The following is a 57,671-nucleotide window of genomic DNA, read 5'->3' as shown; positions in this document are numbered from 1 at the left end:
CGCTGGCGCATCATGGTGAAGTAATTGTCGGTGTAGTCTATGATCCAATGAAGGATGAGCTGTTTGTGGCGGAGAAGGGTAAGGGAGCTTATGTCCATGGCAAGCGGATGCAGGTGTCTAAAGAAAATACATTGAGCGACAGCTTGCTGGCGACAGGCTTGCCGGCTGAACGCGATTATGCTCTGTCATTAAATCTTAAAGGGATCCAAGCGATCGCACCGCAGGTTCGCAACCTTAGAATTGCGGGGTCTGCAGCGCTTCATATGGCGTATGTAGCTTCGGGCCGACTAAGCGGGTTTTGGGAAATTGGGCTAAGCAGCTGGGATGTGGCAGCAGGAGCGTTGCTTATTAAAGAGTCAGGCGGAGTTGTAACGGATACACTCGGTAAGCCTTACGATTTAGGTGTGCGGAATGTCGCGGCATCAAATGGACTTATTCAAGATGAGCTCATTTCTTCGCTTGCTGCAGCAGAAGCTAATATGTAAATAATAGAGGACAACGTACCGCGAATACTCGCAGGAACGTTGTCCTTCTCTATATAAAAGGGGTAATGATAAGATAATGACGACCACAAAAGGAATGACTGTCCTTGTCATGCTGATGATGCTGACAGGGTTATTTGCAGCATGTGAGCAAAATGATCCTTCGACCTCTATGAATCTGCCAGTAAATACATCAACGGACTCACCGTCTAACACTACTCTGGATGAGCCAACTGCTGAAGAGCCTATACAATCGACCGAGCCTGCCGCGGCATATGAGGTATTGGCTCAGGGACTGCGCGTGCCATGGGTTATTGCCTTTGATGGAGACATCATCTATATCAGTGAACGGGAAGGCAGCATTGTGAAGGTGGATGGCAAGGAAACAAGCCGCCAATCGGTTCATTTGCTCAAAAATGTAATGCATCAGGGAGAAGGAGGTTTATTAGGCCTTTTGCTGGCACCGGATTTCAAGCAGTCGAGAACGGCCTATGCGTATCACACGTATGAGGAGAATGGCGAGCTGTTCAACCGTGTTATTTTGATCAAGCAAAATGGCGATCAGTGGGATGAAGTGAAGGCTTTACTAGAGGGGATTCCGGGTTCCTCCAATCATGATGGCGGCAGAATGGCAATCGGCCCTGATCAGATGCTCTATGTTACAACAGGAGATGCGCAGCAGAGGGAGCTGGCACAGAATCGTAACCGCTTAGCAGGCAAAATATTGCGAATGACTCTAGACGGCAACGTTCCTGACAGCAATCCTTTTCCGAGATCTTATGTATATTCCTATGGTCATCGCAACCCGCAGGGTCTTGCATGGGATGCTGACGGAGTGATGTGGAGCACAGAGCATGGTCCGTCAGGAAGACCAGGAGGGCATGATGAAATTAATAAAATAGTAGCGGGTGGAAATTACGGCTGGCCGAGCATCTATGGGAACGAGCAGCGCAAAGGGATGTTATCGCCGGTATACCATACAGGGGAGATAGCAATTGCTCCTTCTGGAATAACGATCGACGCAAATAATCGCTTGCTGATCGCGTCTTTGCTGGGCAGTGCTCTATACCGATTTGATCCGGATACGAATGTGATGGAGGTGCTGTTTGAGGGTGAGGGCAGGCTGCGTGATGTGAAGATGAAGGGTGACGTCATCTATGTCATTACCAACAATACGGATGGGCGAGGGACACCTTCAAAGACGGACGATAGACTGCTGCTGTTAAACAAAATTAAGTAGAGTTAAAGTGATTAATAGATGACCAAATAAAGCTTATTTCAAATTGCTATAAAGAAACACCCGCTCATCTGACCGCACAAGGCAGTGATGAACGGGTGTTTTTACTGTGAAAATCCATTTTTCATTCATTCGAGATATCAATTTTATTGTGTAGACAAACGAGAGAAAGCGTAGTTAGCGGCTTTAATTGTCTCATCGATGTCGGCTTCTGTGTGGGCTGTTGTCATGAACCAAGCCTCGTATTTGGAAGGCGCTAGGTTAATGCCTTGGTCAAGCATCAGTCGGAAAAAGGCGCCAAACCGCTCACTGTCCGTATCCTGTGCTTCCTCATAGTTTGTAATCGGATGATCGCAGAAATGGGCAGAGAATGAACCGCGAATTTGATTTATAGTGAGCGGTATTTGATGTTGGTCCGCTGCTGCTTGAAGACCCGCAGCAAGCTTTGCAGCGAGCGTGCTCATTCTGTCGTAAATGCCGGGCTCCTGCAGCAGCTCTAAGCAAGCGATGCCGGCAGAGATGGAAGCAGGATTGCCTGCCATTGTGCCAGCTTGATATGCAGGGCCGAGCGGTGCGACCTGCTCCATAATTTCTTTACGACCGCCGTAAGCGCCAATTGGCAATCCGCCGCCGATGATTTTGCCAAGCGCGGTGAGGTCTGGCTCAATCGCTTGGAGATCAGGAAAGGCAGCATAGGTTTGAGCTGCGCCATAATGAAAACGGAAGGCGCTAATTACTTCATCATAGATAACAAGTGCGCCAGCCTCGCGTGTGAGCTTGCAGAGGCCTTCCAGATAGCCTTCATGCGGCATAACCATACCGAAATTACCAACGATCGGCTCGATCATAACAGCGGCCGTTTCGTTGCCCCAACGCTTGAGTGCAGCCTTCAGCGCATCCAGATCATTGAAGGGTACAGTGATCACTTCGTTTGCAATGCTTGCCGGTACGCCAGCGCTATCGGGAATGCCAAGTGTAGAAGGACCGGAGCCTGCGGCAACAAGCACTAAATCGGAATGGCCGTGATAGCAACCTGCGAATTTAATGATTTTGGCGCGTTTCGTATAAGCTCTAGCTACGCGTATCGTTGACATAACCGCTTCTGTACCGGAGTTGACGAAACGAACCTTATCAAGTGAGGGAATAGCCTGCTTTAGCATACGCGCAAGCACGATCTCCAGCTCTGTAGGTGTTCCATAGAGTGTGCCGTTTTGCGCGGCTCGAACAATTGCTTCGGTAATATGTGGATGAGCATGCCCGGTAATGATAGGGCCATAAGCAGCTAAATAATCAATATATCGGTTGTCGTCAACATCCCAGAAATAGGCGCCTTCGCCTCGTTTCATAAATACAGGTGCACCACCGCCGACTGCCTTGAAGGAACGGGAAGGGCTGTTTACTCCGCCAACGATATGCTGCAGCGCCTCTTGATAAAGTGATTCCGAGTTTGGTCTTTGTACATTCATTGCATGTAATCTCCTTATTAGCAACAAAATACATGCAACAAGCAAAAGCTGTCGCATGTATTTGTTGTGTTTATTAATAGCTGCTATCGAGCTGAGCTAGTAGTTGATTGGTCTGAGTTGTTGCTTGCAGCTCCATCAGTAGGCACAGCTGATTCTGTTGGAACTGGAATTGTGACGTCGGACTCAAGAGTCATCTGAACATAAGACCGAAGATCATCTTCATCGGTGATACCTATTACAGATGCGCCGCCAACCTTGTCCTCGGCAATTAATTCCATAGGAGGTATTTGTGTTGTTCCAGCTACATGACTTTTCACACCAAGCTGTCCAAGCTTGAGCATGTCAGGAACCGTAAGGTTCATTGAAACATAGGGCTGAACGCTTTCTAATATTTTTTTCATGTTTATAATGTTCCATGACGATTGCAATTCCTTAGCCACAGCTTGCAGGAAGTTGCGTTGGCGCTCGGTACGCGTAAAGTCACTCATTGCATCATGGCGAAAGCGTACATACTGCAGCGCTTTGTCGCCGTCAAGCAGCTGGTAGCCTTTTTTTAGATCAATGTCGTAACGATTGCCGTCCGCATTATCGGTATAGTGCATATCTTTCTCGACATCGAAGTAAATGCCGCCGATCGTATCTATTAAGGCTTTAAATCCTTCGAAATCGGTATATACATAATATTGGATATCAAGTCCCAGCAAGTCACCGACCGTTTTCATCGCTAGAGGATAACTGCCGAGCGTTAATGCCGTATTGATTCGACCGTGTCCATGTCCTTCAATATTCACATACGTATCGCGAAGCACGGAGAAAAGGTGTGCTTTTTTTGTGACGGGATCGAAGGAAGCCACTAAAATGGAGTCTGACCTAGCTGGCTGTCCTTCTTCTACTCCTCGGGCATCACCGCCGAGCAGCAATATATTAACTCGCTCCTTGCCCATCCATTCGGGAATTTCAACCGTTTCTTCTTCACCATTGCCATTAACGATACCTTTTGGAGGATCACTGAATTTGTCCAATGCATTATATACACCGATACCCCAGTAGATCGCATAGGCTACAACTGCGGCTACAATAATACCAAGGCTTATATATAACCATTTCCATTTCTTTTTTTTATTCGTCTGTGTGCGCATTTCGTTAGAATTGCTCCTTTCGGTAATTGCATACTCAGGATAGTGTATTACGTTGCGCAGGGCTTTAAGCTGTATAATATCCCTACGTTTCATAAAGGATCAAAGTAATAAGAGCATTTGGATGAAGGGCTATACTTTGGTTCGACAAATTGCTACCTTAGCTTTGTTTCTTAAATTATAAGATTTTATAAGTATCACACTTATAATAGGCTTATAATTCACCGCGAAACTTTGCTTTGCCGCCAAGGACGGCGACAGCCGTTTACGCTTGAAGTTGAAGAGATTATAAGCTGGAAATGCAAATTAGGGCAACTATTTCTACGAATTACATTTTATTAACAGCTATTGTATGGCTGCGGCGTTTACGCATAACAATAACTCATGTATGATTACATATCATAAAATTATAAAGCTGAATGTTACTTAGAAGCAAGTTTTATCATTTTACGGACGAAAAGATCGCTATTTCCCAGGAAATGTCGAAGTGAGAGGGGATTTTGCACCACATGCTAGCTATTGATGTAAAAGATTTACGCAAGCAGTTCAATGTTCAAAAAAATCGTGAAGGATTATCCGGCGCTCTCAAAGACTTATTCAAGCGCGAATATACCGAGGTTACGGCAGTAAAAGATATATCGTTTCAAATTCCACAGGGTGAAATTTGCGGCTACATTGGAGAAAATGGAGCCGGTAAATCAACTACGATTAAAATGCTGACGGGTATTCTTGTTCCTACATCGGGCCATCTCAAGGTTAATGGCTTCGTGCCTTTCAAGGATCGAGAGAAGTTCGTAGGCGGAATTGGTGTTGTATTCGGTCAACGTTCCCAGCTATGGTGGGATATCGGTGTGATCGAGTCGTTTCAGCTGCTGCGCAAAGTATATCGCGTGTCAGAGCCAGACTTCCGGAAGAGATTGAATGAGCTAGTTGAAAGGCTGAATTTAGGGGATCTGCTTAATCGACCGGTTCGCAAGCTAAGCCTTGGACAGCGGATGCGCTGCGAGATTGTTGCATCGCTTCTTCATAATCCATCGATCCTGTTTCTTGATGAGCCGACAATTGGCTTAGATATAGTAGTGAAGACGGAAATTCGTGACTTTTTGCTACAAATGAACCGTGAGCAGGGAACTACGATTTTGTTAACGACCCATGATTTGCAAGACATTGAAGCGCTTTGCTCACGCGTCATTATGCTTGATGACGGACGTATTATTTATGATGGCGGTTTAGATGAATTGAAAAATCGTTGGAGCAAAGGACGCGAAATTCAGTTCACCTTTGCCGGACATACACCGCTGGATAGGCTGAAGCAGCTGACTGAATCATTAGATGTATCGTGGACGCTTGAAAATGACGTCACCGGTAAAATGTGGCTCCCCCACGCCGTTAATGTATCTGACGCGCTAGCCAGCGTTGTAGGCGGAGTTGAAATTCGTGATATCAAAATTATTGAAACGAACACGGATGATATTGTTCGCAGCATTTATCAATCCGGCTCGGCGTCCACACCCAAGGAGACGGCTAAGCTATGATGAGTGCTTATATTGATTTTATTCGCATTCGTTTTTTAACGATGCTTGCTTATCGCGTTAATTATTATAGCGGGATCATTATTTATGCCATTAATATCGGGGCGTATTATTTTCTGTGGCAAGCTATTTATGGAGACAAAGACACGTTAGAAGGGTTTACCGTAGCCCAGATGACTACTTATATTGCAGTATCATGGATGGCGCGGGCATTTTATTTTAATAATTTAGATCGTGAAATTGCGAATGAGATTCGTGATGGAAGTGTATCAGTGCAGCTTGTTAGACCCTATAACTATCTATTCGTCAAAATGATGCAGGGATTCGGCGAGGGACTTTTCCGAATGCTGCTCTTTATGGTGCCGGGTATGATTATTGTGTGTCTTATTTTTCCGGTTACTTTACCGACTGATCCGAAAGTATGGCTAGTGTATTTGGTCATGTTGTTTTTCAGCTTTCTTATTAACTCGCAAATTAATATATTGACCGGTTTGTTTGCCTTTTTCGTCGAAAATAATGAAGGCATGATGCGGATGAAGCGGGTTTTGGTTGACCTGTTTTCCGGTGTTGTCATACCTATCGCATTTTTTCCGGGCTGGCTGTCTGCCATTATGCAGTGGCTGCCATTCCAAGCAATAACGTATTTGCCAAGCTCCGTATTCACAGGACGGACGCCGCTGAGTGAGGTAGGACAGGTGCTGGGTCTACAAGTGATTTGGTTTGCTGTACTGTTAGTGCCGATATGGTGGACATGGCGCGTTGCTCGTAGACGTCTGTTCGTGCAAGGGGGGTAATAGAGATGAGATACGTTTCGTTATTTTGGGAATATCTAAAAAATTACGCAAAAACAAGGCTCACCTATCGTGCTGATTTCTGGGTCGAGGTGCTTTCCGATTTATTGTTTCAAGGGATGAACCTTATCTTCATTTTGGTCGTATTCCAGCATACGGAATCGCTCGGCGGCTGGTCAGAGGCTGAGGTAGTGTTCGTTTACGGCTTCTTTATGATTCCGTATGGATTGTTCAGCACTTTTTTCAGCATCTGGAATTTCAGCGAGCGTTACATTGTAAAGGGTGAAATGGACCGAGTCCTTACAAGGCCGGCTCATAGCTTGTATCAAGTGCTGCTTGAAAATATAGATCCGCCATCACTGATCGGCTCGTTTGTCGGGGCCATCATTATGGTATTATGCTGGACAGAGCTTAATCTGCCTTTTCAAATACTAGATGTATTGATGCTCTTGTTGCTTATATTCGGTGCAGTCTTAATTTATGCTGGCTTATATACGGCAATCAGCGCGATATCGTTCTTCTCGGACGCGCCGACCGGTATTGTTCCGCTTCTGTACAATATTCAAAACTATGGGCGGTACCCCGTCAACATTTATAATAAATTGATTCGATTTGTTCTGACATGGGTGCTGCCATTCGCATTTGTAGGTGTCATTCCGGCTTCCTATTTCCTCGATAAAAAATCGGATGATCTATCGCAGCTCGCGTTGCTTACACCTGTCATGGGAATCGTTGTATTCACGCTAAGTTTACTTTTCTGGAATTATGGCGTTAAACGTTACCGCGGAGCAGGCTCATAGAGTGGTATTGCTTGGCATCTTAATGGGACCACTATGACACCTTAATGGAGATAGAAAAGAGGTTTGGACATGACACAACTGCAAGTAGGAGAGATGGTCCCAGATTTCGAGCTTCAGGCATCGAATGGAAAGAATGTTTCTTTAAGTGATTTTCGTGGACAAAACGTCGTCATTTATTTTTATCCAAAGGATATGACGACGACTTGTATTCAGCAATCTTGTGACTTTCGAGACGTGAACTCAGAGTTAAGACGACATCATACAGTTATACTAGGCATTAGCGCCGATACGGTAAAGTCGCATCAACGGTTTATTGAGAAGAAGGAGCTACCGTTTCTGCTCCTGGCGGATACGGAGCGTACCGTGTGTGAGCAATATGGTGTTTGGCAATTAAAGAAGCTGTATGGCAAAGAGTACATGGGCATCGTCCGCTCGACCTTTCTGATCGACACAGAAGGTAAGCTGGTTCGGGAATGGCGCAAGGTGAAGGTGAAGGGCCACACGCAAGAAGTGCTCGACGCTGTTATACAGATGGAGTCTGCTGCTGGGAGCTCGTCATTATAATCCAGGTGAGACTTAGCTTGCCCAAACGAGCTTACAGACTCCGGATCTAAGGTGGACAAGTATTTAGGGAGCTGAAAGCACGAATTCGTGCTTTCAGCTTCTTTCCTATTCTAAGTGGGATAAAGGATTGCCGACGCCATCATTTGCTATAAGAAATTTAACTGCAACAATATCTTACCACTTTTCGTTTCTACTCTTTGAAAGACAAAAAAATAGACACCAAGGAGATTGATCACAATGAAGAAAAGCTATTTCGCATTTATCCTTGTTATTGCGCTAGGTTTGATGCTGACTGCATGCTCTGGATCGAACGGGAATTCGGGTACAAATTCCAATACATCGGGTAACAAAGAAGAGCAATTCGTTACGACAAAAACGACCAAAGAAATGGTGGACGGCATGCTTGCCAAGATCGAACAGCCGTCACTAATGGAAATGACAGCCGACATGATTAAGCAAATGTATTATATAGATCCTGCTTTGCTGGAACAATATACGGCTATGTCTCCGATGATGAGCGTTAAGACGAATGAAGTTGCAGTTTTTAAAGTGAAGGATGCTAAAGATATCGCGGCTGTACAAGAGGGAATTAAAAAGCGCGCTACAGATATTCAAAAAAACTTTGAAACTTATCTACCGGATCAATACGAAAACGCTAAAAACTATAAGCTTGTAACAAAAGGAAACTATGTATTTTTCGTAATTGCTGATGCAGCTGAAGTTGAAAAATTTGTAACGGAATTCGATTCCTTCTTCGAGAACAAATAACGAGTATGGTATTCAGCAGTCTACTCTTCCTATTTCTATTTCTCCCTGCTGTCCTGTTCCTTTACTTCGTGTCCCCGTGGCGAATTAAAAACTTCGTTTTATTCGCCACAAGCCTCGTCTTCTACGCTTGGGGCGAGCCGGTGTACATTGTCATTATGTTGATCTCCACACTTGCAGACTATAGCTTTGGATTGCTTTTAAGCAACCCAAAACGGAGCAGCATACAGCGGAAATCCATTGTTGTGACCTCTATCATCGTAAATTTATCCCTGCTAGGTTATTTCAAATATGCGGATTTCCTCATAAATAACGTGAACGGACTATTGGGTACACAAATTCCTTTAACCGAGCTTGCTCTGCCGATCGGGATATCATTTTATACCTTTCAATCTATGTCTTACATCATTGACGTTTACAGAGGTACGGCAAAGGCGCAACGCAACTGGGTCGATTTTGGAACCTTCGTCGCTTTGTTCCCGCAGCTGGTCGCAGGACCTATTGTTCAATATTCGACGATCGCCGAGCAATTGCGTCATCGCACCGTCGACATCGAGCTTTTTGCTGAAGGTGTGAGACGATTTATTATCGGTTTAGCGAAGAAAGTGCTGCTCGCAAACAATATTGGTCTACTGTGGCATACGATATCAGGAGCTAGTACAGGTACAATGCCGGCAATGACCGCGTGGCTGGGTATTATTGCGTTTGCTTTTCAAATTTATTTTGATTTCAGCGGATATTCCGATATGGCAATTGGGCTGGGCAAAATGTTTGGCTTCCGTTTTAACGAAAACTTTAATAGACCGTATACAGCACAAAGCATTACCGACTTCTGGCGACGCTGGCATATTTCACTCAGCACCTGGTTTCGAGATTATGTGTACATACCGCTTGGAGGCAACCGCAAAGGGCCTTGGATGCAGCTTAGAAACATTATGATCGTTTGGCTGCTAACCGGAATTTGGCATGGAGCGAGCTGGAACTTTCTGCTTTGGGGTTTATACTTCGGGGTTGTTCTTGTTTTTGAAAAATGGATTGGTTTAAAGTTTTTGCAGCGGATGCCTGCGTGGGTCCGTCATCTGTATGCCCTGTTTTTAATTTTAATAGGCTGGGTATTTTTCGCCTTTGAGGATTTATCTAATATGGGTGCTTATTTTGCTGCGATGTTTGGTGTTAATCATCAGCCTTTATGGAATGATGAGACGTTATATTTGTTATACACGAACGCGATTTTACTCATATTATTAGTACTGGCATCTATGCCGAAATGGAAGAGAGCTGGGACATTCAGCCCGGTTATTCAGCTTGGCTGGTACGCGGCGCTTTTCCTGATGTCGGTCGCTTATTTGGTAGATGCAACATTCAACCCGTTTTTATACTTCCGATTTTAACGGAGAAGGAGGCAAGCAGATATGAAAAAGAAGACAGATCGCATATTGGTATGGGGCTTCGTTAGTAGTTTGTTTGCCATGTCGCTATTATTTTTTTTGCTGCCGGTACAGGCATTCTCTGAGATGGAGAATCGTACTCTTCAAAAAAAACCTGAGCTAACATGGGAAAATATATGGTCAAAGAAATTTTCAGATGATACGGAAAACTACATAACTGATCATTTTCCTTTTCGAGCGAAATGGGTATGGTCGAAGTCGATGCTGGAGCAGCTTCGGTTGCAGCAAGAAAATAACGGGATATACAAAGGTAGAGAGGGCTACTTGTTTGAAAAGTTTGATGAGCCTGACTATACAGAAGTCGAGCTATTCACAGCGTCGGTAAACAAGTACGCGGAAAATCATCCCGATGTGAATATGACCTTCATGCTGGCCCCTACATCTATCGGTATGTATCCTGAACGGCTGCCGTGGCTGGCAGAGGCTTATCCGCAAACAAAGGTAAACAGCTTTATTGGCGAACAAGTTCAAGGCAGTATGTCGTTTATTGATGGTTTTGATTTTTTAACCGCCGCTGCTGACGAATCGAAGCCGATCTATTATAAAACCGACCATCACTGGACGACCTATGGCGCGTATTTGGCATACGTTGCTTACGCGGAGAAGATGGGCTGGACTCCTATTGCAGAGAAGGACTTTGATATCGAGACGGTCACTGAATCTTTTCTAGGAAGCTACCATACCCGGAGTCAATTCAGCGGTTTAAAGCCGGATTCTATTCAAGCCTATAAAGCGAAGAACGGTATTAAGACTGATATGTATATCGCGGATACGGATGAAACCTTCACCAGCATGTACGATACAAGCTACTTGGCGAAAAAGGACAAATACTCTTATTTTCTTGGTGGAGTACATGCTTTAATGACCCTTCATACGGATTTGCCTCAGGAGCAGGTAGATAAGGAAAAGCTGCTGGTCATTAAAGATTCCTACGCCCATAGCTTCCTGCCTTTTCTTACTCAGCATGTGAAGGACATCCATATTATCGACATCCGATACTACAACGGCAATATTAGCGACTATATGGAGGAAGAAGGGTTTGAAGATGTGCTGCTGCTATTTAATACGACGACCTTTATTACGGAACGTAATTTATTGAAGCTCAAGTATTAAGATCAAATATTATGCTGAACTAGTTCAGTATGTGCCTGTACGAAGAGTAAAAGTAAAAGTGTTGGATACAATAGGTGCAGGATCCATCCGTTTATTTATTACTTTCGTGTATCCTATTTCAGTGCAATAGGAGGTCATACAACTGATCAAGCTGCAGAACATTAGAAAATCATACAGTGTCGGGGCGGTTTCGACAGAGGCCATTCGAGATGTAACCTTGACGGTAAATAAAGGTGAAATATTCGGCATTATCGGTCATTCAGGAGCTGGAAAGAGCACGCTGCTTCGCTGCGTAAACATTCTTGAGCGTCCGACTTCCGGAACGGTGACAGTTGGCGATGTAGAGCTGACAGGATTGTCCCAAGGACAGCTGCAGCGCGAGCGGCAGCGAATTGGTATGATTTTTCAGCATTTCAACCTGCTGTCCATGTCTACTGTTCGCGACAATATCGCATTTCCGCTCCTTCTAGCGAAGCAATCTAAAGCGGAAATAAATAAGCGTGTGGATGAGCTGCTGAAGCTCGTTCAGCTTGAGCAGCATGAAGGCAAATATCCATCACAGCTCTCGGGAGGTCAAAAGCAGCGAGTAGGAATTGCTCGCGCGCTTGCGAATAATCCCGAGGTTTTACTGTGCGATGAGGCAACCTCGGCGCTTGATCCACAAACCACTCATTCCATTTTAGCGTTACTGCTCGATATCAATGCGAAGCTCGGCATTACGATTTTGCTCATTACTCATGAAATGAATGTGATTCGTTCGATATGCGATCGCGTAGCCGTCATCGATAAAGGTGAGATTGTGGAGATAGGTAAGGTGCTTCACGTATTTTTGAAGCCGGAGCATCCTGTTACCCGTGATTTTGTTGAACAGGTTACGGATAATGGAGCTGCGGGCCAGCTATTGGGCAGAGGTGCGGGGCGTCTGCTTAGGATGACTTATATCGGCAGTTTAACTTACGAACCGATCCTCTACAATGCCGTTAAACCGACATCCGTTCAGTTTGCTATTTTGCAAGGTACGGTTTCACGTATGAAACAGACTCCTTACGGTCAACTTATCGTTGAGCTCATCGGCGACGTGGCAGAGATAGATGACGTCATTGCCGTTCTGCGCAAGGAAGGTCTGGAGGTGGAGTCGTTAGAATGAGCTTTGAAAATGTTTACTGGCCCGAAATAGGGGAAGCTGCGAAGGATACGCTGTACATGTTGGCGGCATCACTGGTGTTTACGATTGTATTTGGTTTGATTCTCGGTGTGATCTTATTTTTAACCGCGCGGAAACAGTTGCTGGAACAGCCCTTTGTCTACGGTGTGCTTTCCTTTATCGTCAATGTGCTGCGTTCGGTGCCGTTTATCATTTTAATGATTATGATTATGCCAGTTACGAAATGGATTACAGGTACGTCGCTAGGGGTAGAGGGTTCGATACCTCCTCTGGTTGTCGCGGCAACGCCATTTTTCGCGAGGCTGGTGGAAACATCGCTGCGGGAGGTGGATCGCGGTGTTATTGAAGCAGCTCAAGCTATGGGAGCATCCAAATGGGATATCGTCCGGCGCGTGCTGCTCCGTGAAGCGAGTCCTGGCCTAATTGCGGCTGTAACGATAACAGCTGTAACACTTGTCTCGTATACGGCGATGTCGGGTGTGATCGGGGGAGGTGGTCTTGGGGACTTGGCGCTGCGTTACGGCTACCAAAGATTCCAAACGGATGTCATGCTCGTAACAGTTGTGCTGCTTATCATTCTTGTTCAGCTGCTGCAAACGGCAGGAGATAGTCTTGTACGCCGCTCCAGTAAGAAATAACCAAATGGATTGCAGCTCAGAGGAAATAACATCATCGGAGGAATAGTTATGAAAAAAATGAGCGGTGTCATTACTATAATGATCGTAATGCTCGTTATGGCGGCATGCGGACAAGCCAATAATGGCGGAAAAGATACAAGCGGTAATAAGAGTAACCCAGGAGCGGGCGGTGAAGCACCGGCTGAGGTCACGTTAAAGGTAGGAGCGACCCCAATTCCACATGCGGAAATTTTGACATTCGTGAAGCCATTGTTAGAAAAAAAGGGCGTCAAATTAGAGGTTCTAGAATTCAATGATTATATTCAGCCTAACATGCAGCTTAACGAAAAACAGTTGGATGCCAACTTCTTTCAGCATTTGCCATACTTAGAGCAGTTTAATAAGGAAAGAGGCTACAAGTTAGTTAACGTAGCAGGTATCCATATAGAGCCGTTCGGAGCGTATTCCAAAAAAGTAAAAAAGATCGAGGAACTGAAAAATGGAGCAAAGGTAGTCATCCCTAACGATCCATCCAATGGTGGTCGCGCGCTTGCGCTCATGGAGGTAAATGGACTAATCACGCTGAAGGAAGGCGTTGGCGTAAATGGCACAGTTGCTGATATTACAAAAAATCCAAAAAAACTCAAAATTACGGAAGTGGAAGCAGCCACTCTGCCTCGTGTATTCGATGAAGTTGATCTGGCGCTTATTAATACGAACTATGCTCTCCAAGTGGATCTTGTACCAGCTGAGGATGCTTTGTTTATGGAGGGGAAAGATTCTCCGTACGTGAACATTCTTGTAGCGCGACCAGACAACAAGGATTCCGACGCAATGAAAAAGCTTATTGAAGCGCTCCGTTCGCCAGAAGTGAAGAAATTTATAGACGAGAAATATAAAGGAGCGATTGTCGCTGCTTTTTAAAATAAATAAAGTATAGGCTTTATCCAACGGAAATAGGAAGCGTATCTATCCCAAATAGGGCGGAGGCGCTTCTTTTTTTTGTGGACGCGTCATGTAAAGAAACTGGAGAGGAATTTGAGATCCAAGTCATTTACTAGATAAGCGACTCATATAATCTATCAGAATGAAGGTTCATTTCTATCTAGAGGTAGAGAAGGGTGGCAAGGTCGATGCGGCGGATGATGCAGGCGGTATTATGTGGAATGCTCGTATGTTTTGGCATGGTGGAGATCGGAGGCTTCGGGTTGTACAAGGGAGAAGCGGCTACAGAGCCGAGCGAGCTGGTGGTCCCGTCTACCGCAGCTAACGCTTCTTATTATGAATCACAGCTATTGCGTGCGGGGTCTGCAGTCTATGAATCGGAAATAGTGCTGCTGAAAGATAAATCTATTCCAACAGCTTCGGCTGTTCAATTTGATAGAGTTGCAGCTGTCGGCAAGGAGCCTATCCCAAAAACTTTATATTTAACCTTTGATGACGGTCCTAGCGCATATACGGAGCAGGTGCTTGATATTTTAAAAAAAGAAAAAATAAAAGCGACGTTTTTTGTGCTGGGGGAGCGTGTGCTGAAGCAGCCTAAAATCGCCAAACGGATTGTTCAGGAAGGTCATTCTATCGGCAATCATACCTATAATCATAAGTACGACCGTTTGTATGGCAGCTTCACGGAATTTTCAAGCCAAATTATGAAGACTGACGATGCGATATTTAAAGCAACGGGGTTAAGAACAACGCTTGTTCGTGCTCCAGGTGGAACGTATAGCAATTTCGATCAAGGATATTTCGATGCTCTGGCAGCCGCAGGATATCAGGTGCATGATTGGAATGTCGACAGTGGCGATTCCAAGCGCAGAGGGGTGCCTGCCTCGGAAATTGTTGCGACGGTGAAAGGCTCAAAGCTAGCAAATAAGCTTGTCGTACTCATGCACGATGGTACCGGTCACGAGGAGTCGGTCAAGGCCCTTCCCGCTGTCATTCAATACTATAAAAGCAAAGGTTATTCGTTTGCATCTATAACGGACAAAGTAGAGCCGATACAATTCGCGATTGCAAAAAAATTGAAGTGGAGCAGAGCGAAAGTAACGAAGCAGCAAGCAGCTGTGTTGAAGCAATTCACGAAGGAGATTGACCGAAGCACTGTTCCGGTGCAGGAGGAGAAGTCGGTTGATAAAGAGACTAAAGCACCCGTACTGATTTTGCATAGAGGAGAAGTGAGCTTACAGCTACCGCCTAATGAATATAAGATAAGAAATGGCTCAATCGAGATGTCGCTGCTGAAGCTGACGAAATGGATTGGCGGAACATTGGAGCTCGATGAGGAAAGTGGTGTTATTGACGCCGTTTTGAATGGGAAACATGTAACTTGGAAATCGGAAGAGAAGGTTGTACTCACCATGGAGAAAGCGGAGCAGGTCGTTGTCCCGATCCGCGCGACACTGAAACAGTTCGGGATTGATATAACCGACTATATTATTAATGGTAAGCAACGAGAGATTTGGATGACGATGTAGTGGAAATCGGACTCTAGCAGGTCTAAATAGAGAGAAAGCTGGGGACACTGAAAAATAGATAGATTTATTTTTCAGGAGGCGAATTATACGATGATTTCTCCCCAATTCTCAGAAGAAGCCAAACCGGATCGCTATAGTCATTGGCCGGAACCGCCGCAAGTACTATTAAATCGATTGTTAGCAAAGGTAGAAAGCGTATTGCTAGGCAAGCAGCAAGTGATTAAGCACACTTTAACAGCTTTGCTCGCAGGAGGCCATGTGCTGCTTGAAGATGTGCCAGGAGTAGGCAAAACGCTGCTTGCACAAACCTTTGCCCGAGTAGTAGGCGGAGAATTCAAAAGGATACAATTTACATCCGATATGCTGCCCGCTGATGTTGTCGGTGGCGTCGTGTTAGACGCTCGCACAAGTGAGCTCGTTTACCGGCCTGGTCCTATTATGGGTAATGTAGTGCTGGCTGACGAAATTAATCGGACATCTCCGCGTACTCAGTCTGCCTTACTAGAGGCGATGGAAGAAAGACGAGTTACGATAGAGGGGAAAACGAGAAAGCTGCCCGTTCCATTCATGCTGATCGCTACTCAAAACCCGCTTAGCTTTGAGGGGACAAATACGCTGCCCGAGGCACAGTTGGACCGTTTTATGATGCGATTAACAATTGGATATCCCGGCTCGGTGGAAGAAAAGCGGATGCTAGGGCAGTATGCGGATGGGAAGAGGATTGAGCCGGAAAGGCTGCGTCCTGTTATTGCAACGGAGGAATGGCTGCAAATGCAAGCCGAGGCTAGACAAACTCATATGGACCCTGTGCTGCTCGAATACATGGTTCAGGTCGCGGATGCTACACGTCGTGCACCAGAGGTGTTATTAGGACTTAGTCCTCGGGCTTTGCGAGATTGGCTGAGGGCATCACAAGCTAACGCTTATATGGAGGGACGTGGCTACGCAGTACCAGATGATTTAATTACAACCTCTGACGCTGTTCTACCGCATAGGTTATCACTTCGATATAGCGCTACGGCAACAGGAGCTGATGCGACTGCTATTATACGTCGGACAATTCGGGAATGCTCACTGCCTACTGCATTTAGCGGCACGTTTGGAAGTGGGAAGCGCAGATGAACGTTTCAGAGAAGCACGAAAGAATAGATGTGGACAGTATAACCGAGCAGCAGCCCTTTGAGGGGCAGAGCATGATGCAGTCTTCAAGTGATGTGTTGCTTTCGAGAAAAGGGCAGTCTGTAGGAAATTCGCCGATTGCAGAGACTGCAGGTAATGATTTTACCTACAGCACGCGGTGGCTGGTGTGGTCAGTTATTGCTGTTGGTTGGATATGCTGCTTGACTGCCGTTATATTGCGCGGCGGAGCAGTGGAATGGTTTTTGACTGCGGTGCTCAGCACGGTTATAGTCGCAAGCGGGTTGGCTCCGCTCATCGCTGCTTTAGGATTAACAACTGTAAGGGTCATGCCGGTGTCTGAGGTACATGATGGAGGGCATGTGGGCATACGCTTGCAGCTGAAGCGTTCTTTTCCTATTCCGTTTGTTTGGATGAGCGTGCGAGATGAGGCTGTAAACGAAAGTGCAGCGAGTAATTTTAAAATAAGCTTCCGAATGGTATTCATTCCGTTATTGAAGAAAGAGACCACAATTACTTATACGCTGCGCAAGCTGCAGCGAGGACAGCATCGATTTGAAAATGTAACCGTAGCGGTAGGGGATTGGCTGGGGCTAACAGTCGTTCATAAGAAAATGTCGAGCAGCGCCGAGCTGGTTGTGCTGCCTGGCTTGCCCTATACGGAGCTGACTGATGAAGCTGTACGAAGAGGAGGGAATTCCCTTCAAGGTCAACATACAGAAATGACTGGAGCAGCCCGTGAGAGCCGAGGTGATTCTGCTCGCTTAGAAATCGCCGCAGCTGTCAAAGCCGCAGGCATGGGACCGGACAGTCGACCTTATCGGGATGGAGATTCACTTCGTCATTTAGATTGGCGCAGTGCCGCGAAGGGGCGCAGCCTGCAAACCAAAATCTATGCGCTGGAGCAGCCGTCACGCACGGTTATCGCTGTGGATACAGCAGCATCCGCCTATGACGAGGATGATCGAATGTTCGATGCTTGTGTTGGCTGGGCATCACATGCGGTACAGCAAGCTGCTGCACTGGGCAGTAATGTGTCCCTGCTTGCTGGTCAAAGGACAGCCTTAGTGCAAGGTGGTGCAGTTATGCCATCGCTGAATGAGGAGGTTGAGCCTATTCATGTAGCAGATATGCTGCAATTGATGGCTGTTCTGCGGGCTGATGGACAAGACTCTTTGGCGGACAAGCTTGTTAAAGGGGATGCTCCTCTGGAACGAGGCCAGACGATTCTTGTATTTACAGGCAATTGGAGAGGCGGCAGAAGCTGGGGCGGTCTAGCAGGCTTTGCGTCTGAGCGGGGCTGCAGGCTGGAGCTGTTTATTGTGACGAGGAGCGCCGTACCCAGCTTCGCTATGAGGGAACAGCAAAAATGGCTGGAGAGCAGCGGAGTCAAAGTGACCTGGCTGCATGTGCCTGCAAATATGAGCTTGCCTCCTTATGCAGAGGAAGGAGACGGCGAGTATGATTGCGGATAAGCGTAAAGATTTGGATACGAAAGCACAAATGAAAGAGGAATCAGCTGAGGACTCGCTCTTTTACCGGCTTGTTACGAGTGCTTTGTTGTTCGGATTGTTAGCCGAGTGGCTGCTGCCCTGGGTAAACGCGGGTGAGTGGTCTGCTATTTATCATCCAGAGCCGCTCATAGCTGTCATTGGCTGTATTATGCTGGCTGGACTGCTTCGTATGCCAATGGTCATAACACTGCTCTTTAATAGCGTAATATGTATGCTGAGCTTGATGTGGTTGTACAAGGGATTGGAACAGAGCGGCGTACAATGGCTGTTAGGGTTTCCTTCCATGCTAAAGGACCATCTGATGCTCATGATGGACAACGGCCTATGGGCGATGTCAGGCGAGCTTCGGACGCTGCTGTTATTTGTTGGTTGGGCAATGCTTGTGCCAGCGCTTCAGGCACTAGTGTGGATGAGGCAGACTGCTCTTGGTATTGCGGGATTAACGATTTTATATTTAATTACACTGCATGTCTGGGTTGGGATGGATATAATGGGCGGCTTGATGCGCAGCGTCGCGGAAGGTCTTCTGCTTGCTGCCATTGTTTCTGTGCCGCGCGTGCAGCGTGTTATGGAAACGAGTATCGGGAAAGTAAAGGGTCTGAATATGCGCTGGCTGTCGGGATCAGCTTTTGTCGTACTTACCATCATTGGCTGCGGGCTGCTATTTGCTAACGGTCGCGAAACAACGATGGCACCGGCGAATTGGACCGTCTCCATAACCGATCGCATACAACAAGCGGTGACCTCACTAGGAAGAGAGGATGGCGCGGTAACCGTGCTGCGGCAGTCGGGGCTTGATCAATTCGGTCGTGCGATGACAGGGTATGGCTTTGATGACAGTGAGATGGGGGCGCCGCTTCTGACGGATAATCGTATTATTTTTACGGGGACATCTTCGGTAAAAAGCTATTGGCGCGGAGATTCGAAGAGTGTATATGACGGAAGAGGCTGGAGCAATGACGGGGGTTCCGTGAAGCTAATGCCGGTTCGGAATTCCGATGGCGAAGAGATTATGGAAGCAGCTGTTGAAGCGGGCGATCTCCATGTGGGCCCAATAATACAGCAAACGGTAGTATGGGCTGAGCCCGCTTCAGCAATGCCTTTGTTTAGTTCAGGCATGTTCCCTCGCGTGACTAACCTGATAGCCGCTGATCCACGGAGAAAAGTAGGCAGCTACCTGCACAATGATGTGACGGACACCTTGTACATGCAATCGGATACGACCAAAGTGGAACAATACACCGTGCAAAGCGTGCTCGCTATTACTGATGAAGCGGAGCTAAGAGGTTTGGATTCAAGGCTGGGGGAACGTAATAGTGCACAGGGTTCGCTAGACTTGGGCGGACAAAATAGTACAGAGGGCGTAGCGGAATTGGAAGGGCAGGATAGTGTACAGAGCATAGAGGATCTGAGTGAAAAACGTGGTGCTCGGAGTACAGAAGTGTTGGGAGAAGCTAGTGACGGAGAAAGTATTGGGAAGTTCAATCAAGTTAAAGACGCGGGGAGTGTAGGTGCGTTTAATCAAGATAAAGACGTGGTGAGTATAGGTACGATTAATCAAGATAAAGACGTGGGGAGTATAGGTGCGTTTAATCAAGATAAAGACGTGGTGAGTATAGAAACGTTTATTCAAGATAAAGACGCAGTGAGTATAGGTACGTTTAATCAAGATAAAGACACAGGGAGCATTGCAGTGCTAGGTGCGGAGCTGGAGACTTATTTGCAGCTGCCAGATACGTTGCCGAGCCGAGTTGTGGCGCTGGCAGCAGAGGTGTCCGGAGGCGGTGTTACCAGTCGTTATGATCAGGTGAAGGCCATTGAGCAATTTTTGAAAACAAGCTATTCGTATACGCTCGAAAATAGCAAAGTACCGCCAAAAGGTGCGGATTTCGTTGATCACTTTTTGTTCGAGCAGAGGGAAGGGTATTGCGTTCATTTCTCAACAGCGATGGTTGTTATGCTTCGATCGCAAGGCATTCCCGCTAGATGGGTGAAGGGCTTTACTTCAGGTACGCCGCTCAAGGATGAGGGGAGTGCTGGCGAGGGTGTGAATAGCGGTAATGGAAATGCTGTAAGGGCTGGCGAGGATGTGAATAGCGGTAATGGCAGTGCTGTAAGGGCTGGCGAGGATGTGAATAGCGGTAATGGCAATACTGTAAGGGCTGGCGAGGATGTGAATAGCAGTAATGGCAATGCTGTAAGGGCTGGCGAGGATGTGAATAGCAGTAATGGCAGTGCTATAAGTACTCGTGGGAGTGTTAATGAGGAAAAAGATCATGATGCGAGCGTTGGAGAGAGTAAAGGCGGGTTGGCGCTGGTGGATTATGAGGTGCGCGGCTCAGACGCGCACGCATGGGTTGAGGTGTATTTCCCAGGCGCAGGCTGGGTGCTCTTCGATCCGACGCCAGGATTTAGCGGCGGTGACATAGTCGCGTCCGCCATAAATGGCGGAGGAGCGATTGAAGCGATCGCGACTGGCGCAGCGAGCGGAGCTAATGCTGCAAGCGAGGCAAGCCTAGCGGGCCTCGCTCGGCGGTTTGAGGCGGCGGCAGAGCAAGCCGCCTCTGCAGTTGCGCGAGGGGCAGACAGCCTCGCGCAAGCGGCGCAGAGCGCCGTCAAGGGCGCGGCGGCGGCTTCGCCCGCCGCTGCAGCCGCCGCAGGCGCGGCCGCGCTAGCGCTCGCGGCCGCGGCCATTGCCGCGGCGCAGCGCCAGCGGCTGCGCCTATCGCTGGCGCTGCGCCGCTATGGCGCGGCCTACGCCGGCATCGCGCAGCTCGCCGGCGCAGCCGCGCCCTCCAGCGACGCGCGCATTGCGCCGCGTCGCCAGAGCGAGCATCCGGCTGGCCAACATGAGCCGGATCAAGAAGTGCCGGGCCGTCGCAGCAATCGCGGCCGCCATGGACTCCGCGGAGCTGACGCCCGCTTGCGTACAAGCTTCATCGCTGTCGCGAACGCACTTGCTCCGCTGCTGCATCGCCGTTTCGGCGAGCACGCGCCTGGACTAACAGCGCGTGAATACGCTGCGACGGCACAGTCCGCACTGACATTAGAGCAGCAGGGAGCGCTGCATCGACTGACAAGTTGGTTGGAGGAGGCGCAGTTTAGCGGACCGGGCAGCTGGCCGGGCGCTCCATCGCCATCCGATTTGAATCAAGTTGTGCGACACCTAAGCGCACCAGTGAAGCATCCGAATAATGAAGCTGGTAATAGGTTAGCCAAATCCAAATAAAAAAATGTATAAATGGCCCAGCCCCTCCACAAAATCGCGCTTGATTATATGTAACCCTTTGCGTACGGGAATGGGCATCCAGTTACCATAGTTCTATTTCAAAAAATGCAAAGGGATGGCCCGATTAGAATGGATACCGTTGATCCGAACACTTGGTACTCTCATTCTTCTATGTTGTTGAATTTTGATTGGATATTGTACATTCAAACAATGACAATTCCATTTTTAAATGTGTTTGATTGGAAAAGATACAATCAAAAGGGCAGTTAGAAGCTCTTTATCTGCGGAACGGACGATTAGATTGGATAAAATACAGTCTAAATCTAAATAAGCCGTTTTGATTGGATTTGATTGGATGAAATACAGTCAAATCCAAAAATACGACAAATGAAGATTAAAAGTAAGCTTTTCTTATCTTCCGCCACCGCTGATTCAATTTTGAGCTTTATCATAATCGCAAGAAAAGAAAACCTCCTCAATTCTGAAAAAGGATTGAAGGGGTTTTCTAGCGTGTCTTGTGTGTCTTGTGTGTCTTGCGTGTCTTACGTGTCTTGTGTATCTTGTTCTTCTTTCTATTCTTGTTATCTAGTTTTATTGTTTTTCAGTTTTCCTGTTTCCTATTTTTCTCTTTATCGTGTCATTTATTTTTCGTGAAATATGCTCCAGCTCAGCGTTATCGTCAATTTACTTTATTTCGGTCCTGAAATATGACTTCTGTGAAGGTTCGAAGCGGGATATAAGTTTTATTTTTATAATTAATAATCCTATCTTTCCCTGTGCCTTCGATTGTAGTTATTTTAATGCGATTATGAATGGCAACTTTACTTGGGAATAAAGTTGCCTGTATAGCCTTGGGTGATACGCCTGCTGTACATAAGAATAAGATTACTCCTCGCCAAAATCCTGCCAATAGACAGCTAAAATCTAGCTAAAAACCTCCTCAATTTATACACTTCGTCTCTTGTTTTATATAATGACGTGTGAATTAATAATTATTAGCTACTTCATTAAACGCTTACATTTCAACGCTTAACCATATTTTTTAGGACTCACTTTAAATCAACACACCGTTCGCCTTGACTCCTCTAAACCGCCTTATATATAATTACTACATCTATCAAGGGAGGCTCGGTAATGACTAAGCAAAATGAAATCATTGTTGTTCTTGATTTTGGAGGACAATACAATCAACTAATTGCACGCCGTATTCGTGATTTGGGCGTATATAGCGAGCTATTGCCTTATAACACGCCGGTTGAACGGATTCGTGAACTACAACCGAAAGGTATCGTATTCTCGGGTGGACCCGCAAGCGTTTATGAAGAAAATTCACCGCTTGTAGATCCGGCTATATACGATTTGAACATTCCAATTTTCGGTATTTGCTACGGTATGCAGCTCATGTCGTATCAATTGAAAGGTAAAGTTGAGCGCGCTGGTAAACGTGAATACGGTAAAGCGGAAGTCGAATTTGTAGACGATAATCATATATCGTTTGGTCTCGACAAGGTTCAAACCGTATGGATGAGTCATGGTGACCACGTAGTTGAACTGCCTGAGGGTTTCCAAGTTACAGCTAGCACGGAGCATGCTCCAGTAGCAGCAATGAGTGATATGGAGCGTAAGTTCTACGCCGTACAATTCCACCCGGAAGTACGTCACTCTGAATTCGGTAACGAAATGATTCGTAACTTTCTTTACAACATTTGCGATTGCGACGGCAATTGGACGATGGAGTCGTTCATTGAAGATGCGATCCGTGATATTCGTAATGAAGTCGGGGACAAAAAAGTACTATGCGCGCTTTCCGGCGGCGTAGATTCGTCTGTTGTAGCGATTCTTCTACACAAAGCGATTGGCGATCAGCTTACTTGTATGTTCATCGATCATAACCTCCTTCGCAAAGGCGAAGCGGACAGCGTAATGGATACGTTCGTTGGCAAGTTCGATATGAAGGTTGTCAAAATCGATGCGCGTGAACGCTTCATGAGCAAGCTTAAGGGTGTAGATGATCCTGAGCAAAAACGTAAAATTATCGGAAACGAGTTCATTTACGTGTTCCAAGAAGAGTCCGAGAAATTCGATGATTTTGAATTCCTAGCTCAAGGCACGTTGTATACGGACATCGTAGAGAGTGGAACAGCTACTGCACAAACGATTAAATCGCATCATAATGTCGGCGGCTTGCCTGAAGACATTAAGTTCAAGCTGGTTGAGCCTCTAAAAGCATTATTCAAAGACGAGGTTCGTAAAGTCGGCGAAGAGTGCGGCTTGCCTGCAGCGATTGTATGGCGTCAGCCATTCCCAGGCCCTGGTCTTGCTATTCGTGTTCTTGGCGAAGTAACAGAGGACAAGCTTCACATCGTGCGCGAATCCGATGCTATCCTTCACCAAGAAATTGCAAAAGCAGGTCTTGACCGTGAAATTTGGCAGTACTTCACAGCACTTCCGAACATGAAGAGCGTAGGTGTAATGGGCGATGCTCGCACTTACTCTTACACAGTCGGCATCCGTGCCGTAACTTCAATTGACGGTATGACAGCGGACTGGGCACGTATCCCTTGGGATGTGCTTGAGAAAATTTCGGTTCGTATCGTAAACGAAGTAGACAATGTTAACCGTATCGTCTACGACGTAACCTCAAAACCACCTGCTACAATTGAGTGGGAATAATAAAGACTCTCTTTTATCCGGAAATTTGCGGATGAAAGAGAGTTTTTTATTTGTATAGAATAGTTAGAACATTGAAATTTACTTAACGGTGTATGTACTCAAGTAGAGAGAGACTTACTTCAACTTTAGGGGGCGTTTATTTTTAACTTTTACGCTGCACATTGCGTTGTTTAGCAAATAGAAGGGAGTATTTTTTATGACCAAAATCAAACCATCAATGAGATGAAACTTTTCTCAGTAAAAGTCGTTAATGATTACAATGGGAGATGTGATTTTGAAAAGGGGGGATGGAATGTCTGAAGAGTTGGATTTTGAGCGTCTCACGGAAATAAAGGAGCGAATGCATGAGCTATCCAGAGTTGAGCAGAGGCTGGAGTATTTGAGGAAGCGGGTCAGAGAGCAGGAAGCGCTCATTGTAAAGCTAGAAGTGGAGCTGGAGATGGAGCAGGAGGATGTTGAGAAGCTGACGAGGTTGTCTCTGGTGAATTTGTTTCATACGATATTGAGAAGCAAGACGGAGCAGCTTGAATTGGAACGTCAGCAAGAGCTGATAGCAACACTGAAGCTTCAGGAAGCCAGGCAAAGTCTCAAGGGGCTTAAAGAGGAGCTGGTTGCAGTTGGGCAGCAGCTTGTTAGCCTTTCGAATGCACAATCAGATTACGATAAGCTGATGTTAAAGAAGGAAGCAGCTCTACGTAATTCTCCACATGCTGTTGATGAGTTGAAGGAAATGGAAGAGCATATTTCGCACACAAGTCTGCTGCTCAAGGAGATAAAAGAGGCCCTCTCCATGGGGCGAGGCGTCCTTTCATCGCTAACTTATGCTTCGGAGCATTTGGAAAAAGCGGAGAACTGGGGTAACTGGGATATGTGGGCGAACGGTGGCTTGATAAGCACTCATATCAAGCATGGTCATGTAGATGATGCGAGAACGTCCATTCATAATGCCAATCGCCAACTGCAAGACTTTCATAAAGAGCTCTCCGATCTGCATAAGTCGACGGATATCCAAATCGATATAAGCGGCTCACTCAAAATGGCTGATTACTGGTTTGATGACTTAATTACAGACTGGCTTGTGCAAGGTCGTATTAAAGATGCGCAAGAACAGGTGTTAGAGGCGCTTCATAAGCTTAAAATGGTAGTGAAGTCTCTCGAAAACGAACAAAGTAGTGCGGAAAGAGAGTTATCCCATTTAAAGACCAAGCGCATTGCCTGGATAGAGGAAACTCAATGAGCTAGCTCGTGTACTAAAAAAACTCTCTTTTATCTGCGTTATTTAGCAGATAGAAGGGAGTGTTTTTATGACCAAAAAAGACCATTTAATGTTATAATAGTAATTTATGTGTGGACTAAGAACTAATCCAAGTTAGGAGTGAATGAATGCATTTTAAAATGAATTTATTGAAGCTGTGTTTATTACTGATCGCTTTCCTGCTTATAAGTGCTTGTGGTCAAACCGAGAAACATGAAACTATTGAGGTTTTTGTAATAGAAACATTTGATGATAAACAAAATGATCAAGGAATGTATGAAACAACGGGTTACAAGGTAGTGAATGCGATAACCATAATGGAAGAAGGAAAAACCCATATAAAATCAGATATTAAAGCTATTGAGGATTTTTATGATCAGGAAGGCAATTATACACAGACGAAAATAATCCATTCCTATTTCAATAAATCTAAGATGTTGCTCACTGAAGATGGAAATACCCTTAAAGAAGAACTTCAAGAACCCTCTACTATTCTTATAACCCCCGATAATGCTAAACATTTCAAAACAAACAATATGACAACGGAAGAAAAAGCACAGGTAAAAGAACATGTGCTTGCACTGATGGAAAAGCTGTAAGAAGTTTTTGCCAGTAGAACTAGGATGGCAAGAATAAATCGAGCAGCTTAGCAGAAATCCTTTCTTAATCTACTATACAATCTGACTCTTACGAAATTCACTAATAAAACCTTCCAACCAATCCTCATTATAATCAATGGCACCGTTATCACTAATAAAAGCAACATCAAGACCCATCACCCAAAACCTTCGAGCTAGTACAAACAGTTCAACCGCCAATTCATCTTGCACTGAAAATGCTCGAATAGATCGATATCCCGACATAACAGCATTCCAAAGCGGTTCTTGCTTATCCGCATGCTGCCGTTTCCTGGCTCGGACCTGCGCTAGGTCATAAGCACGCCAGCCTTTTGCAGACCATTCAAAATCGAGATGAGTAAAATGTTTATTTTCCTCTAAGGCATTATTATTTCCATGCATATCTCCGTGACAAATACCCCAATCTAATCCTTGTTTAGCAGCAGATGCTATACGTTCTTTCAAGCTACCGGCAAATTGCTGCAGAAAAAGTGCAGCTTCGTGCTTCTCACCAATGTAGTTCACTATACGCTCTAGTGATTGATCAATGAGAAAATGAATATCTAAATCATAACGAGGCTGATCTACAACAACTTGGTCCATTGCTGTGTGCAGTTCAGCAGCAGACTGGCCGAATGCATAACAGGACTCCTCATCATGTAGTCTGTTCTCTGTGCCATCAATATAGCGAAAAACGACAGCGATCCGTTTTCCTTCTGCAGCATCCAGTACGGTATACCAACGGTTGTCTTTTTTTGCGATTGGTTCAGCTACCTTAGTATGTTCCGAGCTCAGTTGATCTTTTAGCTGATTTAATAAAGATAGCTCATAAGCAGCATCGCTTTCCTTGATCTCCTGGCGATAGACACGTATGATATAAAGCCCTTCAGTGGTATACAGTTTATAAGTATCATTTAGCCCTCGCAGCCAAAATATACACTCACTCCACTGTCCAATGTCATAGTGATCATTCAAACAATACGCCAAATATCTAGGGTCTAAAACAGAACGTAAAGCAGTCGGTTTCGTGTACATAATGTTACCTCTTAACTTTTTAGCTCCATCATATACTAGCCAGCACTATAGAAAAAGGTAAAAAATCTTTATAAATAAACAGTCTTGATCATAGCAATGACCTCCCCCAAAAATGGGAGAGGCCATAGTGCTGTTCGGGAATCTAATGGAAAGGGGGGACTAGCTGTTCCCCTCCTACATGATGTCTTTCATTACACAGCGTTTAATACGATATCTTCTTCGTCTTTTTTATTGAATGCATCGCGATCGAATTCTCCTTCGGAATTCGCAACGAGTAGAGAGGTTACTGTTGTTCCTGTCGCATTCACGGCAGTACGGCCCATATCGATGAGTGCTTCTATGCCCGCTACGATGCCAATTCCTTCGAGTGGTAAACCGAGCGCCGTTAACACGACAGTCGTAGATATAACAGCAGGTCCCGGTACACCGGCAACACCAATCGAAGAGATAACGCTAACTAAGACGAGGATAATATAATCTGTCCCCGTTAGGGTGATGTCAAACACTTGTGCCGTAAATACAGCAACAATAGCTGGCCATATGCCGCCGCAAGCGTTGAAGTTGACGGATGCGCCTAACGGAGCTACGAAGCTTGCAATTCGAGGAGAGACATGCAGACGCTTCGTAATGACTTCTAAATTGACCGGAAGCGTTGCGTAGCTGCTTCGAGTCGTAAATGCGACAGCGATTGTCGGATAGATTTTGCGGAAGAAACGAAGAGGATTAACCTTCGCCACAAACAGCACAAGACCGCCAAACACAAGGACGAAATGTATAATCATGGCTACGTAGGAGGTGATGATCACGCTGCCGAGTTCTTGCAGAGTATCCCAGCCATAACGGGCCGTCATTCCGGCAATTAGCGCGAACACACCATAAGGAGTCAAGCGGATAACAAATTTTACAACCTGATGCAAGATCTGCGTTAACGATTGAATAACATCACGTACAGGCTTTACGGCTTCAGCATTTTTAGAGCCTACTTTAATGATGGCAACTGCTAAGAAAATGGCGAAAATAAGCAGGGGTACGACTTTTCCAGTTGCAGCTTCATTGAATGGATTTGACGGTACAAGTTCCAATATTACTTCTGAGAAAGTAGGGATTTCACGCGCAGTGAAGCCCTCAGGCACGGCTTGTTGAATACCTTTTCCTGGATTCATCAATAGAGCAACCGATAAACCAATTATTGAACCAACAGCGGTTGTTCCAAGAAACCAAGCGAACGTTTTGAAGCCAATTTTGCGTAAGTAATCTAGACTTGTTAAAGAAGAGATGCTGTTCAGTACGAGCACGAATACGAGAGGAATAACAAGCATCCGAATCAGGCTGACATAGATGCTGCCGAATGTAGTAATGGCTTTATACTCGAAGTTTTCCAGACTCTGAAAGAAAATGCCTACAGCTATACCGATTGCGAGCCCGATAAGCACCCGTGTACCGAATCCGACTCTTTTACGTGCCAAGAAATATAGAATTGCGAATACAAAAATAGCAGTGACAAAGCTGAACCAGTTTGTTTCAATAGCTAAAAGTAAATTGTTATCAATTTTATCCACCGTTCAATTCCCCCTATGCCTATCATATTTGTATGAATTATAAATTCAATTTACAGACATCAATAGTAAATGTCAAATGTTATTTTAAATCTATGAATGAATATTAAATTTTATATCCGATAAAATTCTCGCGATCAGTATTGGCGAGGATCGTGACAAAGTGAAAAATTATATCGATGAACACAAGTAGGCGTGATGACGGAGGATCAGATGAGGTCCGTTATTGATGAATTGCTGGCTTTTGGCTAACTAATAAAAATAAAAAAAGTCAGCTTAGTGATAATAATTCTCATATTAGGTTATAATACAGACAGAGAAAGTTATAACAAAAGCAAAAGGCATCCCGAAGGATGCCTAAGCCTTAATCCATAAGCTATAATCTCGAGCGAAAACCCTAAATTTTCGGTTCGAAGGTTTTGCAATCCGTTTCCCCTGAATCTGAAGCTTGTCTATTGCGATTGTTCACAACGTAAATCGATGAAGCGTTACAAGCATTGCCTGGTGCCCAATACTTACATGAGTTTACTTCGCAAAGTACATCTTTAGCCATTGTTTTCACCTCCTATCATTAGGATGGACGAAGATGATGGCTTTATACATTTAACAGCCACAATATATCGACAGACTCCTCTGAGCTCTCTCGTTAATCAAATAGCGCATAAAGCTTATTTGCCCCGTTTTTTCCAGGTGTACTAGGAGGATAGTCACAGCCTCTCGCGTAAAATGCGAATAATTTGGAGAATTATTGCCAATAATGTTCGTGTAATTTGCGAAAGTTGTTGACAAAACAGACATATTCTCTTTAATATTAAAAGCGGAAAACAACAACGGCATATCTTTTCGTATAATCTCAAGAATCGGCTTGAGAGTCTCTACTCGGTCACCGTAAATGACCTGGCTACGAAATTGGCGGAAAAGCTTGCATCGGTCCTGCAGGTTTACTTTTCCCCTTTTTGCAGAGCCTAGGAGAGATGCGATATTCGCATTTTTTTCTAGGCTTATTTGTTTGTTCCACCACAATTTTGGGAGGTAGAAATCAAAATGGAACGTTTCTTTCGCTTAAAGGAACACGGAACAAATGTCAGGACAGAGATTATGGCGGGGCTGACGACTTTCATGACGATGGCATACATATTGGCCGTCAATCCAATCATACTTACTCCAGCAGGTCTTGACTGGACAGCCGTATTTCTAGCTACGGCGCTTTCTGCCGGTATTTTCACAATCGCCATGGGTTTGTTCGTTAACTTCCCAGTAGCGCTTGCTCCGGGCATGGGGTTAAATGCGTATTTCGCTTCTGTCATTATCGCTTCGGCGGCGACGGATACTCCCATTTCACCAGCTATGGGTCTGACAGCTGTATTTATTTCAGGTATTATCTTTATCATTTTGACACTTACACAAATTCGTCAAATGCTCATTACAGCTGTTCCTGACAGTCTGAAGCATGCGATTACTGTCGGTATAGGCTTGTTCATTACCGTTATCGGTTTGAAAAACAGCGGAATTATGACAATTGCGGTTTCAAGCTTCACTGACATTAAAGCAGGCGCTTTTACACCAGTGAGCGGTCCAGAAACGGTTATGCAGCTTGGCAGCTTCCATGATGGCACAGTTGTATTAACGGTTGTTGCTTTGCTTTTGATTGGCGTACTAATGGTGCTTCGTGTACCGGGCGCGATTTTGTTCGGTATTCTTGGAACAACGGTTATTGGAATTATTTCCGGTCAGGTTGATGTTAAAGCTGCATTCACTGGCCAAACATGGGTACCAGACTTCTCCACAATGAACTTCTGGCACTTTGACTTTGCGGGTGTGTTCGAGGTAGGTCTCGTAACCGTTATTCTTACCTTTACATTCGTTGAATTGTTTGATACCTTCGGTACGCTTGTAGGTACGGCGACACGCGCTGGATATATGAAAGATCCAGCAGAAGGCAAGAAACGTATTGGTAAAGCGATGTTCGTTGATGCTATCGGCGTTAGCGGCGGTGCTATGCTTGGTACAAGTACAGTAACTGCTTTCGTAGAGAGCTCATCTGGTATCGCGCAAGGCGGACGTACGGGTCTTACAGCAGTAACGACAGGCGTTTGCTTCTTGCTTGCTATTTTCATTTCACCGATTGTAGCACTCGTTCCGGGAGCGGCAACAGCAGCGGCGCTTATCATTGTAGGCGTTTTGATGATGCAATCGGTCAAAGAAATTGATTTCTCCGATATGGTTTATGCGATTCCGTCGTTCTTGACGCTTGCATTCATGCCATTTACGTACAACATTGCTAACGGTATTTCGTTCGGTATCGTATCGTACGTATTGCTTGCAAGTGTTGCAAACGTATCGGGTAAAGGTAAGTACAAGGTTCATTGGTTGATGTGGATTTTAGCAGTGCTTATTATTGGCCGATATGTATTCATGGGCGGCGAATAGAACGGACAATTAACGAAATAAGATGAGAAAGCAGCGCTGGACCGGCGCTGCTTTTTTTGTTATATAAGTACTTATAAGTATTTGTAGGAAGGCAGGTGATGAAGTTGCTTCGAATTGATTTGAATTGCGATATGGGAGAAGGCTTCGGGGTGTACCAGGCAGGCTCAGGCTCGGACATTGAAATAATGAAGCATATTACTTCTGCAAATATTGCATGCGGGTTTCATGCAGGTGACGCTGCGACGATACGGACAACGGTTCGACTGGCGATCGAGCATCACGTCGCGATAGGCGCGCACCCCGGGCTTCCGGACTTGGCGGGGTTTGGTCGGCGCATTATGGATATTACTCCACAAGAAGCCTATGATATGACCGTTTATCAAATTGGAGCGGTATCGGCATTTGCGAAGTCAGAGGGTGGAGTATTGGCGCATGTGAAGCCTCATGGTGCTCTCTATAATATGGCGGCTCAAAGCAAACCTCTTGCCAACGCAATCACAGAAGCGGTTTATAAAGTCGATCCGCAGCTTCTATTGTTTGGTCTTGCGGGCAGCGAGCTCGTTCGGGCAGGTGAGAAAATCGGGCTGCGTACAATTAATGAGGTATTTGCGGACCGCTCCTATGAAGCGGACGGAACGCTTACGCCGCGCGGGATGAGCGGAGCTGTAATCGTTGACCCGCTAAAAGTCGCGGAGCAAGCTGTACGAATAGTTAAGGACGGGATTGTTCGAACTAGGCAAGGGACCGATATTGGTTTGAAGGCCGATACGATTTGCGTGCATGGTGATACGCCGCATGCTGGAGAGCATCTTATTGGGCTGAGGACAGCATTTAAGCAAGCAGGAATATGTGTCAAAAAAGCGGGGGGATGACTTGGGGAGCTTAGAAAGCTTGGATAGCTTGGATAGCTTGGATAGCTTAGATAGCTTAGATAGCTTAGATAGCTTAGATAGCTTAGATAATCAGTTATGGCAGGGTGCTTTCGAATATGAGTTGTTTCCTCTAGGTGATTCTGCCGTTATCATTCGCTTAGGTGATGTTATGGAAGAGCAGCTGCAACGAAAGGTGACAGCCTTAATGGCTTGTTTGGAGCAAAAACCATTTAGCGGAATGATAGAATGTGTACCTGCATTCGTATCAGTGACAGTTCATTATAATCCGTTTGAGGTGCTGAAAAGTCGTCTTCCTATGGAGTCGGAGCATGTTACTGTTTATGAAACGGTAAGTGGGCGTTTAAAGCTGCTACTATCGCAGATAAGGCTGTCAGATTCGGATGTAGAACGGAGGATAATTGAAGTACCAGTTTGCTATGGTGGGCTTTTTGGCGAGGATCTATCCTTTGTGGCGGAACATAACGGGATGACAGAAGAAGAAGTTATTGCGATTCATACTAGTGGCACTTATTTAGTTTGCATGATTGGCTTTGCGCCAGGCTTCCCTTATTTGAGCGGAATGTCAGAGCGCATTGCAGCGCCTCGTCATGCAACGCCGCGAACAGTTATTCCGCGAGGAAGTGTAGGGATTGCCGGCGGGCAGACAGGCATCTATCCAATTTCAACTCCTGGAGGATGGCAGCTGATTGGCAGGACACCACTTGAGCTTTTTCGTCCCGAGCAAACAATTCCCAGCTTGCTAAGTGCAGGTGATTATGTGAAATTTAAGCCCATATCGAGTGAACAATATGATCTCTATTTGGATGGTGATAGTGAGCTATGAGCATCAAAGTGATCCGGCCAGGCTTGCTCACGACTATACAGGATTTAGGGAGATATCATTTTCAACAATATGGTGTTGTGGCGGCGGGAGTAATGGATACAGGGGCTGCACGCGCAGCCAATTACTTGGTTGGTAATGATGGGGCAGAAGCTGTGCTGGAAATGACGCTTACTGGAACGGAGCTGCTTATTCAAGAGGCTGTCGTAATAGCGGTATGTGGAGGTGATATGTCCGTTACCATAAATGGACAGCCGCTACCGTTATGGAGGCCTGTCCTTGCGGAAGCGGGTGTCGTCATTAAATTTGCTGCTGCTCGGTCTGGATGTCGTTCTTATCTAGCAGTAGCGGGCGGCTTTGACGTGCCGGAAGTTATGGGGAGCCGCAGCACATATTTGCGCGGCGTCATTGGTGGATTTGAGGGAAGGCCATTGAAAGCTGGAGATGTTCTTTTGATTAATAAGCCGAATGAGCTATCTACTAGGATAATGAGCGCGCTGCAGGCAGAGCAAGCTGGAGCTGGATCTGGATGCTATGCAGCACCCAACTGGCACGCGAACCATTTTGCAATTGCAGGGAACCTTGTCGAGCCGATTATTCGCGCCATGCCAGGTACTCATTATAATAGGTTTACGCCTGAAAGCCGGCAGGCTGTATTTAGTAAAACATATCGCATTGGGGTGCAGTCTGATCGGATGGGCTGTCGGTTAGAGGGTGAGAAGCTGCTTCTGAATTCGCCGCTGGAGATGCTGTCGGAAGCTGTTGCTAATGGAACGGTACAGGTGCCACCGGATGGCAAGCCGATCGTGCTGCTTGCTGATAGGCAGACCACTGGCGGGTATCCGCGTATCGTACAGGTTGCTTCGGTAGATATTCCGGTATTCGCCCAGCTGAGACCAGGTGATTCCTTTCGGTTTGAAGAGGTAACGCTGCTTGAGGCGGAACGCCTTTATTTCGAAGGCGAGCGTGATTTGAGCATGTTGAAAACGGCGATTGCCTTAAAATATAAATAAAAGGGTTCGGCTGTGATGAAGCTCGAGATCAAACATTCAGTGGCAATTAGCTAAAAGGCTACAAAAATAGCGCACTTATGACACATTTAACGAATATGACTAGTTGGAGCCACACATGTGTGGCGTTAAATGAGTTAACCTCACTATGCATGAATGAAATTAAAGAGGTAACCTCATTATGTATGAATGAAATTATAATGGTAAATCTTACTGTGCAAGTATGGAACAAAGTGAGGCAAACCTCACTATGCATGTATGGAACAAAGTGAGGCAAACCTCACTAATAATGAATATTCCCTCAGTAGATTGAATGATCTGCCAGCTGCCCATGTATTTAGTGAGTTTTTTCTCACTCGCCATGAACTTTTCCTCATGGCGAGTGAGCTTTACCTCACTAATTCGAGAAACTAACGAATTCTGCTGAATATAGTGAAGTTTACTTCACTAATTAGTGAGTTCACCTCACTACTAAGCTATTTGTGATTGTGGATCCATTGGTTAAGCCTTTTTGCTGAGTATTGCTCATAGAGTTTGAGTTGTGAAATGGATAATATCCGAGGTACTGGAATCGAAAAAAAAGAGGGATATTTTCGTGAATGAAGTGTAATCTACCTCGTGTAAGACCCTGAAAATCAACGCTTCATTATCTATAAATGTTCTTAATAACGAGCATAAGGTTAGCAGGCTTCTCTGCAAGCCGCCGGGTGAAATACGGATACCACATCGATCCGTAAGGAACGTAGCAGCGTATCCGGTATCCATCCTTAGCCAACTGTGCTTGTGCGTTCATTCGCAAGCCGTAGAGCATTTGAAATTCGAAGGAATCTTTAGAAATGCCATGCAAAGCAGTATACTGTTTAACCCAGTTAATAATCAAGTCATCATGTGAGGCGATAGCAGTGTATACACCTTTATCTAAATGCTGCTTAATAATAGCCTTGAAGTTTGAAATAACATCAGCCGTTTTCTGGTATGCGGTATGCTGAGGTTCTTTATATGCGCCTTTCACGAGACGAAGATTAATGCCCTCGTCCATCAGCTCCGCGGCATCTTTGGCTGTTCGATGCAAATAAGCTTGCAGTACAGTGCCTACACTAGTTAAGCCTTCCCTATGAAGACAACGTACCATATCAAGCGTAGCTTGCGTATAGGGCGTATTTTCCATATCGATACGAACAAAACTATTAAAGCGCATTGCCTGCTGTACAACTTCCCGTATATTCGCGTAACAAGCCTCAGCATTTAGCGCAAGCCCCATTTGCGTCGGTTTTAAAGAGACATTGGCGTTCAAATTGCTGTCAGCGATACCTTCAATCATCTTCAAGTATTGTTCCTTGTAATCGGATGCCTCGCTTAGCTTTGTAACACCCTCGCCAAGATGGTCGAGCGAAGCACAAATACCGAGCTTATTTAATGCCTCAATTTGCTTGAGCGCACCCGTGAGATTTTCCCCGGCAATAAACTTGTCGGCAAGCTTCTTGCCATATGTGGTCGATAGCTTCTCTACAAATGGAATCCCGGCGATCGTCAGTATTGTTGTACGGTACCATTTCGTTCCGATGCCCATCAGCGTTACCCCTCATCCTGTCATAAGAGTCTGATTTACACAGTTCGGCGAGCTTAATAACAGTATATTCAATCATATAGACAATCGCGCACATCACGCCTATTTATTTGAAAAGCAAAAAATTCGTCGGCAGCTTACGAAGCTGCTTGTCCGAGGGCTTATTAATAATTCGACCGTTAAATATAAGTGACGAGGAACCGCCTCCATCGAGATTATATCCATCAACTGCTCCATAACGCTGTAATAAGGTTTGCATTTCACTGAGCGTCGCGCCTGAGCTGCCTGCCTCGTTATAGCCGTCCACTACAAGGAACAAAAGCTGATCATCTTTGTAGTTAGCAATAACTGTACGTGGCGCTCGTTTAGGGCTAGTTTGCCATTTGGTCGGTATAGCTTGAGGCGCTCCGCCGCGAAGCAGGACGGGAACAAAGGAGGCCCCGAATTTCGGCTTCTTCGCATCGAGCTGCTGCTGACTTGTGAATTTGCCTCCGATTAACTCGTTTTGATCATTTAGTCCGACAAAAAATAAATCTGAACGCGTCGCTTCAAAACCCGACACGTATTTACCATCTACAATAGTTGTACCAAGCGGGTAGCGTTTGCCTCCGCCATCGGCGAAACCGCCTGCATTAACGCCGGCGATCGCATTCGTACGTTTGACTGCCTCAAGTGTCGTTTCCGAACGTCCAAGCTCATCCCGACCCAGTGCCATTTTCATGGCGTCCTTCGATTTAAGTTTTACTTTCAGAGCGTAAGTAGGGAAGCTTTCCGTTTGTATGTAGAAGAGCTGCGCTCTAATCTTGTCCGATTCAATCGTAGCGGCAGGCTTGCCAAGCTTCTGCGTAATGTTGCGATCATAAATCTCAAGCGGTCTCATCGCCTGCGAGGCGGTCATTGCTGATATTTTTGCCATATCCGCGTTGGTTTGATTGTATAGCTTGATTTGCTTCTGAAGGGATTCTCGTGTGAGAGCCGCCGTTTCATGCGCTTGGTCAAGACCTTCAGCCGCCGTCTTAATAGCAGCAGGAGACTCTGTTGCTTGCTCGGTTTGCGCTTGAGGGAAAGCATCCTCTGATAATTGAATGACAATGTCGGATAATAGCAGCCATAGCATAATGCCGAGAAAAGGAGTACATGCGAGCAGAGCTGTACGGTTTAACGTTTTGACTGTTATGTTCATTTGAGCACATCCAAGCTTTTCTTCAGCTCATCCAGCTGCTTTTTCACTTCATTCAGCTGCGTATAAAGCTTGTTGCTGTTGTCGGTCTTGGAAGCGGCATTGTCTTTCGTGAAAGTAAGCAGCTCGTTAAGTGAGTCTACCTTCGTTTTCAGCTCGGCAAGATCGGCCAAGTAGCTCGCTTCCAGCTCTTGCATGCGGCCTTCATAGGTTTGCTGCATAGCAGAAATCTGGTTCGCGGTTTGTCGCTCAATATCAGCGCCAATTTTCTGCTGAATACGGTCGGTATACCATTTGGCCCCGAATAGGCCGGAGCTAATAAGGACAAGCCATACACATATGAAAATGAGGAAGGTACGGTTTCCTCTCTTTTTTCGTGTTTTTTGGCCATACAGAGTTGCTGTTCGTTGTTCCAGGTTTAAATCACTCATACTATTCATTCACCTCTCGTGTTGTTTACTTGCAACGGATATGGATGAACGAACTGCAAGCTATGTTTCATAGACTTAGACGATCAAACGGTACAGAATGGTTGCAGATGTTTTCTTATTGTAACAAACGAATGGGAGGATGTCCCTCGTATAATGTGGTAAATTATTGAAATAATGCCGTGGCGTATCACTAATCTCAGGTTTTGTGATTATTCGTCTTCGTCATGTATAATAGGAATACACTTTAATATTTTGAATTTAAGGAGGGTGATCAGCATGGATCAACCAATAACAAATACAAGTAATAACAGTAACGAAGCAAAGGCCATGTTCGCAGGCGGCTGCTTCTGGTGTATGGTTTCACCATTTGAAGAAATGCCGGGCATTATTTCGGTCGTATCCGGTTATACGGGCGGCCATACTGTAAATCCAACCTATCAGGAGGTTTGCTCAGAAACGACTGGGCATACCGAGGCGGTGCAAATTACGTATGATCCGAAGGTGTTCCCGTACGAGAAGCTGCTTGATATTTTTTGGAAGCAGATCGATCCGACTGACGCTGGCGGACAATTCAATGACCGCGGGGAATCGTATCGGACAGGTATCTATTATTACACGGATGAACAGCGTGAACTAGCTGAGGCATCGAAGCAGGAGCTTGCGGCGAGCGGCCAATTCGACAAGCCAATCGTTACGGAGATTGAACTGGCGAAGCCATTTTATCCTGCAGAGGATTATCATCAGGGTTATCATAAGACGAATCCGTATCGTTACAAAATGTACCGTAAAGGTTCTGGGCGCGACGCGTTTATATCGCAGAACTGGTCTTTTAAGAAAGACGCTGCTGAGCTGAAAAAAAATCTAACTCCGATTCAATATGAAGTGACGCAGAACAGCGGAACGGAAAGGCCGTTTACCGGCGAATATTGGGATCATACGGAGGACGGCATATACGTCGATATCGTTTCGGGTGAGCCGCTATTCAGCTCGCATGATAAATATGATGCTGGCTGTGGCTGGCCTAGCTTTACGAGACCGATTCAAGCTGCTTCTATTATAGAGCATACTGATAAATCACACTTCATGGTGCGGATTGAAGTACGAAGCAAAGAAGGAGACTCTCATCTAGGCCATGTGTTCGATGATGGTCCTCAGTCTGCTGGCGGTTTGCGTTATTGCATTAACTCTGCTTCACTACGGTTTGTATCCAAGGATAAACTGGAGCAGGAAGGGTACGGCGAGTATTTGTCTCTTTTTAAGTGAATTAGTACAGTGATTATAGAGCAGCGGGATGCCTCGAAAGGGGTGTCCTTACCTGTCACGAGCGAGGAGCAGGTTATGAACGTTGAAGAAGCGATTAAGACAAGAAGATCTATGGGTAGAGTAAAGCAGGAGCCAGTTGACCGCGCTATTATTGAGCGTTTGCTGGAGGCGGCAACATGGGCGCCTAGTCATCATAATACACAGCCGTGGACGTTCATCGTCATGACGGGAGCAGGCAGAGCAAAGCTTGGAGAAGGATATGCTCGTGTTGCGGCAGCAGCTTCTGAGCTGAGCGGAGAGCAGCTTGAGGAACGCCTTGCTAAGGAACGTTCGAAGGCAAATAGAGCGCCGGTAGTCATTGCCGTTGTATGCTCACCATCGAATGATCCGCGTGCTTCGCTCGCAGAAGAGCTGGCAGCTGCCCAAACTGCTGTGCAAAACTTGCTGTTAGCTGCACATGCAAATGGTCTTGGCGCCATTTGGCGTTCAGGTGATCCTATGTATCATCCGTTAATGAACGATACTTTTGGACTTAGCGAGCAAGAGCAAATCGTTGGCCTTATTTATTTAGGATATCCGGATATGACTGCACCTGCTGCCAAACGCATCCCAGCAGCTGATAAGACGGTTTGGCTGGAAGGTTAGTAGATTGAAATAACGACTGAGTTAAAGTAGACGCACTAAGAAAATCAGATGGAGCTCAAGAGCCCATTGATTTTCATAGTGCGTTTTTTTGTCTTACCGAAATTGATGCTAGATGATTAGCTGGTTAGTTGGAGATGATTTACTTGAGGAAGGTTGTATTTCATCCAATCACTGCTATATCCCAGTCAATGTGTTTGAGTTTGGTTGTAAATCATGCAAGCTAATCGTTCGTTATGAGCTTAAATCATTCCTAGCGTCTTGTTTGATTGCAGCTTTTCCATTCAAACACAAAGAAAATGAAAAAAATAGACTTTTGATTGGACAAAATACATTCTAATCTTATAACAATCACTAAGTGCTACAAGGCGCTCCCACATAACCTATCTATTCCGCGTGATTTCTTTATAAGTAGCTGATTTAAGTTCGTTGGAATAATACTCCGAATAACACTCCCTTATGAACTAGAATGCTCGTCCATATACGACTGCATGTAATCCAGCACTGTATTTTTCGGCAAGAATCTAATTTTTTTTAATCCATAGTGACTATTTTTGTAGAAAAATATATTGTAGTAAATACTTGATTTATAATTAGTTTAGCTGTAAGATATTTTTTGTTAAAGCTTATGTGCGAAAATCGGCTTGACAAAAGGAGGGATGAAATGACGGATAAAACGGAAATTATAGAGGTTGCGTCTTATTTCAGATTAATACTAAAGAATATTACTAATGAATGGAAAAAAAATGCGATTCACAATTTTTCAATGACACACTTCAAAGTGCTTTATGCACTGAACAGCGCGGGCCAGATGAAGGTATCTGAGTTGGCTGAGTCGATAGGTATTACACCCGGCGCGATCACTGGTGTCTCCGATAAGCTGTTAGCTGACGGCTATGTCGACCGCGTTAGAGCGGAGGATGACCGGCGAGTTGTATATATTGAAATGACTGATAAAGGCAAGGAAATGCTGGAGACTGTTTTGGAAACGCAGAAAGAGACGATAACTACCTTTTTTTACAGCTTACCGGATGAGGATATTCAGCATTTGAAACGGATCTTCAGTAAAATGCTTGCAAAAATAGATTAAAATAAGAATGAGGAGTAAACCAGCTATGGAACATTTATCAAGTAAGCGTAAATTAAGTATTATGATGGCGATTATGGCTGCTATGTTTTTCTCAGCAATTAATCAGACCATCGTTAGTACGGCGATGCCGAGAATTATCGCGGAGTTAGGTGGAATGGACTTATATACTTGGACCATTACCATTTATATGCTGACCTCGACGATTGCTACTGTGCTCGTCGGGAAATTATCTGATATATACGGTCGTAAGCCGTTTATATTAGTCGGTATATTATTGTTTATAATTGGTGCTTTTATGTCAGGGATGTCCACCGACGTTTACCAAATGATCACTTATCGTGGTATTCAAGGTCTTGGCGCCGGTATTATTATGGCTACAGCCTTTACAGCTGTTGGTGATTTGTTCGCGCCTCGCGAACGTGGCAAATGGACAGGAATAATGACTGCGGTATTCGGTTTCTCTAGCGTAATCGGTCCGACACTTGGCGGTTACATTGTTGACCATATGGCGTGGCATTGGGTATTTTGGATCTTCTTGCCGCTCGGTATCGTTGCTTTTGTTATGATTATGATTTTGTTCCCAAAAACGGAGCGCAAACAATCAGAATCGATTGACTATTTAGGTTCATTCTTTCTCGTCACCACAATTGTACCTATGCTGCTTGCCTTTACATGGGCCGGCTCGAAGTATGCGTGGTCAGACTTCGAAACGCTTGGTTTGTTCGGGATAACGCTCATATCACTTGTCATCTTCATTCTTGTGGAAAGGAAAGCGAAAAGCCCGATCATGCCTTTGCACTTTTTCAAAAATGGCGTCGTTACGCTTTCTAATATTATTGGTTTTCTAATGAACTTCGGTATGATGGGCGCTCTCATCTATATTTCATTCTTCGTTCAAGGCGTACTTGCTATTTCTCCTACTTATGCTGGCTTTGTAACGATGCCGATGTCAATCGGTATGGTTTTTACAAGCGCAATTGGGGGACAATTAATAAGCAAAACAGGGAAATACAAAAGTTTTGCGCTTATCGGTATGCCGATCATGATGCTAGGTATGATCATAATGGTATTCATGAACAGTGTATGGATGGCGGTATTGGCAATGATTATTTTCGGTTTAGGGCTTGGACTTGGTATGCCGGTATTCTCATTGACTATTCAAAACGCAGTTCCCCATAAGGAGCTTGGTGCGGTTACAGCTTCCATGCAGCTATTCCGTAACCTCGGTGGTACAATCGGGATTGCGGTAATGGGTACTGTGCTTGCTACTAGTCTAAAAAATAATTTGACTGAGGCGGTTAAGTCCGGCCAAGGTCCCGATATGAGTAAACTTGATCCAGAGATGCAGAAGCAATTCGCGGAATTTGCTAATCCGCAGACGCTGACGAATCAGCCAGCGCTTGAAAAGCTGCATCAGAGTTTACCTGAAGGTTTGCAGCAGGAATTCACGAAGTTTGTGGATATGATGCGGGATGCGTTAGGCTCATCGCTGTCAACCGTATTTTTGGCGGGAGCACTTATTCTTGCATTAGCCGTTATTTTAACATTCTTCTTAAAGGAATTACCGCTGCGAACTACAAATGATGCTACGAGCAAGGTGCAGCCTGATCAGGAAGCAAAGCAGCGTGCTACTGGAGAACTAGCTTCAAGCAAATAATGTATTGAATAATAAGTAAATGAAGTAACAAAGGAGGGACAGGGAGGAGCCGTTTGGCCCCATCCGCTGTCACTTCTTTTTTGTGTATGGGGCTGGTTGGAAGAGTTTTATTTGGCGGTATAGTTTACTGCGGATATTGTTCTTTGTTCAATCGAGCATAGCTGTACAGTTGTTTGATGAATCACCTATTTTTGGGCATACTGTTCTGATTTTCCGATTAATTCATACAAAAAAACGAACCTTTATAAAAGATTGTGTTTTAATGTTCGTATTTCATTGACAGTAGTTTGGTGATTAGATAAACTAGAATAGGTCTGAGGCAGAGTTACTGCCCCATTCAGAAGGTTCGTATATTTTCGGGAGAGGCCCGAATGTTTCTACCCGAAAACCTTAATTTTCGGACTACGAGCACAGTGAATCACAAATTGAAACGAGAGCAGTATTATTATGGCATTTTTCTAGGGTGGACGGGGCATCTTCTATTATGTAGAAGTCTTTTGTTGTCGCTTAGGCTGTAATTGCGTCGTTTTCTTGTATTCATTGAAGTGAAGCCTATTTGACCTTGCTTTTAAGCGTATGATGGTCTCTGCTTCGGCTCCGGTCCTGCGGCATTCCTATTTGATGGTTGCTGACGGGTTTTTTCTGTTTCAACAAGGCATTATAGAATTATAGTTTAATGGTTTTTATTCTTATATACGAAAGTGGGTTTGATCTCATGTCTGCGAAAGTAGGCGTCATCATGGGTAGTAAGTCGGATTGGGACACAATGAAATTGGCCTGCGACATTTTGGAGGAATTACAAATTCCTTATGAGAAAAAAGTGGTTTCGGCGCATCGAACGCCAGATCTCATGTTTGAATATGCGGAAACTGCTGTAGCGCGGGGGCTTAAGGTCATTATTGCGGGAGCCGGCGGAGCTGCACACTTGCCCGGCATGGTCGCTGCGAAGACGATTTTGCCGGTCATTGGCGTTCCTGTGAAGTCGTCGAATTTGAGCGGGCTTGATTCTCTGCTGTCGATCGTACAGATGCCAGGAGGCATACCGGTAGCAACGGTAGCGATCGGCAATGCGGGCGGCACGAATGCGGGCCTGCTTGCAGCGCAGATGATCGGAGCATTTGATCCTGAGATACAAGCGCGCGTTGAGGCTCGTCGTGAGCGCGTGAAGCAAGAGGTTCTTGAAAGCAGCGAGACGCTATGAGTAATGGAGCGGACAAGCAGAACTTGGACGAGACGGCAAGGACGTTGCTGCCAGGCAGTACGATAGGTATTCTAGGCGGCGGTCAGCTTGGCCGGATGATGGCAAACGCAGGCAGCGCAATGGGTTATCGATTCATAGCGCTTGATCCAACGCAGGATGCGCCTTGCGGTCAAGTAGCGGAACAGATTATCGCTGCTTATGACAATCGTGAAGCGGCGAGAGAACTAGCAAAGCGTTCCGATGTCATTACGTACGAGTTTGAAAATGTTGACGCCGAAGTAGCTGCCATGTTAATGGAGGAATCATATGTTCCTCAGGGCAGCAAGCTTCTATATACGACGCAGCATCGGCTGCGCGAGAAGCAGGCGATAGAAGCAGCGGGCGTGCGAGTAGCACCCTATTGTGAAGTTCGCAGCGTTGAGGAGCTGCGCGAGGGAGTAGCGCGATTCGGAACGCCTTGCGTACTGAAGACGGCAATGGGCGGCTACGACGGCAAAGGCCAATGGGTCATTCGCAGCGAGAGCGAAATTGAGGAAGCCTACGAGACGTTATCGCGCGCTCGTGTCCAGCTTGTATTAGAGCAGTTCATTCGATTTGACAAGGAATTATCAGTTATAGCGGCACGAAGCCCGCAGGGGGAAATAAAAGCGTTCCCCGCGGCGGAAAATATTCACGTCGATAATATATTGCATTTATCAATCGTTCCTGCACGTATTAGTGAAGCTTTGCAGCGTGAAGCAGAACGGCTTGCGATGCGAATCGCGGAGGGGCTTGGCGTTGTTGGGCTTATAGCGGTGGAATTGTTCGTTACGGCGGATGGTGAGCTTTACGTAAACGAGCTGGCTCCTAGGCCGCATAACAGCGGACATTACACGATGGAGGCTTGTCGGACCTCGCAATTCGAGCAGCATGTTCGTGCGATTTGCAATCTGCCGCTTGGCGATACGACGTTAATGAGCCCGGTTGTTATGGTCAATGTGCTAGGCGAGCATGTCGAGCCGCTGCTAGCTTTAATGTCTCGGCATGATGAATCAGCAGAGCGGCTTCATGCAGCGCCTAAGATTCATTTGTACGGAAAAAAGGAAGCAGTTGTGAAACGGAAAATGGGACATGTAAACGTGTTGGCGAAGGATACAGATACAGCGCTTAGCTGGATTGAAGAAACAACTATTTGGAAGGTGTGAATGATTGATGTTAGAGCGTTACAGCAGACCGGAAATGAGAGCAATTTGGACAGAAGAAAACAAATTCAAAGCTTGGTTAGAGGTTGAGCTTTGCGCATGCGAGGCTTGGGCTGAGCTAGGCGCCATTCCGAAGGAAGATGTAGTAGCGCTTCGCGCCTCCGCTGATTTCGATATTGATCGTATCTATGAAATTGAATTAGATACTCGCCACGACGTTATCGCGTTTACTCGCGCTGTATCGGAGAAGGCTGGTCCAGAGGGCAAGTGGGTGCACTATGGCCTGACGTCAACAGATGTAGTGGATACAGCTCTTGGCTACTTGTTGCTACAAGCTAACGAAATTTTGGTCAAAGACATCGAGCGTTTTATTGAGATTCTTCGTAATAAAGCGATCCAATATAAAGATACTCCAATGATGGGACGTACTCATGGCGTTCACGCGCAGCCAACAACTTTCGGCTTGAAAATGGCGCTTTGGTACGAGGAAATGAAGCGCAACCTGGAGCGTTTCCATCATGCGGCTAACGGCGTTCAGTTCGGCAAAATGTCCGGAGCAGTTGGAACGTTCGCGGACATCGATCCTTTTGTTGAAGAGTTCGTCTGCAACAAGCTCGGCATTAAAGCGGCACCGATTTCGACACAAACGCTTCAACGTGACCGTCATGCTGAATATATGGCGATGCTCGCTCTAGTTGCTTCATCACTAGACAAGTTTGCAACAGAAATTCGCGCCCTTCAGAAGAGTGAGTTCCGTGAAGTGGAAGAGCCATTTGCAAAAGGTCAAAAGGGCTCATCGGCAATGCCGCATAAACGCAACCCAATCGGCTGTGAAAATATATCCGGTCTATCTCGTGTTATTCGCGGTCATATGATTACAGCTTACGAGAACGTACCGCTTTGGCATGAACGCGACATCAGCCATTCATCGGTTGAACGGATTATTTTGCCGGATGCGACAATGCTTCTTAACTACATGCTTAACCGTCTCGGCAACATTATTAACAATCTTCAAGTGTTCCCTGAGAACATGAAGCGCAACATGCAAGCGACATACGGCGTACCATTCTCCGGCCGAGTACTGACGAAGCTGATCGACAAAGGCTTCAGCCGCGAGAAAGCATACGACACGGTTCAACCGCGCGCTATGCAAGCGTGGGAAACACAGCAGCAGTTCCGCGACATCGTTGGAGCTACGGAAGAGATTACAAGCGTGCTGTCCACAGAAGAAATCGATGATTGCTTTAACCCGGCGTGGCATCTAAAGCATGTCGATACGATATTCACACGTCTGGGATTGATCTAAGAAGGAGGCTGGCCTGATGACTGCACTAACGCAAGCTTTATCAACTGCTGTCGATTATGTAAAGGCTCCGCTTATTTATAAAGGTAAAGTTCGCGAGCTGTATGATCTTGGTGAGCATTTCCTGATCGTAGTAACTGATCGCATCTCGGCGTTTGACTATGTGCTTGACCCGGCGGTACCGGACAAGGGCAATGTGCTTAACAGTTTGTCCGCTTACTGGTTTGAGCAAACGGCTGATATTCAGACAAACCACGTTGTGCACACAGATGTGGAGAAGCTCGGAGATATCGTAACGGAGCCTGAATTACTCAAAAATCGTATTATGGTTACTCGCAAAGCTGAGCGCATAGACATCGAATGTGTCGTTCGCGGCTATATCACAGGCGGAGGTTGGAGACAATACCAACAAACGTCCGCGATTAACGGAATTGAGCTTCCAGCGGGCATGCGCAAAAACGAGCGTTTTCCAGAGCCGATCTTCACACCGGCAGCTAAAAACGATGTCGGACATGACGAGGATATTCCTTTCGAAAAAATGTCCGAGCTAGTCGGAGCTGAGCTTGCGGAAGAGCTTCGCGACCACAGCATCAAGCTGTACTCATTCGCTCATGCTTATTGCGCGGAGCGCGGCATCATCCTTGCCGACTGCAAATTCGAATTTGGTCTTATTGACGGCAAAGTCATCCTGATTGACGAAATCTTTACACCGGATTCCTCACGCTTCTGGGCTCAAGGCAACTACGCTCTGGATATTGAGATCGACAGTATGGACAAAGAACCGGTGCGCACCTACCTGCTCGGCTCCGATTGGGACCGAGACAGCAAACCAGCACCATTGCCTGACTCCGTAGTAGCCGAAACAACGGCCCGCTACCGCGACATCTACCGCCGCTTAACCGGCGTTGAACTATAAAGCCCGCAACCAGCAAAGCGCGGCTGTTAATCTCTACAGCGTCGAGCAAAGCATCGACGACACGTAAGAAACAGCCAGCAAAGCGCGGCTGTTAATCCAACCGTCGAGCAAAGCATCGACGACACAAAGCAACAGCCAGCAAAGCGCGGCTGTCAATCTCATCGTCGAGCAAAGCATCGACGACACAAAGAATCAGCCAGCAAAGCGCGGCTGATCCAGCCCTAAAGCAGGCAGCCAGCGAGAGCGCTGCTGCACCTGCACAACAAACAGAGCTTAAGCATCGCGCAAAGCTCGCAACGCACAGGCAAAGCGCGCTAATCGCGGCGCTCGCTACGTTACAGCGGCCAGCGCTAAAGCGCGCTGCCGCTAGCAACTTGCTTCACCGACCACCCTCAAAGGGTTTCACTGTGAAAATGTGTAAGCTCGGAGAGCGAGGGTTGTTGCCGAAGAGCGAAGCGATCGCTTCTTGAAGCCCGGGAAATTACCGCTCAGCGTGTAATCAAATTTCCCGGCTTCAACAGCGACGCAGGCAATAACCCACGCGCCCGAGCGACCAGCACATTTTCATCAATGTTCCCTATGAGGAAAACTCACATTTCCAGGAGGCTATTATGAAGGCTACCGTATACGTCACCATCAAACAAAACGTTTTGGATCCACAAGGAACAGCTGTGCAAGGCGCACTACACACACTTGGCTTCTCTGAAGTCAGCAAAGTTCGCATCGGAAAATATTTGGAGCTTGAGCTTGATACAACTGACCGTGCTGAAGCTGAAATTAAAGTAAAAGCAATGTGCGAGAAATTGTTCGCGAACACAGTTGTTGAAGATTACCGTTTTGAGCTGGAGGGATAAGACGATGAAGTTTGCGGTACTTGTATTTCCTGGCTCCAATTGCGACATCGATTGCTACAAAGCAGTGGAAGATACAATCGGCCAGTCTGTTGACTACGTTTGGCATACAGCTACAGATTTATCGTCGTATGACGCTATTCTAGTGCCTGGAGGCTTCTCCTACGGTGACTATCTGCGCTGCGGCGCGATTGCCCAGTTCGCGGCTGTTATGAGTGAAGTGAAAAAAGCGGCTGAAGCAGGTAAGTATATCCTTGGCATTTGCAACGGATTTCAAATATTGACAGAAGCCGGCCTATTGCCAGGCGCTCTGATCCGCAACAATGGTCTAAAATTCCGCTGCCACCAAGCACAGCTTGAAGTAGCGACCAATAAAACGGCATTTACGAATCAATATTCGCAAGGTGAAATTATTAATATACCGATCGCACACGGCGAAGGCAACTACTTCTGCGATGACGCGACACTGGCTGAGCTTAAAGCAAATGATCAAATTGTTTTCCGCTATGCGGGAGACACGAACCCTAACGGTTCAGTAGAAAACATTGCGGGCATCAGCAACAAAGCGGGTAACGTTGTCGGCATGATGCCGCATCCAGAGCGCGCGATTGATCAAATTCTTGGCTCTGAAGATGGCAAACGGATGTTTACATCGATTTTGAATGCATGGAGGGAACAACATGGCGCAGCAGTTAACAGCTAAGGAACCGACGGCAGATCAAATCGCCGATCAACGAATTTATAGCCAATTTGGCGTATCCGACTATGAATTTGAGCTTATCTGCGGCTTTCTCGGCCGTAAGCCCAACTACACAGAGATTGGCGTATTCAGCGTCATGTGGTCGGAGCATTGCTCTTACAAAAACTCTAAGCCTATTTTGAAAAAATTCCCGATCACAGGACCTCGCGTACTTATGGGACCTGGCGAAGGCGCGGGTATCGTTGACATCGGCGATAATCAAGCGGTCGTATTCAAAATAGAATCACATAACCATCCATCCGCGGTTGAGCCTTACCAAGGGGCGGCAACGGGTGTGGGCGGCATTATCCGTGATATTTTCTCCATGGGCGCTCGTCCAATCGCATTGCTGAACAGCTTGCGTTTTGGCCGTCTGGAAAATGAACGGGTTAAATATTTGTTCGAAAATGTTGTCAGTGGTATTGCTGGCTACGGTAACTGTATCGGTATTCCGACGGTTGCGGGAGAAATTATGTTCGACGAAAGCTACGAGGGCAACCCGCTAGTAAACGCAATGTGCGTTGGTCTAATCGATCATGATAAAATTCAGCGCGGCGTCGCAAAAGGTATCGGCAACCCGGTATTCTATGTAGGGCCTGCTACTGGACGCGATGGTATTCACGGAGCTACATTCGCTTCTGTTGAGCTATCCGAGGAATCCGAAGAGAAACGTACGGCTGTTCAAGTCGGCGATCCATTCATGGAGAAGCTTGTAATGGAAGCAACGCTTGAGTTAATCGATTCCGGCATCGTAGTTGGAATTCAAGATATGGGCGCAGCGGGTCTTACTTGCTCCAGCGCGGAGATGGCTTCCAAAGCGGGTAACGGCCTTGAGCTTTACCTGGACGAAGTACCTCAACGTGAGACAGGTATGACACCTTACGAAATGATGCTTTCTGAGTCGCAAGAGCGTATGCTCTTCGTTGTTGAGCCGCATCACGAAGCTCAAGCGATGGAAATTTTCGAACGTTGGGGCATTATTTGCGCCAAAGTAGGTAAAGTGACGGATGACGGACGTCTTCGTTTGTTCCACCAAGGCCAAGAGGTTGCTGATATGCCGGTTAAAGCGCTCGTTGACGAGTGCCCAGTATACGACAAGCCTTCCAAAGAGCCTGCTTATTTTAGCGAAAATGGCGCTATCGACACAAATGATTTTGCCGAGATTACAGATTTGACTGGCGCATTGGAGAAGGTACTTGCTTCCCCGACTGTAGCTAGCAAAGAGTGGGTTTATAATCAATACGATTACATGGTTCGCACATCTACTGCTGTTCAACCGGGTTCAGACGCTGCAGTGGTTACGATTCGCGGCACACGCAAAGCGCTTGCGATGACAACGGACTGTAACGGACGTTATGTGTACCTTGATCCTGAGGTAGGCGGACGTATCTCGGTTGCGGAAGCAGCTCGTAATATCGTTTGTTCCGGCGCACAGCCGCTTGCTGTTACAGATAACTTGAACTTTGGTAACCCTGAAAAGCCGGAAGTATTCTGGCAGCTTGAGAAGTCAGCTGACGGTATGTCAGAAGCTTGCGTCATTCTTGATACGCCGGTTATCGGCGGTAACGTGAGCTTGTACAACGAGAACGCTAAAGGTGCTATTTACCCGACACCGGTTATCGGTATGGTTGGTCTCGTACATGACACGGATCACATTACGACACAAGGCTTTAAAGCAGAAGGCGACGTTATCATTCTCGTTGGCGAGACGAAAGCGGAGCTTGGCGGAAGTGAATTGCAATATGTAATGCAAGGCGCTCCTTCTGGTCGTCCTCCTGAAATTGACCTAGCTACAGAGAAGAAAGTACTAGATACCGTTCTTGCAGCTATTCAAAAAGGTCTTGTAGCTTCAGCGCATGACTTGTCTGAGGGCGGTATTGCGGTTGCTGTTGCTGAATCTTGCATTAGCGGTCGTCTAGGTGCACAGGTTGCTCTTACATCTGAGCTTCGTGCAGATCACCTATTGTTCAGTGAATCGCAATCACGTATTTTGCTGTCAGCTAAGCCAGAACAAGCTGCTGCATTGCAAGCAATGCTTACAGAGCAAGGTGTTGTTAACACGCAAGTCGGTACAGTTCAAGGCAGCAGCCTGACTATCAGCATCAACGGAAAATCCGGCATTCAAGCGCCGGTACAACAACTGGAGAAGGTCTGGAAGGATGCGATTCCATGTCTGATGAAAAAATAAGACAGGAGCCTCTGCTATGGACGGGAGACTACTATAACGAAGGCATTGGCCGTGACGATATGTTTGACAAATTGCGTGAAGAATGCGGCGTATTCGGGGTTTTTAATCTCCCCGAAGCGTCCAACCTTTCTTATTATGGTCTTCATGCGCTTCAGCATCGCGGCGAAGAAAGTGCGGGTATTTGTACGGTTGATACAAGCAATGGCAATAAATTTGCTTATCACCGCGGAATGGGTCTTGTTAAGGAAGTATTCGATAAGGATAAGCTCGATACTTTGGCGGGCGACCGCTCAATCGGGCATGTTCGCTACTCGACAGCAGGGGAAAGCAAGCTTGCCAACGCGCAGCCGCTTATATTCCGCTACCGTGACGGCGACCTTGCAGTTGCTACGAACGGTAATATCGTAAACGCTCCGGAAATTCGTCGTGAGCTGGAAATGCAAGGCTCGATCTTCCAAACGTCAAGCGACACTGAGGTTATTGCCCATCTCATTGCACGCTCGCCTAAGGATTTCGAGACGGCAGCTAAGGAAGCTTTGCAGCGCCTTATTGGTGGATTCGCATTTTTGCTTATGACCAATGATAAGCTGCTTGTCGCAGCTGATCCGCACGCTCTTCGTCCGCTCGTTATGGGACGTATTGGAGAAGGATATGTATTCTCCTCTGAATCCTGTGCGTTTGAGACGATTGGCGCAGTTTATGAGCGTGACGTACAGCCGGGCGAATTGCTTATTCTCGACAAGGACGGTATGCGCGAGGATCGTTACGCTGAGGTTGACCGCCGCGCGACATGCGCGATGGAATATATCTATTTTGCTCGTCCAGACAGTGATATTAATGGTATTAACATTCATATGGCGCGCAAACGTATGGGGCGTCAGCTTGCATCAGAATCATTTGTTGATGCGGATATTGTAACGGGTGTTCCCGATTCAAGTATTTCAGCGGCGATTGGTTATGCAGAGCAAACGGGCATTCCTTACGAGCTGGGCTTGATCAAAAATAAATATACAGGCCGTACCTTCATTCAGCCTTCTCAAGAGCTTCGCGAGAAGGGTGTGAAGATGAAGCTGTCCGCCGTTCGTAAAGTCGTAGAAGGAAAACGCGTCGTCATGATCGATGATTCAATCGTGCGCGGTACGACATCACTTCGTATCGTGAACCTGCTTCGCGAAGCGGGAGCGACCGAGGTGCATGTGCGAATCACATCGCCGCCTTTCAAAAACCCTTGCTACTATGGCATAGATACACCTGATCGCAAGGAGCTTATCGCTTCTTCCCGTACGATTGAAGAGATACGGAAGCAAATCAATGCGGACACTTTATCATTCCTAAGCAACGAAGGCTTTGTTGAATCAGTTGGCGGCAATGACGGAGCGTACAATCGCGGTATGTGTTTAGCATGCTTCGATAACGACTACCCAACACCGGTTAACGAAGAGTCAGACAAAAGCTGCAGCTGCTAATTAAATAGTAAAAAAGATTATCCCTATGGAGTGAATGCTGCTCCTAAACCAGTTAAGGAGTTGACCGAAAGTGTCAGAAGCGTACAAAAAAGCCGGCGTCGATATAGCGGCGGGCAACGAAGCGGTTGAACGTATGAAGAAGCACGTAAAGCGGACTTACCGTCCAGAGGTGCTGGCAGAGCTCGGTGGCTTCGGCGGACTATTCAGCTTGAACAAGGACAAGTACGATGAGCCCGTGTTGGTATCTGGTACGGATGGAGTCGGAACAAAGCTGAAGCTTGCTTTTGCAATGGACAAACATGACACGATCGGCATCGATGCTGTAGCAATGTGTGTAAATGATATTATCGTACAAGGCGCTGAGCCTTTGTTTTTCCTTGATTACCTAGCTTGCGATAAAGTAGTGCCTGAGAAGATCGAAGCGATCGTTAAAGGCATTTCGGAAGGCTGCATGCAAGCGGGCTGCGCATTAATTGGCGGGGAAACAGCTGAGATGCCAGGTATGTATCAAGGCGGAGAATACGATATCGCGGGCTTTACGGTTGGTATTGTGGATAAGAAAAAAATGATTGATGGATCCACAATTGCTGCCGGAGATGCAGTTATCGGCTTTGCTTCCAGCGGTATTCACAGTAACGGTTTCTCCCTTGTTCGTCGCTTGCTGCTTGAGGATGCTGGCTATACGCTAGACCAAGAGCTGGCAGAGCTTGGCGGTGCGAAGCTTGGCGATGTGTTGATCGAGCCTACACGCATCTATGTGAAATCAGCACTTAAGCTGGTTGAGCAGGTTGAAGTGAAAGGTATGGCGCATATTACAGGCGGCGGTTTTATCGAAAATATCCCTCGGGTGCTTCCTGACGGAGTAAACGTCGATATCGAATACGGCTCATGGCCGATTCTACCGATTTTTGAATTGATGCAAAATAAAGGCGACATTACAAATCGTGATATGTTCACGACTTTCAATATGGGCGTTGGACTAGTAGTAGTTGTTCCAGCTGACCAAGCAAACGAAGCGTTGCGTATTGCGGGTGAGCTTGGCGAGCAAGCATATCGAATTGGTACCGTTACGGAAGGAAATCGCATCGTTACCTTTACAGGAGCGGACGTATAATGGGAGCACTACGCATCGCTGTATTCGCTTCGGGAGAAGGTACGAACTTCCAAGCGATTGTGGATGCGGTGCAGGAGGGGAAGCTCGATGGGACCATCGAGCTTCTTGTCTGTGACAAGCCTGCCGCTCCGGTAGTAGGACGTGCCGCACGCGCTGGCGTGGACACGTTCCTTTTCACGCCAAAGAACTACACGTCTCGTGAAGCCTATGAGACGGAAATTATAGCAGAGCTACAGCGCCGCGGTATTGAGCTAATCGTGCTGGCTGGCTACATGCGAATCATCACGCCGGTGCTGGTTGAGCCGTATTACGGCCGGATGATTAACATTCATCCAGCCCTGCTGCCGTCTTTTCCCGGCGTGAACGGCATCGCGCAGGCGCTCGAATATGGCGTCAAGCTGACCGGCGTCACCGTCCACTTTGTGGACGGCGGCATGGACAGCGGGCCGATCATCGCTCAGCGCCCAGTTGAAGTAGCGGACGCGGATACAGAAAGCTCGCTCGCCGAACGAATTCACGCAGCGGAACAAGCGCTGCTGCCACAGGTCATCCAGCACATCGCGCAGGGCCGCGTCTCGCTGGATGGTCGCCGCGTGACAGTGCGCTCGTAACTAACTGTAGATCTATAGACTAATGCTGACCTGTCGCAGAGTAGCTAAGTGAAAACTAGCTAGACGCGAGCCTAGAAGTGCAATTGTGCCTGGAATTCATGGAAGTTCTGAAAGCAGCCGCATAAGGAGGAGCACGAGTGCACCTCTTTTAACGAATGCTAATTGGCTAATTTGTTGGCTAAATGGTCGGTCAGTGTTATTAAAGCACATGTGGATAAGTAAGTTTTTATTTCAGATAAGTTATACACATGTGGACAAGACACTCGTCTCATTCAAATAAACATCTTTGGATGAAAGTTTTCATTAGTGGAGCTAATCACATGTGGATAAAACCAAGAATGCAGCCTTTAAACACTATAGACGCTATAGATAATTTGTTGTTCTTAAACTTTTTAAACTTAATAAAACAAGCTTTCAATTAGATGAGGAGGGAATTCGCATGGCTATTCGTAGAGCGTTAATCAGCGTTTCCGATAAAACTGGAATCGTAGAGTTTTCAAGAGAATTGGCGAACCAAGGTGTGCAAATTATTTCTACAGGCGGCACTTTCAACCTGCTGCAGAAGGAAGGCGTCCCGGTAATCGGTATTTCTGACGTAACAGGCTTCCCGGAAATTATGGATGGACGCGTCAAAACATTGCATCCTGCCGTACACAGCGGATTGCTTGCAGTGCGTGATAACGAAGAGCACCAGAATTCGATGAAGGAGCTTGGTTTCGATTATATCGACCTCGTAATCGTTAACCTGTATCCGTTCAAAGAAACGATTGCTAAGCCAGATGTTTCTTATGAGGATGCTATTGAGAACATCGACATCGGCGGCCCTACTATGCTTCGTTCCGCAGCCAAAAACCACGCTTTCGTAACAGTTGTTGTAGACGCGGGAGACTATGGAACGATTATAGAAGAAGTTAAAGCACAAGGTGACACAACGCTTGAGACTCGTAAACGTCTTGCAGCAAAAGTGTTCCGTCATACGGCTTCTTACGATTCACTTATCGCAGACTACCTCTCGAAGCAAATGGGTGAGCCTCTACCTGAGACTTACACAGTTACTTATGAGAAAGTGCAGGATCTTCGTTACGGAGAAAACCCACATCAAAAAGCTGCATTTTACAGCAAGCCGCTTGCAGCATCTGGCAGCGTAACAACAGCTGAGCAGCTGCATGGCAAAGAGCTTTCCTACAATAACATTAGCGATGCGAACGCTGCACTTGCAATTCTTAAGGAATTTGACGAGCCTGCAGTAGTAGCAGTTAAACATATGAACCCTTGCGGCGTAGGAATTGGTGCTACGATTCACGAAGCGTATCAAAAAGCATACGCGGCTGACCCTACATCGATTTTTGGTGGAATTGTAGCTGCTAACCGTACAATTGGTGCGGATACAGCTGAATTGCTTGGCGGTATTTTCCTAGAAATTATTATTGCACCGGACTTTACTCCTGAGGCACTTGATGTGCTGACGAAGAAGAAAAACATTCGTTTGCTTAAGCTTGGTCAACTGACCGCAGCTGGCGAACGCAAACCAGAATGGAACGTAACGTCGGTTGACGGCGGCATGCTTGTGCAAGAGAGTGATGTGCACAGTGTGAAAGAAGAAGACTTGCAGGTTGTAACCAACCGTAAGCCTACTGAAGAAGAAATGAAGCAATTGTTGTTCGGCTGGAAGGTCGTTAAGCATGTGAAATCGAATGCGATTTTGCTTGCGAAGGACGACATGACAGTTGGTGTTGGAGCTGGTCAAATGAACCGCGTTGGCGCTGCGCGCATTGCGATTGAACAGGCTGGCGAAGCGGCAAAGGGTTCTGCTCTTGCGTCGGATGCATTTTTCCCAATGGGCGATACGGTTGAGCTCGCAGCAAAAGCAGGCATTACAGCAATCATTCAACCAGGTGGCTCGATAAAAGACGAAGAGTCGATTGCGGCTGCAAACGCGCATAACATTGCGATGGTTCTGACAGGCGTTCGTCACTTTAAACACTAATCAGTCTTATTGAGAGTGCTCATTATGCTCATTATGTCCCTTTGTATAGTACCTCAACAGTACTGAGCACTTCCGGATGAGCTCTACCTCACTAACCCTGTGCAGTCCATAGATACGCTGGGGATTAGCTGGGATTAGTGAGGTAGCTTCATTAGTAATGAGCATTACCTCACTAACCCTGTTGCAGCCCACGGACACGGCAGGGATTAGTGGAGTAGCTTCACTACTAATGAGCATTACCTCACTAATTCCGTGCAAAGCATCGGGTATGGCTGAGATTAGTGAAGTAGCTTCACTAGTAATGAGCTTATCCTTACTAATTCCGTGCAAAGCTTCAGTTGTGGTTAGGATAGTGAGGTACCCTCACAAATTAGTGAAGCTAAACTCATTAATCGAAGCAGGTTTTCCCGTATAAAAGCCAATAGTGAGGTAAAACTCACTGCCCATGAAGAAAACTTCACCAGTTATGAGCTTTACCTCACTAATTCCGTGCAAAGCATCGGGTATGGCTGGGATTAGTGAGGTAACTTCACCAGTAATGAGCATTACCTCACTAATTCCGTGCAAAGCATCGGGTATGGCTGGGATTAGTGAGGTAGCTTCACTAGTAATGAGCATTACCTCACTAATTCCGTGCTATCAGCGGATACGGCAAGGATTAGTGAAGTAGCCTCACTAGTAATGAGCATTACCTCACTAATTTCGTAAAAGCCTCAGTTGCGTTTGGAATAAGTGAGGTACCCTCACAAATTAGTGAAGCTAAACTCATTAATCGAAGCAGGTTTTTACCGTATAAAAGCCAATAGTGAGGTAAAACTCACTGCCCATGAAGAAAACTTCACCAGTAATGAGCTTTACCTCACTAATTCCGTGCAAAGCATCGGGTATGGCTGGGATTAGAGAGGTAGCTTCACTAGTAATGAGCATTACCTCACTAACCCTGTGCAGCCCACGGATACGCTGAGGATTTGTGAGTTAGCTTCACCAGTAATGAGCATTACCTTACTAATTCCGTGCAAAGCATCGGATATGGCTGGGATTAGTGAAGTAGCTTCACTAGTAATGAGCTTTCATACCTCAGATATAGTGAGGACGTCCCAGTCTGAGCCTTAATACGCCCGAAATAAATGAGTTACTTGGAGGTTATCTGCTATGCGCATTTTGGTCATTGGCGGCGGCGGACGTGAGCATGCGATCGTCTGGGCGCTGAAGAAAAGCGAGAAGGTTAAAGAGATTTTTTGCGCGCCGGGCAATGCCGGTATTTCGCAGCTAGCGGAATGTGTGCCGATTGCGGTAGGACAGTTCGATGAGCTTATCCGTTTTGCTAAGGATACACAAATTGATCTTGTATTTGTCGGTCCGGATGATCCGCTTGCGGACGGTATTGTTGACGCTTTTGAAGCGGCAGGCATTCAAACGTACGGACCTCGCAAAAACGCGGCGGAAATCGAAGGTAGCAAAATTTTCATGAAAAATTTGCTGAAAAAATACAATATTCCAACTGCAAAATATGAGACCTTCACAGATTATGAGTCAGCTTCGGCTTATTTGCACACGCAATCCGCTCCAATCGTTATTAAGGCTGACGGATTAGCGGCAGGCAAAGGGGTAACGGTTGCAGCTACTCTTGAAGAAGCGGAGAAGGCTCTGCGCGAGATGATGGTTGATAAAGTGTTCGGCGAAGCGGGCAGCCAAATTGTCATCGAGGAATGTCTCATAGGCCAAGAAATGTCGATCCTTGCATTTGTTGACGGCGAGACGGTTCGCGCGATGGTTCCTGCTCAGGACCATAAGCCGATTTTCGACGGGGATAAAGGTCCAAACACAGGCGGTATGGGCACATATTCACCTCTGCCGCATATCGATCAAGCGATCATTGACGAGTCGATTGCTAATATTATTATTCCGACCGCTAAAGCAATGGTTAGTGAAGGACGTCCGTTCCGCGGCGTTCTGTTCGCGGGTCTCATGATTACGAAGGATGGCCCAAAGACGATCGAATTTAATGCCCGAATGGGCGATCCAGAAACCCAGGTTGTACTGCCGCGTTTGAAAACCGATTTGCTAGACATCGTACTGGCATCGTTTGATGGCAGTTTGGATCAAATGGATATTCAATGGAGCGAAGAAGCTGCGGTTTGTGTCGTTATCGCATCCGAAGGCTACCCGGCATCTTATCCGAAAGGCCGTGTTATAACAGGTCTTGCAGAGGCGGAAGCACAGGGAGCGCTCGTATTCCATGCGGGTACAACGGAGAAGGATGGACAGTTCGTCACCAATGGCGGACGTGTGCTTGGCGTAGTAGGCCGCGGCCGAGATATTGCAGAAGCGCGTGCTCGTGCATATGAAGCGGTTAGCGTTATCGATTTCGAAGGTAAGCAAAGCCGTACGGATATTGCTGCCAAAGCACTTTTGTAAGATCTATATTCAATCATAAAAGGCTCAGATGATCAGGAATATTTGATCATTTGAGCTTTTTTGCAAATATGTCAGAAGAACTCGAAACATGTTACTATTTTGTAACT

General features: G+C 46.3%; 49 protein-coding genes and 2 riboswitches (1 of these 51 only partly in view). Of the genes, 39 read left to right on the top strand and 10 right to left on the bottom strand.

All coding sequences use genetic code 11. From position 1 onward, the window contains the following. On the top strand, positions 1–485 hold the 3' portion of the coding sequence (locus AC0YN7_RS23285; protein ID WP_475812413.1) for an inositol monophosphatase family protein. It extends 370 nt beyond the left edge of the window; the window shows 485 of its 855 coding nt (coding positions 371–855); its start codon lies off the left edge, out of view; the stop codon is at positions 483–485. Between the two features lie 76 nt (positions 486–561). Beyond that, the gene (locus AC0YN7_RS23280) at positions 562–1,722 is read left to right on the top strand and encodes a PQQ-dependent sugar dehydrogenase (protein ID WP_475812412.1); all 1,161 of its coding nucleotides are present in this window, start codon (positions 562–564) and stop codon (positions 1,720–1,722) included. A gap of 143 nt (positions 1,723–1,865) precedes the next feature. Here AC0YN7_RS23280 and AC0YN7_RS23275 read toward each other — a convergent pair whose 3' ends face one another. Then, positions 1,866–3,185: a glutamate-1-semialdehyde 2,1-aminomutase gene (locus tag AC0YN7_RS23275; protein WP_475812411.1), complete on the bottom strand. Its 1,320-nt coding sequence runs from the start codon at positions 3,183–3,185 to the stop codon at positions 1,866–1,868. A gap of 83 nt (positions 3,186–3,268) precedes the next feature. After that, complete coding sequence (locus AC0YN7_RS23270) at positions 3,269–4,324, bottom strand: LCP family protein (RefSeq protein WP_475812410.1); 1,056 nt, start codon at positions 4,322–4,324, stop codon at positions 3,269–3,271. Positions 4,325–4,830: 506 nt separating this feature from the next. On the opposite strand from AC0YN7_RS23270, the gene AC0YN7_RS23265 reads away from it, so the two are divergent. The 17 genes from AC0YN7_RS23265 (at position 4,831) to AC0YN7_RS23185 (ending at position 25,997) form a co-directional block, all read left to right on the top strand. Further along, positions 4,831–5,856: an ABC transporter ATP-binding protein gene (locus AC0YN7_RS23265; RefSeq protein ID WP_475812409.1), complete on the top strand. Its 1,026-nt coding sequence runs from the start codon at positions 4,831–4,833 to the stop codon at positions 5,854–5,856. Further along, positions 5,853–6,647 carry an ABC transporter permease gene (locus AC0YN7_RS23260; protein ID WP_475812408.1) on the top strand — a complete coding sequence of 265 codons (795 nt, stop codon included), beginning with the start codon at positions 5,853–5,855 and terminating at the stop codon, positions 6,645–6,647. Before AC0YN7_RS23265 ends, AC0YN7_RS23260 begins: the two co-directional genes overlap by 4 nt. A 5-nt stretch (positions 6,648–6,652) precedes the next feature. Beyond that, the gene (locus AC0YN7_RS23255) at positions 6,653–7,444 is read left to right on the top strand and encodes an ABC transporter permease (RefSeq protein ID WP_475812407.1); all 792 of its coding nucleotides are present in this window, start codon (positions 6,653–6,655) and stop codon (positions 7,442–7,444) included. Positions 7,445–7,513: 69 nt separating this feature from the next. After that, positions 7,514–8,008: a thioredoxin-dependent thiol peroxidase gene (bcp, locus tag AC0YN7_RS23250; RefSeq protein WP_475812406.1), complete on the top strand. Its 495-nt coding sequence runs from the start codon at positions 7,514–7,516 to the stop codon at positions 8,006–8,008. Between the two features lie 237 nt (positions 8,009–8,245). Next, a complete protein-coding gene (locus AC0YN7_RS23245) occupies positions 8,246–8,776 on the top strand; it encodes a DUF4358 domain-containing protein (RefSeq protein WP_475812405.1) in 531 nt (176 codons plus the stop codon). Positions 8,777–8,781: 5 nt separating this feature from the next. Then, positions 8,782–10,164, top strand: a complete 1,383-nt coding sequence (locus AC0YN7_RS23240; RefSeq protein WP_475812404.1) for an MBOAT family O-acyltransferase — start codon at positions 8,782–8,784, stop codon at positions 10,162–10,164. Positions 10,165–10,185: 21 nt separating this feature from the next. Beyond that, a complete protein-coding gene (locus AC0YN7_RS23235) occupies positions 10,186–11,334 on the top strand; it encodes a DHHW family protein (protein ID WP_475812403.1) in 1,149 nt (382 codons plus the stop codon). Positions 11,335–11,476: 142 nt separating this feature from the next. Continuing rightward, complete coding sequence (locus AC0YN7_RS23230; RefSeq protein WP_475812444.1) at positions 11,477–12,481, top strand: methionine ABC transporter ATP-binding protein; 1,005 nt, start codon at positions 11,477–11,479, stop codon at positions 12,479–12,481. Continuing rightward, complete coding sequence (locus AC0YN7_RS23225) at positions 12,478–13,137, top strand: methionine ABC transporter permease (RefSeq protein ID WP_475812402.1); 660 nt, start codon at positions 12,478–12,480, stop codon at positions 13,135–13,137. Before AC0YN7_RS23230 ends, AC0YN7_RS23225 begins: the two co-directional genes overlap by 4 nt. Positions 13,138–13,185: 48 nt before the next feature. Beyond that, complete coding sequence (locus AC0YN7_RS23220; protein WP_475812401.1) at positions 13,186–14,040, top strand: MetQ/NlpA family ABC transporter substrate-binding protein; 855 nt, start codon at positions 13,186–13,188, stop codon at positions 14,038–14,040. 209 nt (positions 14,041–14,249) lie between these two features. Further along, positions 14,250–15,590, top strand: a complete 1,341-nt coding sequence (locus tag AC0YN7_RS23215; protein WP_475812400.1) for a polysaccharide deacetylase family protein — start codon at positions 14,250–14,252, stop codon at positions 15,588–15,590. A gap of 90 nt (positions 15,591–15,680) precedes the next feature. Next, positions 15,681–16,712 carry an AAA family ATPase gene (locus AC0YN7_RS23210; protein WP_475812399.1) on the top strand — a complete coding sequence of 344 codons (1,032 nt, stop codon included), beginning with the start codon at positions 15,681–15,683 and terminating at the stop codon, positions 16,710–16,712. Continuing rightward, positions 16,709–18,202 carry a DUF58 domain-containing protein gene (locus tag AC0YN7_RS23205; protein WP_475812398.1) on the top strand — a complete coding sequence of 498 codons (1,494 nt, stop codon included), beginning with the start codon at positions 16,709–16,711 and terminating at the stop codon, positions 18,200–18,202. The genes AC0YN7_RS23210 and AC0YN7_RS23205 overlap by 4 nt, the downstream gene beginning before the upstream one ends. Next, a complete protein-coding gene (locus AC0YN7_RS23200; protein WP_475812397.1) occupies positions 18,189–21,470 on the top strand; it encodes a DUF4129 domain-containing transglutaminase family protein in 3,282 nt (1,093 codons plus the stop codon). The genes AC0YN7_RS23205 and AC0YN7_RS23200 overlap by 14 nt, the downstream gene beginning before the upstream one ends. Before the next feature lie 1,134 nt (positions 21,471–22,604). Beyond that, a complete protein-coding gene (gene guaA / locus AC0YN7_RS23195) occupies positions 22,605–24,143 on the top strand; it encodes a glutamine-hydrolyzing GMP synthase (protein WP_475812396.1) in 1,539 nt (512 codons plus the stop codon). Between the two features lie 292 nt (positions 24,144–24,435). Continuing rightward, positions 24,436–25,380, top strand: coding sequence for a hypothetical protein (locus tag AC0YN7_RS23190; protein ID WP_475812395.1), 945 nt, complete (start codon positions 24,436–24,438; stop codon positions 25,378–25,380). Between the two features lie 146 nt (positions 25,381–25,526). Continuing rightward, positions 25,527–25,997, top strand: coding sequence for a hypothetical protein (locus tag AC0YN7_RS23185; RefSeq protein ID WP_475812394.1), 471 nt, complete (start codon positions 25,527–25,529; stop codon positions 25,995–25,997). A 72-nt stretch (positions 25,998–26,069) separates the two neighbouring features. Here AC0YN7_RS23185 and AC0YN7_RS23180 read toward each other — a convergent pair whose 3' ends face one another. The 3 genes from AC0YN7_RS23180 to AC0YN7_RS23170 form a co-directional block, all read right to left on the bottom strand. Next, positions 26,070–27,050 carry a phosphotransferase gene (locus tag AC0YN7_RS23180; RefSeq protein WP_475812393.1) on the bottom strand — a complete coding sequence of 327 codons (981 nt, stop codon included), beginning with the start codon at positions 27,048–27,050 and terminating at the stop codon, positions 26,070–26,072. A 191-nt stretch (positions 27,051–27,241) separates the two neighbouring features. Further along, positions 27,242–28,600: a dicarboxylate/amino acid:cation symporter gene (locus tag AC0YN7_RS23175; protein WP_475812443.1), complete on the bottom strand. Its 1,359-nt coding sequence runs from the start codon at positions 28,598–28,600 to the stop codon at positions 27,242–27,244. 403 nt (positions 28,601–29,003) lie between these two features. Further along, on the bottom strand, positions 29,004–29,159 hold the full coding sequence (locus AC0YN7_RS23170; RefSeq protein WP_475812392.1) for a DUF1540 domain-containing protein: 156 nt from the start codon (positions 29,157–29,159) through the stop codon (positions 29,004–29,006). A 270-nt stretch (positions 29,160–29,429) separates the two neighbouring features. Then, positions 29,430–29,530: riboswitch (purine riboswitch) on the top strand. 120 nt (positions 29,531–29,650) lie between these two features. On the opposite strand from AC0YN7_RS23170, the gene AC0YN7_RS23165 reads away from it, so the two are divergent. The 4 genes from AC0YN7_RS23165 (at position 29,651) to AC0YN7_RS23150 (ending at position 33,762) form a co-directional block, all read left to right on the top strand. Next, positions 29,651–31,036: an NCS2 family permease gene (locus AC0YN7_RS23165; protein WP_475812391.1), complete on the top strand. Its 1,386-nt coding sequence runs from the start codon at positions 29,651–29,653 to the stop codon at positions 31,034–31,036. 104 nt (positions 31,037–31,140) lie between these two features. Further along, on the top strand, positions 31,141–31,908 hold the full coding sequence (locus AC0YN7_RS23160) for a LamB/YcsF family protein (RefSeq protein ID WP_475812442.1): 768 nt from the start codon (positions 31,141–31,143) through the stop codon (positions 31,906–31,908). Positions 31,909–32,029: 121 nt separating this feature from the next. Beyond that, positions 32,030–32,752, top strand: coding sequence for a 5-oxoprolinase subunit PxpB (gene pxpB / locus AC0YN7_RS23155; protein ID WP_475812441.1), 723 nt, complete (start codon positions 32,030–32,032; stop codon positions 32,750–32,752). Then, positions 32,749–33,762 carry a 5-oxoprolinase subunit C family protein gene (locus AC0YN7_RS23150; protein WP_475812390.1) on the top strand — a complete coding sequence of 338 codons (1,014 nt, stop codon included), beginning with the start codon at positions 32,749–32,751 and terminating at the stop codon, positions 33,760–33,762. Before pxpB ends, AC0YN7_RS23150 begins: the two co-directional genes overlap by 4 nt. 643 nt (positions 33,763–34,405) lie before the next feature. On the opposite strand, the gene AC0YN7_RS23145 is transcribed toward AC0YN7_RS23150, so the two are convergent. The 3 genes from AC0YN7_RS23145 to AC0YN7_RS23135 form a co-directional block, all read right to left on the bottom strand. Then, positions 34,406–35,329, bottom strand: a complete 924-nt coding sequence (locus AC0YN7_RS23145) for a proline dehydrogenase family protein (protein WP_475812389.1) — start codon at positions 35,327–35,329, stop codon at positions 34,406–34,408. A gap of 103 nt (positions 35,330–35,432) precedes the next feature. Continuing rightward, on the bottom strand, positions 35,433–36,509 hold the full coding sequence (locus AC0YN7_RS23140) for a phosphodiester glycosidase family protein (protein ID WP_475812388.1): 1,077 nt from the start codon (positions 36,507–36,509) through the stop codon (positions 35,433–35,435). After that, positions 36,506–36,937 (bottom strand): hypothetical protein, encoded by a 432-nt coding sequence (locus AC0YN7_RS23135; RefSeq protein ID WP_475812387.1) that lies wholly within the window; start codon positions 36,935–36,937, stop codon positions 36,506–36,508. The genes AC0YN7_RS23140 and AC0YN7_RS23135 overlap by 4 nt, the downstream gene beginning before the upstream one ends. 276 nt (positions 36,938–37,213) lie before the next feature. Between AC0YN7_RS23135 and msrA the strand changes: the two genes are divergently transcribed. From msrA to purH, 15 genes are all read left to right on the top strand, one after another. Next, positions 37,214–38,200 carry a peptide-methionine (S)-S-oxide reductase MsrA gene (gene msrA / locus AC0YN7_RS23130; RefSeq protein ID WP_475812386.1) on the top strand — a complete coding sequence of 329 codons (987 nt, stop codon included), beginning with the start codon at positions 37,214–37,216 and terminating at the stop codon, positions 38,198–38,200. 75 nt (positions 38,201–38,275) lie between these two features. Beyond that, entirely contained in the window at positions 38,276–38,845 is a 570-nt protein-coding gene (locus tag AC0YN7_RS23125; RefSeq protein WP_475812440.1) for a nitroreductase family protein, read from the top strand. A gap of 661 nt (positions 38,846–39,506) precedes the next feature. Further along, complete coding sequence (locus tag AC0YN7_RS23120; RefSeq protein WP_475812385.1) at positions 39,507–39,932, top strand: MarR family winged helix-turn-helix transcriptional regulator; 426 nt, start codon at positions 39,507–39,509, stop codon at positions 39,930–39,932. 25 nt (positions 39,933–39,957) lie between these two features. Beyond that, positions 39,958–41,589, top strand: a complete 1,632-nt coding sequence (locus tag AC0YN7_RS23115) for an MDR family MFS transporter (protein WP_475812384.1) — start codon at positions 39,958–39,960, stop codon at positions 41,587–41,589. A 326-nt stretch (positions 41,590–41,915) separates the two neighbouring features. Further along, a riboswitch (purine riboswitch) is annotated at positions 41,916–42,014 on the top strand. Between the two features lie 290 nt (positions 42,015–42,304). Further along, positions 42,305–42,790: a 5-(carboxyamino)imidazole ribonucleotide mutase gene (purE, locus tag AC0YN7_RS23110; RefSeq protein WP_475812383.1), complete on the top strand. Its 486-nt coding sequence runs from the start codon at positions 42,305–42,307 to the stop codon at positions 42,788–42,790. Next, positions 42,787–43,974, top strand: a complete 1,188-nt coding sequence (gene purK / locus AC0YN7_RS23105) for a 5-(carboxyamino)imidazole ribonucleotide synthase (protein WP_475812382.1) — start codon at positions 42,787–42,789, stop codon at positions 43,972–43,974. Before purE ends, purK begins: the two co-directional genes overlap by 4 nt. 7 nt (positions 43,975–43,981) lie before the next feature. Beyond that, the gene (purB, locus tag AC0YN7_RS23100; RefSeq protein ID WP_475812439.1) at positions 43,982–45,277 is read left to right on the top strand and encodes an adenylosuccinate lyase; all 1,296 of its coding nucleotides are present in this window, start codon (positions 43,982–43,984) and stop codon (positions 45,275–45,277) included. 16 nt (positions 45,278–45,293) lie between these two features. Beyond that, positions 45,294–46,190: a phosphoribosylaminoimidazolesuccinocarboxamide synthase gene (locus AC0YN7_RS23095; RefSeq protein ID WP_475812381.1), complete on the top strand. Its 897-nt coding sequence runs from the start codon at positions 45,294–45,296 to the stop codon at positions 46,188–46,190. 608 nt (positions 46,191–46,798) lie between these two features. Then, positions 46,799–47,044, top strand: a complete 246-nt coding sequence (gene purS / locus AC0YN7_RS23090) for a phosphoribosylformylglycinamidine synthase subunit PurS (protein WP_475812438.1) — start codon at positions 46,799–46,801, stop codon at positions 47,042–47,044. 4 nt (positions 47,045–47,048) lie between these two features. Then, positions 47,049–47,744, top strand: a complete 696-nt coding sequence (gene purQ / locus AC0YN7_RS23085) for a phosphoribosylformylglycinamidine synthase subunit PurQ (RefSeq protein ID WP_475812380.1) — start codon at positions 47,049–47,051, stop codon at positions 47,742–47,744. Next, positions 47,722–49,968, top strand: a complete 2,247-nt coding sequence (gene purL / locus AC0YN7_RS23080) for a phosphoribosylformylglycinamidine synthase subunit PurL (protein ID WP_475812379.1) — start codon at positions 47,722–47,724, stop codon at positions 49,966–49,968. The genes purQ and purL overlap by 23 nt, the downstream gene beginning before the upstream one ends. Then, entirely contained in the window at positions 49,950–51,434 is a 1,485-nt protein-coding gene (gene purF / locus AC0YN7_RS23075; protein WP_475812378.1) for an amidophosphoribosyltransferase, read from the top strand. The genes purL and purF overlap by 19 nt, the downstream gene beginning before the upstream one ends. A gap of 70 nt (positions 51,435–51,504) precedes the next feature. Next, complete coding sequence (purM, locus tag AC0YN7_RS23070) at positions 51,505–52,548, top strand: phosphoribosylformylglycinamidine cyclo-ligase (RefSeq protein WP_475812377.1); 1,044 nt, start codon at positions 51,505–51,507, stop codon at positions 52,546–52,548. Beyond that, positions 52,548–53,159: a phosphoribosylglycinamide formyltransferase gene (gene purN / locus AC0YN7_RS23065; RefSeq protein WP_475812376.1), complete on the top strand. Its 612-nt coding sequence runs from the start codon at positions 52,548–52,550 to the stop codon at positions 53,157–53,159. Before purM ends, purN begins: the two co-directional genes overlap by 1 nt. Before the next feature lie 439 nt (positions 53,160–53,598). Further along, positions 53,599–55,146 carry a bifunctional phosphoribosylaminoimidazolecarboxamide formyltransferase/IMP cyclohydrolase gene (purH, locus tag AC0YN7_RS23060; protein WP_475812375.1) on the top strand — a complete coding sequence of 516 codons (1,548 nt, stop codon included), beginning with the start codon at positions 53,599–53,601 and terminating at the stop codon, positions 55,144–55,146. 363 nt (positions 55,147–55,509) lie between these two features. Here the strand turns inward: purH and AC0YN7_RS23055 are convergent, their stop codons facing one another. Both AC0YN7_RS23055 and AC0YN7_RS23050 read right to left on the bottom strand, forming a co-directional pair. Then, the gene (locus tag AC0YN7_RS23055) at positions 55,510–55,764 is read right to left on the bottom strand and encodes a hypothetical protein (RefSeq protein WP_475812374.1); all 255 of its coding nucleotides are present in this window, start codon (positions 55,762–55,764) and stop codon (positions 55,510–55,512) included. 150 nt (positions 55,765–55,914) lie between these two features. After that, the gene (locus AC0YN7_RS23050; protein ID WP_475812373.1) at positions 55,915–56,073 is read right to left on the bottom strand and encodes a hypothetical protein; all 159 of its coding nucleotides are present in this window, start codon (positions 56,071–56,073) and stop codon (positions 55,915–55,917) included. Between the two features lie 225 nt (positions 56,074–56,298). Between AC0YN7_RS23050 and purD the strand changes: the two genes are divergently transcribed. Continuing rightward, a complete protein-coding gene (purD, locus tag AC0YN7_RS23045; protein ID WP_475812372.1) occupies positions 56,299–57,564 on the top strand; it encodes a phosphoribosylamine--glycine ligase in 1,266 nt (421 codons plus the stop codon). The last annotated feature ends 107 nt before the right edge of the window (positions 57,565–57,671 follow it).

This window comes from Paenibacillus sp. J31R122 (genome assembly GCF_056269185.1).
Note: the sequence above shows the minus strand (reverse complement) of the source record. Positions and strands in the feature narration are given on the sequence as shown.

Bases quoted from the DNA above. Each gene is read 5' to 3' on its own strand.
- AC0YN7_RS23280 (WP_475812412.1), top strand. From the start codon at position 562: ATGACGACCACAAAAGGAATGACTGTCCTTGTCATGCTGATGATGCTG.
- AC0YN7_RS23275 (WP_475812411.1), bottom strand. From the start codon at position 3,185: ATGAATGTACAAAGACCAAACTCGGAATCACTTTATCAAGAGGCGCTG.
- AC0YN7_RS23270 (WP_475812410.1), bottom strand. From the start codon at position 4,324: ATGCGCACACAGACGAATAAAAAAAAGAAATGGAAATGGTTATATATA.
- AC0YN7_RS23265 (WP_475812409.1), top strand. From the start codon at position 4,831: ATGCTAGCTATTGATGTAAAAGATTTACGCAAGCAGTTCAATGTTCAA.
- AC0YN7_RS23260 (WP_475812408.1), top strand. From the start codon at position 5,853: ATGATGAGTGCTTATATTGATTTTATTCGCATTCGTTTTTTAACGATG.
- AC0YN7_RS23255 (WP_475812407.1), top strand. From the start codon at position 6,653: ATGAGATACGTTTCGTTATTTTGGGAATATCTAAAAAATTACGCAAAA.
- bcp (WP_475812406.1), top strand. From the start codon at position 7,514: ATGACACAACTGCAAGTAGGAGAGATGGTCCCAGATTTCGAGCTTCAG.
- AC0YN7_RS23245 (WP_475812405.1), top strand. From the start codon at position 8,246: ATGAAGAAAAGCTATTTCGCATTTATCCTTGTTATTGCGCTAGGTTTG.
- AC0YN7_RS23240 (WP_475812404.1), top strand. From the start codon at position 8,782: ATGGTATTCAGCAGTCTACTCTTCCTATTTCTATTTCTCCCTGCTGTC.
- AC0YN7_RS23235 (WP_475812403.1), top strand. From the start codon at position 10,186: ATGAAAAAGAAGACAGATCGCATATTGGTATGGGGCTTCGTTAGTAGT.
- AC0YN7_RS23225 (WP_475812402.1), top strand. From the start codon at position 12,478: ATGAGCTTTGAAAATGTTTACTGGCCCGAAATAGGGGAAGCTGCGAAG.
- AC0YN7_RS23220 (WP_475812401.1), top strand. From the start codon at position 13,186: ATGAAAAAAATGAGCGGTGTCATTACTATAATGATCGTAATGCTCGTT.
- AC0YN7_RS23215 (WP_475812400.1), top strand. From the start codon at position 14,250: ATGCGGCGGATGATGCAGGCGGTATTATGTGGAATGCTCGTATGTTTT.
- AC0YN7_RS23210 (WP_475812399.1), top strand. From the start codon at position 15,681: ATGATTTCTCCCCAATTCTCAGAAGAAGCCAAACCGGATCGCTATAGT.
- AC0YN7_RS23205 (WP_475812398.1), top strand. From the start codon at position 16,709: ATGAACGTTTCAGAGAAGCACGAAAGAATAGATGTGGACAGTATAACC.
- AC0YN7_RS23200 (WP_475812397.1), top strand. From the start codon at position 18,189: ATGATTGCGGATAAGCGTAAAGATTTGGATACGAAAGCACAAATGAAA.
- guaA (WP_475812396.1), top strand. From the start codon at position 22,605: ATGACTAAGCAAAATGAAATCATTGTTGTTCTTGATTTTGGAGGACAA.
- AC0YN7_RS23190 (WP_475812395.1), top strand. From the start codon at position 24,436: ATGTCTGAAGAGTTGGATTTTGAGCGTCTCACGGAAATAAAGGAGCGA.
- AC0YN7_RS23185 (WP_475812394.1), top strand. From the start codon at position 25,527: ATGCATTTTAAAATGAATTTATTGAAGCTGTGTTTATTACTGATCGCT.
- AC0YN7_RS23180 (WP_475812393.1), bottom strand. From the start codon at position 27,050: ATGTACACGAAACCGACTGCTTTACGTTCTGTTTTAGACCCTAGATAT.
- AC0YN7_RS23170 (WP_475812392.1), bottom strand. From the start codon at position 29,159: ATGGCTAAAGATGTACTTTGCGAAGTAAACTCATGTAAGTATTGGGCA.
- AC0YN7_RS23165 (WP_475812391.1), top strand. From the start codon at position 29,651: ATGGAACGTTTCTTTCGCTTAAAGGAACACGGAACAAATGTCAGGACA.
- AC0YN7_RS23150 (WP_475812390.1), top strand. From the start codon at position 32,749: ATGAGCATCAAAGTGATCCGGCCAGGCTTGCTCACGACTATACAGGAT.
- AC0YN7_RS23145 (WP_475812389.1), bottom strand. From the start codon at position 35,329: ATGGGCATCGGAACGAAATGGTACCGTACAACAATACTGACGATCGCC.
- AC0YN7_RS23140 (WP_475812388.1), bottom strand. From the start codon at position 36,509: ATGAACATAACAGTCAAAACGTTAAACCGTACAGCTCTGCTCGCATGT.
- AC0YN7_RS23135 (WP_475812387.1), bottom strand. From the start codon at position 36,937: ATGAGTGATTTAAACCTGGAACAACGAACAGCAACTCTGTATGGCCAA.
- msrA (WP_475812386.1), top strand. From the start codon at position 37,214: ATGGATCAACCAATAACAAATACAAGTAATAACAGTAACGAAGCAAAG.
- AC0YN7_RS23125 (WP_475812440.1), top strand. From the start codon at position 38,276: ATGAACGTTGAAGAAGCGATTAAGACAAGAAGATCTATGGGTAGAGTA.
- AC0YN7_RS23120 (WP_475812385.1), top strand. From the start codon at position 39,507: ATGACGGATAAAACGGAAATTATAGAGGTTGCGTCTTATTTCAGATTA.
- AC0YN7_RS23115 (WP_475812384.1), top strand. From the start codon at position 39,958: ATGGAACATTTATCAAGTAAGCGTAAATTAAGTATTATGATGGCGATT.
- purE (WP_475812383.1), top strand. From the start codon at position 42,305: ATGTCTGCGAAAGTAGGCGTCATCATGGGTAGTAAGTCGGATTGGGAC.
- purK (WP_475812382.1), top strand. From the start codon at position 42,787: ATGAGTAATGGAGCGGACAAGCAGAACTTGGACGAGACGGCAAGGACG.
- purB (WP_475812439.1), top strand. From the start codon at position 43,982: ATGTTAGAGCGTTACAGCAGACCGGAAATGAGAGCAATTTGGACAGAA.
- AC0YN7_RS23095 (WP_475812381.1), top strand. From the start codon at position 45,294: ATGACTGCACTAACGCAAGCTTTATCAACTGCTGTCGATTATGTAAAG.
- purQ (WP_475812380.1), top strand. From the start codon at position 47,049: ATGAAGTTTGCGGTACTTGTATTTCCTGGCTCCAATTGCGACATCGAT.
- purL (WP_475812379.1), top strand. From the start codon at position 47,722: ATGGCGCAGCAGTTAACAGCTAAGGAACCGACGGCAGATCAAATCGCC.
- purF (WP_475812378.1), top strand. From the start codon at position 49,950: ATGTCTGATGAAAAAATAAGACAGGAGCCTCTGCTATGGACGGGAGAC.
- purN (WP_475812376.1), top strand. From the start codon at position 52,548: ATGGGAGCACTACGCATCGCTGTATTCGCTTCGGGAGAAGGTACGAAC.
- purH (WP_475812375.1), top strand. From the start codon at position 53,599: ATGGCTATTCGTAGAGCGTTAATCAGCGTTTCCGATAAAACTGGAATC.
- AC0YN7_RS23055 (WP_475812374.1), bottom strand. From the start codon at position 55,764: ATGCTCATTACTAGTGAAGCTACCTCACTAATCCCAGCCATACCCGAT.
- AC0YN7_RS23050 (WP_475812373.1), bottom strand. From the start codon at position 56,073: ATGCTCATTACTAGTGAAGCTACCTCTCTAATCCCAGCCATACCCGAT.
- purD (WP_475812372.1), top strand. From the start codon at position 56,299: ATGCGCATTTTGGTCATTGGCGGCGGCGGACGTGAGCATGCGATCGTC.